52 protein-coding genes and 1 pseudogene (2 of these 53 running past the window's edge) are annotated in these 57,671 nt (G+C 40.7%); 11 read left to right on the forward strand and 42 right to left on the reverse strand.

Features of this window, described 5'->3' with window-relative positions:
• Positions 1-627 carry the 5' portion of a DUF6427 family protein gene (locus tag GTQ34_RS06885; protein ID WP_166523042.1) on the reverse strand. The gene continues 306 nt to the left of window position 1, outside the view, so 627 of the gene's 933 nt are visible here — the first part of the coding sequence; the start codon lies at positions 625-627; the stop codon falls past the left edge of the window.
• Between the two features lie 39 nt (positions 628-666).
• On the opposite strand from GTQ34_RS06885, the gene GTQ34_RS06890 reads away from it, so the two are divergent.
• Entirely contained in the window at positions 667-888 is a 222-nt protein-coding gene (locus GTQ34_RS06890; protein WP_166523043.1) for a DUF6341 family protein, read from the forward strand.
• On the opposite strand, the gene purD is transcribed toward GTQ34_RS06890, so the two are convergent.
• The 30 genes and pseudogenes from purD to GTQ34_RS07040 all read right to left on the reverse strand — a co-directional run bounded on the left by purD (position 883) and on the right by GTQ34_RS07040 (position 32,732).
• Positions 883-2,154 (reverse strand): phosphoribosylamine--glycine ligase, encoded by a 1,272-nt coding sequence (purD, locus tag GTQ34_RS06895; RefSeq protein ID WP_166523044.1) that lies wholly within the window; start codon positions 2,152-2,154, stop codon positions 883-885. The genes GTQ34_RS06890 and purD overlap by 6 nt on opposite strands.
• Before the next feature lie 58 nt (positions 2,155-2,212).
• Positions 2,213-3,199: a UDP-glucuronic acid decarboxylase family protein gene (locus GTQ34_RS06900; RefSeq protein WP_166523045.1), complete on the reverse strand. Its 987-nt coding sequence runs from the start codon at positions 3,197-3,199 to the stop codon at positions 2,213-2,215.
• A complete protein-coding gene (locus GTQ34_RS06905) occupies positions 3,196-4,245 on the reverse strand; it encodes an MraY family glycosyltransferase (RefSeq protein WP_235914986.1) in 1,050 nt (349 codons plus the stop codon). The genes GTQ34_RS06900 and GTQ34_RS06905 overlap by 4 nt, the downstream gene beginning before the upstream one ends.
• 115 nt (positions 4,246-4,360) lie before the next feature.
• Positions 4,361-4,987, reverse strand: coding sequence for a WecB/TagA/CpsF family glycosyltransferase (locus GTQ34_RS06910; RefSeq protein ID WP_235914987.1), 627 nt, complete (start codon positions 4,985-4,987; stop codon positions 4,361-4,363).
• Between the two features lie 90 nt (positions 4,988-5,077).
• Positions 5,078-6,814 (reverse strand): O-antigen ligase family protein, encoded by a 1,737-nt coding sequence (locus GTQ34_RS06915; RefSeq protein ID WP_166523048.1) that lies wholly within the window; start codon positions 6,812-6,814, stop codon positions 5,078-5,080.
• 22 nt (positions 6,815-6,836) lie between these two features.
• Positions 6,837-7,031 (reverse strand): annotated as a pseudogene (locus tag GTQ34_RS16995) (DapH/DapD/GlmU-related protein); the annotation flags it as partial.
• Between the two features lie 313 nt (positions 7,032-7,344).
• The gene (locus GTQ34_RS06925; protein ID WP_166523050.1) at positions 7,345-8,586 is read right to left on the reverse strand and encodes a hypothetical protein; all 1,242 of its coding nucleotides are present in this window, start codon (positions 8,584-8,586) and stop codon (positions 7,345-7,347) included.
• The gene (locus GTQ34_RS06930) at positions 8,583-9,917 is read right to left on the reverse strand and encodes a hypothetical protein (protein ID WP_166523051.1); all 1,335 of its coding nucleotides are present in this window, start codon (positions 9,915-9,917) and stop codon (positions 8,583-8,585) included. Before GTQ34_RS06930 ends, GTQ34_RS06925 begins: the two co-directional genes overlap by 4 nt.
• Before the next feature lie 12 nt (positions 9,918-9,929).
• Positions 9,930-11,384, reverse strand: coding sequence for an oligosaccharide flippase family protein (locus tag GTQ34_RS06935; protein ID WP_166523052.1), 1,455 nt, complete (start codon positions 11,382-11,384; stop codon positions 9,930-9,932).
• Between the two features lie 108 nt (positions 11,385-11,492).
• Positions 11,493-12,326, reverse strand: coding sequence for a cytidylyltransferase domain-containing protein (locus GTQ34_RS06940; protein WP_166523053.1), 834 nt, complete (start codon positions 12,324-12,326; stop codon positions 11,493-11,495).
• Positions 12,323-13,399, reverse strand: a complete 1,077-nt coding sequence (locus GTQ34_RS06945; RefSeq protein WP_166523054.1) for an N-acetylneuraminate synthase family protein — start codon at positions 13,397-13,399, stop codon at positions 12,323-12,325. Before GTQ34_RS06945 ends, GTQ34_RS06940 begins: the two co-directional genes overlap by 4 nt.
• 1 nt (position 13,400) lies before the next feature.
• Positions 13,401-14,447, reverse strand: a complete 1,047-nt coding sequence (locus tag GTQ34_RS06950) for a nucleotidyltransferase family protein (protein ID WP_166523055.1) — start codon at positions 14,445-14,447, stop codon at positions 13,401-13,403.
• Positions 14,444-15,610 carry a UDP-N-acetylglucosamine 2-epimerase gene (gene neuC / locus GTQ34_RS06955; protein WP_166523056.1) on the reverse strand — a complete coding sequence of 389 codons (1,167 nt, stop codon included), beginning with the start codon at positions 15,608-15,610 and terminating at the stop codon, positions 14,444-14,446. The genes GTQ34_RS06950 and neuC overlap by 4 nt, the downstream gene beginning before the upstream one ends.
• Positions 15,607-16,608, reverse strand: a complete 1,002-nt coding sequence (gene neuB, locus GTQ34_RS06960; protein WP_166523057.1) for an N-acetylneuraminate synthase — start codon at positions 16,606-16,608, stop codon at positions 15,607-15,609. Before neuB ends, neuC begins: the two co-directional genes overlap by 4 nt.
• Entirely contained in the window at positions 16,605-17,507 is a 903-nt protein-coding gene (locus GTQ34_RS06965) for a methionyl-tRNA formyltransferase (protein ID WP_166523058.1), read from the reverse strand. The genes neuB and GTQ34_RS06965 overlap by 4 nt, the downstream gene beginning before the upstream one ends.
• Positions 17,508-17,554: 47 nt before the next feature.
• Positions 17,555-18,703 (reverse strand): LegC family aminotransferase, encoded by a 1,149-nt coding sequence (locus tag GTQ34_RS06970; protein WP_166523059.1) that lies wholly within the window; start codon positions 18,701-18,703, stop codon positions 17,555-17,557.
• Positions 18,703-19,890 (reverse strand): UDP-N-acetylglucosamine 4,6-dehydratase, encoded by a 1,188-nt coding sequence (locus GTQ34_RS06975; protein WP_166523060.1) that lies wholly within the window; start codon positions 19,888-19,890, stop codon positions 18,703-18,705. Before GTQ34_RS06975 ends, GTQ34_RS06970 begins: the two co-directional genes overlap by 1 nt.
• A gap of 411 nt (positions 19,891-20,301) precedes the next feature.
• A complete protein-coding gene (locus tag GTQ34_RS06980) occupies positions 20,302-21,555 on the reverse strand; it encodes a sulfate adenylyltransferase subunit 1 (RefSeq protein WP_166523061.1) in 1,254 nt (417 codons plus the stop codon).
• Positions 21,556-21,561: 6 nt separating this feature from the next.
• On the reverse strand, positions 21,562-22,467 hold the full coding sequence (gene cysD / locus GTQ34_RS06985) for a sulfate adenylyltransferase subunit CysD (RefSeq protein WP_166523062.1): 906 nt from the start codon (positions 22,465-22,467) through the stop codon (positions 21,562-21,564).
• Positions 22,464-23,057 carry an adenylyl-sulfate kinase gene (gene cysC, locus GTQ34_RS06990; protein WP_166523063.1) on the reverse strand — a complete coding sequence of 198 codons (594 nt, stop codon included), beginning with the start codon at positions 23,055-23,057 and terminating at the stop codon, positions 22,464-22,466. Before cysC ends, cysD begins: the two co-directional genes overlap by 4 nt.
• On the reverse strand, positions 23,039-23,473 hold the full coding sequence (locus tag GTQ34_RS06995; RefSeq protein ID WP_166523064.1) for a DUF2061 domain-containing protein: 435 nt from the start codon (positions 23,471-23,473) through the stop codon (positions 23,039-23,041). The genes cysC and GTQ34_RS06995 overlap by 19 nt, the downstream gene beginning before the upstream one ends.
• Positions 23,474-24,295 carry a 3'(2'),5'-bisphosphate nucleotidase CysQ gene (cysQ, locus tag GTQ34_RS07000; RefSeq protein WP_235914988.1) on the reverse strand — a complete coding sequence of 274 codons (822 nt, stop codon included), beginning with the start codon at positions 24,293-24,295 and terminating at the stop codon, positions 23,474-23,476.
• 18 nt (positions 24,296-24,313) lie between these two features.
• Positions 24,314-24,838 (reverse strand): dTDP-4-dehydrorhamnose 3,5-epimerase, encoded by a 525-nt coding sequence (gene rfbC / locus GTQ34_RS07005; RefSeq protein WP_166523651.1) that lies wholly within the window; start codon positions 24,836-24,838, stop codon positions 24,314-24,316.
• Positions 24,838-25,707, reverse strand: coding sequence for a glucose-1-phosphate thymidylyltransferase RfbA (rfbA, locus tag GTQ34_RS07010; protein ID WP_166523065.1), 870 nt, complete (start codon positions 25,705-25,707; stop codon positions 24,838-24,840). The genes rfbC and rfbA overlap by 1 nt, the downstream gene beginning before the upstream one ends.
• On the reverse strand, positions 25,704-26,774 hold the full coding sequence (gene rfbB, locus GTQ34_RS07015) for a dTDP-glucose 4,6-dehydratase (protein WP_166523066.1): 1,071 nt from the start codon (positions 26,772-26,774) through the stop codon (positions 25,704-25,706). The genes rfbA and rfbB overlap by 4 nt, the downstream gene beginning before the upstream one ends.
• A gap of 54 nt (positions 26,775-26,828) precedes the next feature.
• The gene (gene rfbD, locus GTQ34_RS07020; RefSeq protein ID WP_166523067.1) at positions 26,829-27,605 is read right to left on the reverse strand and encodes a dTDP-4-dehydrorhamnose reductase; all 777 of its coding nucleotides are present in this window, start codon (positions 27,603-27,605) and stop codon (positions 26,829-26,831) included.
• 16 nt (positions 27,606-27,621) lie between these two features.
• Positions 27,622-28,617 (reverse strand): hypothetical protein, encoded by a 996-nt coding sequence (locus GTQ34_RS07025; protein WP_166523068.1) that lies wholly within the window; start codon positions 28,615-28,617, stop codon positions 27,622-27,624.
• A gap of 1 nt (position 28,618) precedes the next feature.
• Positions 28,619-30,304 carry a DUF6909 family protein gene (locus GTQ34_RS07030; protein ID WP_166523069.1) on the reverse strand — a complete coding sequence of 562 codons (1,686 nt, stop codon included), beginning with the start codon at positions 30,302-30,304 and terminating at the stop codon, positions 28,619-28,621.
• A 58-nt stretch (positions 30,305-30,362) separates the two neighbouring features.
• Positions 30,363-31,859 (reverse strand): GH3 auxin-responsive promoter family protein, encoded by a 1,497-nt coding sequence (locus tag GTQ34_RS07035; RefSeq protein WP_166523070.1) that lies wholly within the window; start codon positions 31,857-31,859, stop codon positions 30,363-30,365.
• Between the two features lie 3 nt (positions 31,860-31,862).
• Complete coding sequence (locus GTQ34_RS07040; protein WP_166523071.1) at positions 31,863-32,732, reverse strand: M23 family metallopeptidase; 870 nt, start codon at positions 32,730-32,732, stop codon at positions 31,863-31,865.
• A 165-nt stretch (positions 32,733-32,897) separates the two neighbouring features.
• Here GTQ34_RS07040 and tatA point away from each other — a divergent pair, with 165 nt between their 5' ends.
• The 3 genes from tatA to GTQ34_RS07055 all read left to right on the forward strand — a co-directional run bounded on the left by tatA (position 32,898) and on the right by GTQ34_RS07055 (position 35,765).
• A complete protein-coding gene (gene tatA / locus GTQ34_RS07045) occupies positions 32,898-33,092 on the forward strand; it encodes a twin-arginine translocase TatA/TatE family subunit (protein WP_166523072.1) in 195 nt (64 codons plus the stop codon).
• A gap of 220 nt (positions 33,093-33,312) precedes the next feature.
• Positions 33,313-35,364, forward strand: a complete 2,052-nt coding sequence (locus tag GTQ34_RS07050; protein WP_166523073.1) for an OmpA family protein — start codon at positions 33,313-33,315, stop codon at positions 35,362-35,364.
• Between the two features lie 230 nt (positions 35,365-35,594).
• Entirely contained in the window at positions 35,595-35,765 is a 171-nt protein-coding gene (locus tag GTQ34_RS07055) for a DUF6747 family protein (protein ID WP_166523074.1), read from the forward strand.
• 83 nt (positions 35,766-35,848) lie between these two features.
• On the opposite strand, the gene GTQ34_RS07060 is transcribed toward GTQ34_RS07055, so the two are convergent.
• The 3 genes from GTQ34_RS07060 to GTQ34_RS07070 all read right to left on the reverse strand — a co-directional run bounded on the left by GTQ34_RS07060 (position 35,849) and on the right by GTQ34_RS07070 (position 39,740).
• Positions 35,849-36,835 carry a DUF4837 family protein gene (locus GTQ34_RS07060; RefSeq protein WP_166523075.1) on the reverse strand — a complete coding sequence of 329 codons (987 nt, stop codon included), beginning with the start codon at positions 36,833-36,835 and terminating at the stop codon, positions 35,849-35,851.
• Positions 36,836-36,847: 12 nt separating this feature from the next.
• Positions 36,848-38,431: a LysM peptidoglycan-binding domain-containing protein gene (locus GTQ34_RS07065; protein WP_166523076.1), complete on the reverse strand. Its 1,584-nt coding sequence runs from the start codon at positions 38,429-38,431 to the stop codon at positions 36,848-36,850.
• Positions 38,432-38,549: 118 nt separating this feature from the next.
• Positions 38,550-39,740 (reverse strand): phosphoglycerate kinase, encoded by a 1,191-nt coding sequence (locus GTQ34_RS07070; protein WP_166523077.1) that lies wholly within the window; start codon positions 39,738-39,740, stop codon positions 38,550-38,552.
• A 131-nt stretch (positions 39,741-39,871) separates the two neighbouring features.
• On the opposite strand from GTQ34_RS07070, the gene GTQ34_RS07075 reads away from it, so the two are divergent.
• Positions 39,872-41,023, forward strand: coding sequence for a DNA polymerase III subunit (locus GTQ34_RS07075; protein ID WP_166523078.1), 1,152 nt, complete (start codon positions 39,872-39,874; stop codon positions 41,021-41,023).
• Between the two features lie 13 nt (positions 41,024-41,036).
• Entirely contained in the window at positions 41,037-41,435 is a 399-nt protein-coding gene (locus tag GTQ34_RS07080) for a DoxX family protein (protein WP_166523079.1), read from the forward strand.
• On the opposite strand, the gene GTQ34_RS07085 is transcribed toward GTQ34_RS07080, so the two are convergent.
• Positions 41,432-42,346, reverse strand: coding sequence for an AraC family transcriptional regulator (locus GTQ34_RS07085; RefSeq protein ID WP_166523080.1), 915 nt, complete (start codon positions 42,344-42,346; stop codon positions 41,432-41,434). The two genes, GTQ34_RS07080 and GTQ34_RS07085, sit on opposite strands and share 4 nt — an antisense overlap.
• Positions 42,347-42,478: 132 nt before the next feature.
• Between GTQ34_RS07085 and GTQ34_RS07090 the strand changes: the two genes are divergently transcribed.
• A complete protein-coding gene (locus tag GTQ34_RS07090) occupies positions 42,479-42,943 on the forward strand; it encodes a YHS domain-containing (seleno)protein (RefSeq protein WP_166523081.1) in 465 nt (154 codons plus the stop codon).
• Positions 42,944-43,010: 67 nt separating this feature from the next.
• Here the strand turns inward: GTQ34_RS07090 and GTQ34_RS07095 are convergent, their stop codons facing one another.
• The 6 genes from GTQ34_RS07095 to GTQ34_RS07120 all read right to left on the reverse strand — a co-directional run bounded on the left by GTQ34_RS07095 (position 43,011) and on the right by GTQ34_RS07120 (position 50,873).
• On the reverse strand, positions 43,011-43,517 hold the full coding sequence (locus tag GTQ34_RS07095; protein WP_166523082.1) for an OmpH/Skp family outer membrane protein: 507 nt from the start codon (positions 43,515-43,517) through the stop codon (positions 43,011-43,013).
• Positions 43,518-43,742: 225 nt separating this feature from the next.
• Positions 43,743-44,585: a class I SAM-dependent methyltransferase gene (locus GTQ34_RS07100; protein ID WP_166523083.1), complete on the reverse strand. Its 843-nt coding sequence runs from the start codon at positions 44,583-44,585 to the stop codon at positions 43,743-43,745.
• Complete coding sequence (locus GTQ34_RS07105; RefSeq protein WP_166523084.1) at positions 44,563-45,108, reverse strand: hypothetical protein; 546 nt, start codon at positions 45,106-45,108, stop codon at positions 44,563-44,565. The genes GTQ34_RS07100 and GTQ34_RS07105 overlap by 23 nt, the downstream gene beginning before the upstream one ends.
• Before the next feature lie 89 nt (positions 45,109-45,197).
• Complete coding sequence (gene mnmG / locus GTQ34_RS07110; RefSeq protein ID WP_166523085.1) at positions 45,198-47,066, reverse strand: tRNA uridine-5-carboxymethylaminomethyl(34) synthesis enzyme MnmG; 1,869 nt, start codon at positions 47,064-47,066, stop codon at positions 45,198-45,200.
• A gap of 2 nt (positions 47,067-47,068) precedes the next feature.
• Positions 47,069-47,488, reverse strand: coding sequence for an rRNA maturation RNase YbeY (gene ybeY, locus GTQ34_RS07115; RefSeq protein WP_166523086.1), 420 nt, complete (start codon positions 47,486-47,488; stop codon positions 47,069-47,071).
• Positions 47,469-50,873, reverse strand: coding sequence for a coiled-coil domain-containing protein (locus GTQ34_RS07120; RefSeq protein ID WP_166523087.1), 3,405 nt, complete (start codon positions 50,871-50,873; stop codon positions 47,469-47,471). The genes ybeY and GTQ34_RS07120 overlap by 20 nt, the downstream gene beginning before the upstream one ends.
• A gap of 75 nt (positions 50,874-50,948) precedes the next feature.
• Here GTQ34_RS07120 and GTQ34_RS07125 point away from each other — a divergent pair, with 75 nt between their 5' ends.
• The 3 genes from GTQ34_RS07125 (at position 50,949) to GTQ34_RS07135 (ending at position 54,584) form a co-directional block, all read left to right on the forward strand.
• A complete protein-coding gene (locus GTQ34_RS07125) occupies positions 50,949-51,986 on the forward strand; it encodes an alkane 1-monooxygenase (protein ID WP_166523088.1) in 1,038 nt (345 codons plus the stop codon).
• Positions 51,987-52,052: 66 nt separating this feature from the next.
• Positions 52,053-53,570 carry a glutamate--tRNA ligase gene (gene gltX, locus GTQ34_RS07130; RefSeq protein WP_166523089.1) on the forward strand — a complete coding sequence of 506 codons (1,518 nt, stop codon included), beginning with the start codon at positions 52,053-52,055 and terminating at the stop codon, positions 53,568-53,570.
• Between the two features lie 87 nt (positions 53,571-53,657).
• The gene (locus GTQ34_RS07135; protein WP_166523090.1) at positions 53,658-54,584 is read left to right on the forward strand and encodes an SPFH domain-containing protein; all 927 of its coding nucleotides are present in this window, start codon (positions 53,658-53,660) and stop codon (positions 54,582-54,584) included.
• Between the two features lie 255 nt (positions 54,585-54,839).
• Here GTQ34_RS07135 and GTQ34_RS07140 read toward each other — a convergent pair whose 3' ends face one another.
• Positions 54,840-56,522: a glutamine--tRNA ligase/YqeY domain fusion protein gene (locus GTQ34_RS07140; RefSeq protein ID WP_166523652.1), complete on the reverse strand. Its 1,683-nt coding sequence runs from the start codon at positions 56,520-56,522 to the stop codon at positions 54,840-54,842.
• A 262-nt stretch (positions 56,523-56,784) separates the two neighbouring features.
• Here GTQ34_RS07140 and GTQ34_RS07145 point away from each other — a divergent pair, with 262 nt between their 5' ends.
• Positions 56,785-57,671, forward strand: the 5' end (the start) of a protein-coding gene (locus GTQ34_RS07145; RefSeq protein ID WP_166523091.1) for a T9SS type B sorting domain-containing protein. Its footprint extends 1,375 nt past the window's final position; the window shows 887 of its 2,262 coding nt (coding positions 1-887); the start codon lies at positions 56,785-56,787; its stop codon lies beyond the right edge, outside the window.

Raw genomic sequence — 57,671 nt, forward strand, 5'->3', positions numbered from 1 at the left:
TCTAAATGAGTGGGCCAAGGGCTCTTTAAACAGCACGTCAAGTGAAAATTGGTAATGTTGCGCAAAAAAAGAAAGTGAACCGTTTAGTTTGAGCACTGCAAAGGTCAAAATAAACAGTGTGGCCAAGGCCAGCCAAGGGACCAACCAGTTCTTAAATGTTTTTCCATCGTATAGGTTGATGACCAAAAAAACCAATATCAGATAAATAAGCGCCCAATCGTAGAAAAGACTGGCCAAGCCAATTAAAAAAGTGGCGTCGAACACTTTGTGCTTTACATTTCGCATGGATTTGATGGCCAACAATCGCCATACGCCCACTAACAGAAACATGTTCGCAAATACGGCATTCTTATCCGAAAGTGTTTCTGAAAAAGCTACAAGAAGCAATACAAAAAAGAGCATGGCAAAGGAGTTGAAGCTCGTTACTTTCTCCGCCCGTACAATTTCATTTATAACAAAAATGGAAAGCAACACAGCGGCAAATCCCAATATTTCAAGCGGAAAGAATGCTTGGGTCCAATCCCCCTGAATGGAAAGAAACAGACGAATGGCATAGACCAATACTAAAAAGCCGGATAGGACAAAATAATTTATGGGTTTGGTTTTTTCGAAAAAGCTTGAAAACATCCTATCTTTTACTACTTTTGTAAAGTAAATATAGCCAACATGAGCAAGTTTTTTTACGGTATAGAAGACTTATTTGTAAACTACCTTTTTAGCCCTTTTGATTTTTTCCGGTTTTTAGAAAGTTGGTGGACTTCCAATACTATAAATTGGATATTCTTTGTTATTGGTTTCGTTGCCATGGTCTACTGGATGAACCAGTTGAAGATTTTCAACGATAGAGGAGAAGAAGACAAGAGCATTAGCTCCCATTCTTACCTATAGATCAAATCCAATATCTTTTCTGTAGTACATTCCTTCAAAATGTAGTTTTTGTATGTTTTGATAGGATGTTTCCAGCGCTTTCTTAAAATCTTTGCCAAAAGAGGTAACTGCCATAACACGCCCTCCGTTAGTTACCACCTTTCCGTCGGATGGTTTGGTTCCGGCATGAAACACCAATGATTCGGTTATGTTTTCCACTCCGGTGATTTCTTTTCCTTTTTCATAGCTTCCAGGATAACCTCCGGATACTGCCATTACAGTTGTAGCCGTTCTTTCGTCAATTTCAAGATTCACTTCGTTCAACCTTCCTTCGGACATGGCTATAAGAATTTTCACTAAATCGCTCTTTACCCTTGGAATCACGACCTCTGTTTCAGGGTCTCCCATTCTAACATTGTACTCAATTACTTTAGGCTCACCGTTCACTTTTATCAATCCGATGAATATAAATCCCACATAGGGCAGCTTGTCTTTTTTAAGGCCCTCAATGGTCGGTTTGACAATCTGTTGCTCAATCTTCTCCATGAAATCAGAATCAGCAAAGGGCACAGGGGAAATGGCCCCCATTCCGCCGGTATTGAGCCCGGTATCTCCCTCACCTATTCTTTTGTAGTCTTTAGCCGTGGGGAGCATTTTGTAGTTATTACCATCAGTCAAAACAAAGCAGCTTAGCTCGATGCCATCCAAAAACTCCTCAATGACCACTGTGGCACTTGCATTTCCAAATTTGGAGTCCACCAGCATGGCTTTCAGTTCCCTTTTGGCCTCTTCCAAATCATCCAAAATCAATACCCCTTTGCCAGCGGCCAACCCATCTGCTTTGAGTACATAAGGAGCGTCCAATGTTTGTAAAAAAGCGTACCCATCTTCCAAAGTTTCAGCAGTGAAGCTTTCATAGGCAGCAGTTGGAATGTCATGCCTTTTCATGAATTCCTTGGCAAATTCTTTGCTTCCCTCCAACGCCGCCGCAGCCTTTTGGGGGCCAATTACTGGAATCTCCTTAAGCGCTGGGTCACTAAGAAAAAAGTCATGTATGCCATTGACCAAAGGGTCCTCCGGGCCTACAACCACCAAATTTATCCGCTCTTTCAGCACCAATTCCCTGATAGCTTTAAAATCATTCACCCCAACCTCAACATTCGTGGCAATACTCGCAGTGCCTGCATTCCCTGGAGCAACAAATAAGTGTGCAGTTTTTGGGCTTTCAGAAATTTTAAGGGCAATGGCATGTTCCCTTCCGCCTGACCCCAAGACCAAGATGTTCATACAAGAAGTTTTGGTAAAAATAAATTCATTTCAGATAGCAGATAGCAGATATCCGTATTTATTTGCCATTTAAATGTGAAAAATCGCGATGTTCCTTTTGGCGCAATTCTTCAGGAGATAACGATTTGAAGTATTCATATACTTTTTTAAGGCCCTCAGAACGATGTACTCTAGGTTCCCAATCCAAGATTTCCTTCGCCCTTGCAATATCGGGCTGACGCTGTGATGGATCATCTTGAGGTAAGGGTTTGAACACAATTTTTTGATTGGTTCCCGTTAGCTTGATGATTTCTTCTGCAAATTCTAGTATCGTAGTCTCGTCTGGGTTTCCAATGTTGATGGGTTCCACATAGTCGCTCATCAACAAGCGGTAAATACCTTCAATTTGATCATCGATATAGGTGAAGGAGCGTGTTTGGGAGCCGTCACCAAAAACCGTCAAGTCTTCTCCCCGAAGCGCTTGTCCCATAAAAGCGGGCACTACACGGCCATCGTTCAATCGCATTCTGGAGCCGTAGGTGTTAAAAATGCGAACAATACGAGTGTCCAGACCGTGATGTCTGTGGTAGGCCATGGTGATGGACTCCATGAAACGTTTGGCCTCATCGTAGACTCCTCTCGGACCGATGGGGCTCACATTGCCGAAATAATCCTCGCTTTGCGGATGCACTAGAGGATCTCCATAGACTTCGGAAGTAGAGGCCACCAAAATTTTTGCTTTATGATCTTTGGCAAGACCCAATAAATTCAATGTCCCAATAGACCCGACTTTAAGGGTCTCGATGGGAATCTTTAAATAATCGATAGGACTCGCTGGGGATGCAAAATGCAGGATATGATCCATCTTGCCAGGCACATGAACGAACTTGGTGACATCATGGTGGTAGAATTCAAAGCGTTCCAAATGGAACAGATGTTCAATATTCTTTAGGTCTCCCGTTATCAGATTGTCCATGGCAATCACATGGTGCCCTTCCGCAATGAACCTATCGCAAAGATGTGAACCAAGAAAGCCGGCCGCGCCCGTGATGAGGGTTTTTTTCAATGCTTCTTTTTTTTCTTTTTTGACGTTGAATCCGATTTTCCTTTTAACGCATCAATCTTACGCCTCAATAGTATTTTTTGTTTCAACGTAGTGAAGTTGTAGTTGTACCTAAAGAATATGTAGCCCAGAAAAATCACTACGCTGACTAACATGATTACCATTCCTAAATTCTTGGCTTTGCTTCCAAGGATAATAAAAAGCACAACAAAGATGAGGTTAAAACAACCTATGATGAAGCTTGCTTGTTTATGGGACAGCCCCCAAAAATCTATGAGTACATGATGTACGTGATTTCGATCTGGAGAAAAGGGTCCTTTTTTATTGGCAATCCTGATTGTAAACACTCGGGCAGTATCAAAAAGCGGCACGATTAAAATGCTAATTGCGATTAGGGGAGCATTCTCTAACAAAAATGGGAGTCCTTCGTAAGATTCTGGTTTTAATGCCAAAAATTTTAAAGTTAAGATGCTAATTATAAATCCGACAATAAGAGAACCTGTATCTCCCATAAAGATTTTCTTATCTGAAGAAATATTGAATCCAAAGAAGGCCATTAGGCAAGCATTCATGATGATGGCTATAAGTGCGAAAAAGTATTCGTCGGATAAATAAAAGATGGTAGTATAAATAATCATAATTACAATACCGACTATGGATGCCAAGCCATCAATACCGTCAATCAGGTTATAAGAGTTAATGATAGTGAGCATAAGAAAACCAGCTATTGCCAAGTAAAGGAAATAAGGAATCTCATAAATGTTCAAAAAACCGTTTAAGGATTCTATAGTAAAACTTTCATTGGCCAAAACAAAACTTATGGCCAATATTTGGGTTACCAGTTTAGCTCCTGGAGATAAGATTACCAAATCATCTTTCATACCCACAAAAAAAAGAATCACAAGGCCTGGTATTATATAGATGGCTTCGTCAAATACATCTCTGCCCTTTATAAAAAAAAATGCCAGCAGAATCGTATAGAAAAATGCAACGCCGCCCATTGTAGGTGTTCTTGAGAGATGAGAACTCCTAGAGTTGGGGTCGTCCATAAGCCTCTTTTTTTCAACTACCCATATAATTTTGGGAATAGTTAAATAGGTCAGCAAAAATGACCCTATGAAAACTAATATGGCGGTCTCTAAAAAGTACAATGGTTAAATGTTCCTATATTTTACCAAATATAATCTTAATCAGGAACTTGAGTAAAGATGTTTGCCTAGAAATCCTTGTGGGTTCCTTTACAAGTCGATAGAACCATTCCAATCCTAGTTTCTGATACAATTTGGGAGCTCTTTTCTTTAGTCCCACATAAACATCAAAACTTCCCCCCAGACCCATGTAAAGTGCTGGGTGTTCCTCCATAAGTTCAGACATCAACAACTCCTGCCTGGGGCTTCCCATTGCAACAAAGACAATATCCGGTCTACTTGCAATCAGATTGCCGATTAACTTTGTCTCATCGCCCTCTTCAAAGAAACCATTTCTATATCCATTGATTTTAATGTTAGGGAATTCCAATTTCAATTTTGTTATTGTCTGTTCAATTACTGGTGTAGTGGAGCCGATAAAGTAGAATGATTTTGATTCAACATATCTGGTTATTATATCCAACCAAAATTCTGCCCCAGGAATTTTTACGGCTTTCAGCCCTTTTCTTCTTAAAGCCAGAACAGCACCAATACCATCCGGATATCCGATGTTGGAATTTATTAAATCGTCAAGTTTTGATTCATTTTTGTTAAGTTTTTCGGCATTCAATGCGATTAGCATGCCCCCATCCAATTTATCCAAGAACTCCAAGAATTGTAGTCTGGAGGTAAAGGCATATATTGTTTTTCCGTTGATGCTTTTCTTTGCAACATCCATGTACTCTCAGTATTTTTATCCTTCCCCAATATTTTTCTGTGGCACAAAAGAAATGACCCCATACCAGAAGGTGAACAAAATTAGTCCTGCCTGTTTGATAAAAAAGGATTCAACCATAAAAAGTGCTGCAAAAATGATCATATAGTGCCGGAAAAAATCATTTTTGCTCTTTAGGGCTGTGTAGAAAACCATGACCAATCCAGCTAAGGCAAATATTCCATGGGAGAGCAGTAATTCCAAAAATTGATTATGTGCGTTATAGCTTCTAAACTTTACTGTGGAAGATTCTGCGATGTTCTTCTGTAAAAAATCGACCACACCATCGGGCCCCATCCCAAACCAAATACTTTCCACAGGTATCTTGATGGCTGAATTCCAAAGATAAAATCGTGCTCCCAAAACATCATTCCAAAATGACGTTACCCCCTCATTTTGAAAGCATATGGTTTTAAAAGCAATAAAAAATGTAAACAACACTATTACTCCCACCAACGGATATACCAAGGTTTTTCGCAAATTCGAGTATACCAATAAATTGACCAAAAATAGGGCTGCCAACACGATTAGTGACATATTGGCCTTAAACATGAAAAGCAAAAAGAAAGCAATAAAAAAAAGTGCGGTATTAAGAGGACCTCCAAAAAATGGTCTTCTTAATCGCCTTAACAACGGGATAATGAAAAAAATTGCCAAATAGCTAGTATGCCAAAAATTAACCATTTTCTTTTCAAGGAATTTAATTGTATCCATCCCATCATTGTCCAAAGTATAGTTACTCAACACAAAAATCATGAACAGCAACATAAATACAATGATGCTCAATTCCAGAATGTTCAAAAGCTTTTCTTTTTGAATTTTGGCCGTTCTGTTAAAAACCACAGGGATCAACAAAAAATAACTGTAGTCAATTACCTTTTCCAAGGCCTGGTAGGCTTCAGCATTGATTAATGTTGTAATTATCAATATTCCATAAAAAAGAAAAAAAGCCGTTCCACTAGGGCCAAAGATTTGTTTATACCGTAATTTGTTTCCCGACCTTGCCAAAATGCCGATTGTTAGGATTGCGGACAAGGCAAGCATAGTATGGGAAACAATTATCCAAAAGGGCATTAGGAAAATCCATAGTACCAGAATCACATTCCTCGAATCCAGTAGAAAATTCCCTGCAAGGTCGGGAACAAACCGGCCAATTAAGGTTCTATTACGTAAATTTAGAAAACCAAAAAAGAGGAGTAAAATAGCATTGGCAAGCAGTGACATTGAATTTCGATTTTTCCTTCTTCTCGATTTATTAATCTTTTCAATGTCTCCCAACATTGCCCACTTTGGCTTATTGTCCATGGATCCAAGTACAAATCCCTGAACATCTTTACTGATATATGACCCAACACTGCCATATTCGATAATCTTTTTACTTCTTTTTGAAACATTCAAAGTGGAATATTGAACTTCCTTGATCAGCATTTTAGAATCGGCTCCAAGACTATAATAAAGCCCCACATACCCAAGTTTTTGTGTTGTTGGAATTGAAAACTTAAAAAACTGATTGTCCCCTGGCTCAAAACTTTTCTTTGGCGCAAAAATCAATTTTTCGGATTCCTCCTCTTTGGCTACTGCCCAAATTGTCAATGGGTTTTCGGTTTGAAACTTGATGGAAAAGTCAACTTCCTCGTAATTGGTTTCAAAAAAAAATAGATAATACAGAAGATTTAAAAGTAGAAGTAAGCCACCAACGGCGACAACTCTGGACAAAATATCTTTTTTTATAATCTTACTACCCAATATTCCGCTTCTTAATAGTTTTGGCTGGAACTCCACCTACAATAGTGTAAGGCTCTACATTCTCAGTGACCACCGCATTTGCGCCTACAATAGCACCTTTACCAATGGTCAGCCCCGGTAGGATAACTGCGTTTATGCCAATCCAAACATCGTCTTCAACGATAACTGGACTGGGCTCTGTATCTCCTTGAAGCAACATGGGCTTTTCTATGGATGAAAATACATGAGTCCTCGTATAAATGGCGGCTTTGGGAGCTATCATCACATAATCGCCAATAGAAATTTCACCTTGTAAAAAAACGTTCTCATTGATTCGGGTGTGCTGGCCAATACGAAGTTTATCCGCATTTGAAATGTAAATTCCATTTTCGAACTTGGCGCTCCCTATTTTTGGCATTATCCCCAAGACCTTGGAGATATACCAAAGCCTAATCTTATTGCTAATAAGTGAGAATCTAGAATGCGGGAGATTCTGTATGATCAAATAATAGATTGCCATCTTAATTTTTCGCATACGTCCTAAATTTTAGTAGGGATATACTTCCCGTTGATAGTCCCAGGAAGATGGCACACAAGTACCCAAAAGAACTCAAAAGTATGGGTTGAAAAACGCTTAGGCCGATAATATATATAACCATGAAATTTTTGATATACTCCTTGTACCTATTCGTAGACTCGGTTTTGGAGTCAAAGAGTTTAAAGAAAAAGAAAAGGAAAATCAATATGCCCAATCCAATCTCCGTGGTAAAAGTAAATAAAAATGCATCGTAAATGGGGCCTCTAGTTTGGCCAAGAGACTTATAACCAAGCATCTCGGGACCAATGTTGTATTTTTCGTAAATCGCCGTGTTCATAAGCGAAACCTTCGAGCCAAAGGTGCCTACGCCTGTGCCCCATGGCATATTGTCGCCCAAAATTTCAACTGCTTTCCTTACTATTCTCCATCTAATGTATTTGTCGTCCAAAGCAACCGTGTTGGCCTTTGAAAAAAATACGATATAATATATCAAAAGCCCACTTACAACCCCAATTAGTGTAATGGTTTTCTTTGCCCATTTATTAATTGTGCTTCTATAAGCAAATGGAAAAAACAACAGGAACAAAAACATAAACAGAACTTCCTTTCTGGAGAAGGACAGCACCAAAATCAAAAACGCCACCATTAACTTTATTCTGTCTTTTTTTCCAATTTTAAACCCAATGCCATAATGAAAATAGAACCAGATAATCACATAAAAGCTAATGAAATTGGCCAAGCTCGCACCCGACCCGAAGAAAGAAACCAAATAGAAACCGTTTATTCCTCTTCCAAATGTCTTTAGACCAAGCCAATCCCTGAACTCCTTATAGAATGGTATCTCAAAAAGCGTAATCAACAAAATCAAGCCCAAAACTATGTCCAGAAGAGACTTGATTCTTACTAAGGTTTCCCGTTTTTCCTCTGCGTCCAACCCATGATAGTAAAGAAAGTACACAAACCATTGTCCATACAGTCCTACCTGCAAAAAACTCAAGGGATATAGGTTTTTTAAAACCACCACAAAACACATATACGCCAACAATGTTAAGGCTACCAGCGCTATACTCCGTATGGTGCCTCTCCTTGAAACCTGAAGTAGGTACATCAAAAACACCACTAGGGTAATCATCTCGTTATAAACGTCAAAAGGAAAGTTCAACAAAATTGTCAACTTGTTTACAAAAGGTTGAAATATTAACAGTGCTGGAATGATCTGTTTCAAAATAGCTCGGTGTTTTTTACATTTTGTCGATATCCCATCTTAAAATAAGACGCTTTGTTCTGTGTTTTGTCCAAGTGTTCCTTATCCAGTGAAGGGGTCTTTAGATTTACTACCGACGCGTTCATTGAACTTGGTTCAAAATACTTTAAAGAAAGGCCGTCCAAGTTGAAGAAAATGGTTTTAACTCCGAAAGCCTCGGCCTCTATTGCCACAGTTGAAAATATGGTAATGTTATAATCAACATGCTTGAGGATTTCGTAAACGCTATATGTAGGAAACAGCATAATGTTCTTTATTCCTGTGAATTTTGAGTAGTCCATATGCGAATAGTCCCTAGGTTTTAAAATAAACCCCCAATCACTGTTTCCCAATGCTTGCCTTTCAATCCAACCGAGCAGCTCCTTCTCCTTTAGGCATTGAAGGGTCACCAAAAATAACTTTTCATATTGCTTTCCAAGATTCGCTAAATTCTCGTTGTAAATCGTATCCAAAACATTCTCAAGATAAAGGCTTCCAACGGGAAGTATTTTGTCAGGTCCAAATATTAGTTTCGGAATCTTGATGCTTTTTTCATAACTGCCGAAAGCTATTAATTTGTCTGGATAGTAAAGGTCGTCAAAAACATGTTCTGAGAGATAAAATTGATGGTTCTTACCTATAAAGCCATGTTGCGCTTCAATTACCGGGATGCCTTCAAGGTGTGCTGCAACCACTAGGGGCATTTTGGTAAAACTGCTGATTAAGAAAACGGCTTTGGGTTTAGTCCATCTAAGTAATCTTCTATACATGTACATTTCACCCATTTTTGCACGAAGCTCGCCTTCAACGTTGAAATGCAAGCCATATTCTGCCTTGATATCCTCGAATACTTGCAATTCTTTACAGTTGGAAGAAACAAAAAATGAATATACTCTGGAGAGCAATTTAAACGGAAGGTCCGACACTGCATGTTTTGAGTAAGTACTCTTCGATGGAAAATGCCTGTTTATGGCCCATTCTATGAAAATTGATTTTTCCTGTCCATACTTGTCGGCCCATGCGTCAAAGAAAACATCATAGTGTTTGTTTCCAACCTGTAAGGTTCTCTTGTCCGCATTGTTGAAGAACAAATACTCAAATTTACTAAGATTAAAAAGGTTTCCAAAGCCCCAAAAAAAATTCTTCGCCAATTGCAGCTTTGAACGATTACGCGGGCTTGGGTTGAACTCATATTTCTTGCGCATTGTTTCAAAGTAGAATTTTTGCCTTAAAAATTTCCAGGCAAACAATCCATGACATGTTGGAACCTTTACCTCAAAGCCTTTTTCAATTTCAAGAAGTTCGTTGGTCATGGACATACAAATCTATCTTAATCTTCTATAAAGGTAGTCCAAAACCATCCGCCTACTACTCCAGAACAACGCTGCACAAAGTATTAAAAAAAGCATTGCTTTTATAGCAAGTGTCAAATAGAAAGATATTCGGGCCATCAAAAAGTCTTGAAGCCATAAGGGTGCCAAGGCAATAGCAAGCCCAAACAAAAACTGAACTGTAATTTGTTTTGTTTTATAAGGTATGTATACCAGTCTTTGACTAAAAATATAGGCAATTACCACAAAGACTATCTTTGAGATTAAACAGGCCATGGCGGCTCCAATAATACCATAGGATGGAATCAATGCAAAGTTGAAAGCAATATTTATAGCGGCTCCGCTAATTGTAATCAATGGTAAATGCTTTGTTTTTTCCAAGAAGAATACATTACTAAAAGAATAATAGAATCCATTGGCCACAAAAGCGAAAGCTACGAAGGGCACTACAGTATATGCGCTGTGGTAGTCCGTCTTGCTTATCAAAACCAAAAACTCCGGTGAAAACCAACTGATTCCAATTCCAAAAACGATGTATGCCAAAACTATTTTTCCAGTTACGTCAACAATCAATTGTTTGTGGTTGGTGTTGGTCTTTACCTGTTCAAAGAACCATGGGCTGTAAGCAGAATTAACGCCCAACGTGACTATGTTTATAAGTTTTCCCAGCTGGGCGCCGATATCAAATATGGCCACGACACTCAAGGTCGCCAAACTATTTAATATAAGCCTGTCGGACAAGTTCATTGCCCAAGAGGAAAGATTATGGGGGACTATGGGCAGCGAATACTTAAGGACTATTTGCAATGGCTCCTTACGAATCCCGAAATCTATCTCCCCGGATATCCTGTACACAGTGTACAGAAAAAAAACAATATTCGAGAATGCCAATGCCAGCAGTGCTCCTTCTGCTTTAAAGTTAAACCCTAGAATTAGTACTATGGTAAGCCCAACGATCAAAACAAAATATAGAAAATCCAGAAAGCCAGCCGCCTTGGCTTGCTGTTTGGCCTTCAAAATGGATTGATAGTAGAAGTAGGCCGGCTGTGTAAATACACTGATCAGTGCAAGAAACATATATGGAAAGAAAGCCACGTTGGGAAATATATGCTGCATCAAAAATGCCTTACTGGCCCATAGAAGGATTATCAGTATGCCACTTGAGACCAAAATGAAGGTGAAGCTTGTACCCCAGAGGGTTCTAAGATAAGCAGGGTCTTTGTCCTTGTATTCGTAGTAGTAGTAGGCCGTAGATCCCCTAATTGACAATCCGGCAAGCAGGACAAAGAAGGGAATTGCCGCCATTATGATTCCCAGCATTCCATATTCCTCTGTGGAAAGTTGTGTAGTGTATAATGGAATCAGGAAAAAAGCAAAGCCTTTTTGGAGTATGGTGAAAATGGCATAGATCAATGAATTTTTCGCCAAATTTTTCTTTGCTCCTAGCATTCCGTATTGTTAGATTGGTTATGGGCTAGCTATACCCTTTTTGTTGATATACCAATGATCCCTGGGCCTCAGATCTAAGGGAATTCTGTGCCTTTGGCTCTGGTCTAATCAGATTATCAGTTTATAATGGTTTTCTCCCGGTAATAGTTCATGGCCTATATCTTTGGCAAATTTGGTTCCATAATCCCTTTGCCCATCAAATGTTGTTTTTATTTGTTGCAAGGTTTCCTCCGGGACTTGTGCCTGTATCATTTTGTTGTTGGTCCTTTGAACAATGTTAGCCCTAAATAGTTGTGCCACCTCAAAAATGCTTGGGTTATGGTCTGGTTTGAACTGTGCGAAAATGTTCCGCAACACTTCATAATCTTCCAAATAATCACAGGTTAGCCTGGTGTCTTCGGCAAACATTTTGGTTTCCACATCCAAATATCCAATCTTAAAAAAATCAGGCCTGTTGACAAATGGACCCCACACTTCCGTATCACTCTTCTGTTTCATCTTTACAGCTATTTCCAGCGCCTTTGTGTTCAAGTAATAGGGTGTGAGTCCAATAGGGAGTCCCGAGGTGAAAACAAAATCCGCAGGCTCTTTCTGCACAAAATCCAGTATGATATTTGAAATGTACATTGAATGCAACGGATTGTCCGCCGTAATACTCAAAAAGGCATCAAACCCGTAATATTTGGCCGCTCCCAAAAGCCTCTGAAGGACATCGTCTTCCGATCCTGCAAAGAACTTGATTCGATGGTCGATGGCATCCTCCATCAACCTTGAGTCCTGACTATTTGAGGAAGTACACAATACTACATTTTCCCGGCCTATTACCTGTTTACATCTTTGGATGACACTGTCGAGCACAGTAGAGCCGTTGAGTGGAAGTAATATTTTTTGTTTAAGTCTGCTGCTTTTCAACCTCGCCGTAACAAAATATCCTATTTTCATCTTGCGCTTTCTTTTTTATCAGCCAAAAATTGTCCTATTTCCGCTTTTTTAAACTCGTATTTAATATTGGAAAAATCTATGAAAGAGTCGGCTTCGATATCACTAGAAGCAGTTAGCCCAATTATTTTTGGCAAAAAATACTGCATCATATAGGTGCTCTCATTTGTGCGTTTGAAGCCAATCTTCTCCAAGGTAATTCGTTCCCCCTTTTTTATTTTTGCATTTGCCACAATTGCCTTTTTCATAGATCCAGTGTCTCCATAGGACAGTTCTGCCTCAGACATTTTTAACCCCCCATCACCAATAGTAGCATGAACAATGCCCATCAATTTTTTGGTCTTTGCAAGCTGGTCTAAACTTATCGCTGCCTGCGAATCGATTCTATCTTCTCCAAAAACATGTGTAAAATGCTTCTCACAAACATTTACCCCCATTGCCATTCCCAGCGTAGAGATTACCTCGTTGAATTCATTCTTAGGGTCTGTATGATCTGCATACCCCATGGGCAATCCAAAAAGGTCCTTGAGTTTTTGCATTTTTTGAAGATTGATGTCTTCATATTTTGTCGGATAATTTTGAAAGCCGTACATCAGTAGGATATCTTGTTGCCCAAGACCATTCAATACTTCTATCGCATAAGAAATTTCATCCAAGGTGGATCCTCCCACTCCTAGAATCACAGTTCCCTTAAACTTGGCAGCTCTTTCAAGCAAAAGATAATCGTTCAAGCCCGTTGCATGTATTTCTATAGCTTCGATTTTCAAGTTTTTGCTGTTCAGCACAAAATCAATTGCTTTGGAATCGTTGCACAGGGCTATCAAATCTAGACCCTTGTCATTCGCATAACCAATAATTCTTTCCCATTCCTTTTCTGAAAACAACCATTTGTTAAGTATATCGAAAGCGTTGTGGTCCCTTACAAAATAATCTTCCAAGTTTAACAACAGATGCACTTTTAGTGCATCAATGCCAACTTTGGCTCCATGATCGATTAATTGCCTAAGAAATTCTTCGTCCCCTTGATGATGGAAGGCCGTTTCTCCAATAAGATATGGTCTATTAGTGGGTAGCATATTAGAATTTTATGTGTTTTATGTCATTTTTTGCTTTCTCAAATTCCTCAGGTTTGCCAATATCAAGCCAATAACTGGACAGTGGATAAGAAATCACTTTTTTGGACTTTGAAATTAGCTGTTCCATCAAATCAGTTGTATTGTAGAAAGAGTTTGGGGGAATTAAGTCAAGGATTTCTCTTTTCATAAGGTAAATACCCCCATTGGAATAGTACGTGTACGTGGGTTTTTCTTTAAGATTTAGAACATGTCCATTACTGGTTTCCAAGACACCATATGGAATTTCAACCCTATATGGAATGGTTACGACCGATAGGTCCGCATCCTGTTCCATAAAATCAAGAAAGAATTCTTCATAATCCATATTGGTAAGAATGTCCGAATTGGTCAAAAGAATAAAATCGTGCTTGAAGTTGTGAATCTTAGAAACAGCGCCAATTGTTCCCATGGGTTCTTTTTCCCTTACATATGAGATGGAGATGTTCTTTTTTTTCCCGTTTCCAAAATAAGATTCTATTTGTTCTCCCAGATATCTTACCGAAACCCAGAAATCATCTATGCCATAAAGAGCCAAACGATCCAGATTAAGTTCCATTATGGGTTTATCCCCAATCTTAAGCAGAGGTTTGGGAACATCCTTTGTCATTGGCATTAACCTAGTTCCCTTTCCACCAGCCATGATCACCGCATCCACTGGCAAGTAGGACCTTAAAAGTCTAAAGTTTATTATGTTTACAATCTCCCTTCGTTCATTGAGCACCGGTATTACCTTGAAGTTCTTTTCACGATACTCTATTATTTGCTTAATATTTTGTTCGCCTTTTGTCACAAATCTTGGGTTGGGTTGGATTACGGAATCTACTGTTTCCTCAATGCTTATTCCCTTGATCAAGCCACGTCTAATATCACCATCTGTCAGCGATCCTATTAAACGTTCTTTGGAGTCAACCACAAAAAGTATGGCATCCTTGGCCAGTTCATCCAACTGAATAAGTGCTTTTTTTATTCTGCTCCCAGAATTTATTAAGTGGTCTTTATAGTTTCTCAATGGTGAATATTTTTGATGTCATAAAATGATTTTTTCACTTTGGAAAAATCGATTTTTTTTAGTTCACTCATAATTCTGCGTGTTGCGTCACCGTCGCCATAAATATTCTCTTGCCTTTGTATTTTTGATAAAAAGACACTATCTACGGCCTTTACTATCGCCTCTGAAATTTCTTTGTAAACCGGTGCGCAACTTATAACACTTTCTGACATTAATCTTCCTTTTTGACGGTCTCCGATGTTGATGGTCGGTGTCTTGAAATAAGGGGCTTCCAGTATTCCGCTGGAAGAGTTTCCAACCACAAAATCCACATGCTTGAGAGCCGACAGGTACCTCAACTGTCCCAACGAGGTGAAAGCTACTGCTCTATCTTTGTTTTTTGAAACATATTCGTCAATCATTTCGTTGATTACTCTTCCTTCTTTATCTGAATTGGATTTGGTAAATATCAACGTTGTGTCTTGGGTTTCGTCCAAAGCTTTCAGGATTTCACCGAATTGACTTCCACCGGTGGCCCGTTCCAATGTGACGGGATGAAATGTGATGAGCGCTGATTTTTTATCCAACTTGATGCCTATGGATTCTTCGAACTCGCTTTTTGATAAAAGTTTCAAACTTTTTATGCTGTCTATTCCTATGGCCCCTACGTTGAAAGCCCTGGTCGGGTCCTCACCCATTTGGATAATCCTATCCCTATAACATGCTGTCGAAGCAAAATGGTAGTGGCTCATTTTGGTGATTGCGTGTCGGATGAACTCATCATATGCACCTTCAGTGGTTTCCCCTCCATGGATATGGGCAATTGGAATGGAAGCCACCATCGCAGCGGTAACCGCCGTTAAAATCTCTGTTCTATCGCCAAGTACAATAAGCAAGTCTGGCTTTTGTTCTGCGAGGACTTCGGCAAAACCCATTAAAGCCCTGCCCATAGATGTGGTAATGGCTTTAGCAGAATCTCCATCAAGACCATCATCTATCATGGCGTCTATTCTCAAGCCGTCCCCCTCAATTTCTTTGTAAGTATTGCCAAACTCAGGCATCAGGTGCATACCTGTAACCAGTAATTTAAGGTCAAAGTCAGTATCTTCCCTTACCGCAAAGATTAACGGTTTCAATAAACCATATTCCGCACGTGTCCCTGTGACAATAGCTATTCTTTTCATATCAAATCATCCTCCTCATAGTCCCTAAGGGCATTGGTTCCAACAATCTCGTCCCATCTCATCGGAGAAATTCCATTACCAGGCCTTTTAACAGTTAAATTTTTCTCCGTTAAAATATCCCCTTTTTTTATAGCCCTTAGAGCTACTATACTCTTTCTCGCAATAGTTTTATTCTTCATTTCGCTTGGGCTCGGCTTTTTCACCCCATCCCCTAGGGAAAGCTCTATATTCCTGATGGATTCAACCATCGCTTTAAGCTCCCCTGGTTCCAGTGAGGCTTTGTGATCAGGCCCATCCATATTCCGATCCAAGGTAAAATGCTTTTCAATCACCGTTGCGCCAAGAGCAACTGCTGCTATGGGAACCTCAATTCCAATAGTGTGGTCTGAGTAGCCTACTTGTACACCAAACTTTGACCCTATGGTAGTCATTGCATTGAGGTTAACGTCCTGCATCGGTGTTGGGTATTCCGTGTTGCAATGCAACACCGTTATGTCGGATTGCTTTGCTCCAGAGGCAATAAGAGCTTCAATTGCATTGGATATCTCTTCAAGATCTGCCATTCCGGTCGACATTACTATCGTTTTTCCCAAGCTTCCAATTTTACGCAAGTATGGCAAGTTGGTGATTTCTCCCGAAGGGATTTTAAAGAAATCCATTCCCAAATCATTTAAAAATTCTATACTCTCCAGATCAAATCCTGTAGATAGGAATTTTACCCCCTTTTCTTTGCAATGGGCAATAAGATCCAGGTGCATTTCCTTGGTCAACTCAAGCTTTTTAAGCATGGCGAGTTGCGATTCGGTGGCGTTATTGGTGTTTTCTTTTTGATAGACCGCCTTTTCGGCGTTCTTGCTTGCCAAATTGACTGCCTTGAATGTCTGGAACTTAACATAATCCACCCCAGAATCGGCGGCAACATCAATCAGTTTTTTTGCAATGTCAATCTGTCCATTATGGTTAACCCCAGCTTCTGCTATTATGATGGTTTTGCTCATGATTCTTTTGATTTCAGCATTTTACCAACCCTTAATTTACCCTCATACTCCAGCAACTCGACAAAGGAATCCTTTGTCTTAACGAGGAAAGACCCTTCCTTTGTCTTGCAAAGTATTTGCCCTGGTTTTCCTTTATAAACTGGAGCTTCAGCTATTGTCCTAACCTGATTTATCTTAATCTCATTTCCATCTAAATATGATATGGCCATTGGGCCTGGGCGGCAAATTGCCCTAACAAAGTTGAAAATTTCCCTTGAGCTTTGGTTCCAATCAATCAACTCATCCCCAATACCACGCATTCCGCAATACATCCCAACGGGATGTATGGTTTTTTGATCCACTCCTTTTACAGGGCCTTGCTGAAACATCAAAACCGCCTCCAATAAAATTTTTGCGCACTCCACGTATGCAACCTCCAATAAGGATTTATAGTTGTCTTCCTCCGTAATCGGGTATGTTCTTTGCAAAATGATATCTCCAGTATCAATTCCCTCATCCACATAATGAACTGTGATGCCAAACTCTTTCTCATCGTTTATCAAAGCCCAGTTGAGAATGTTTCGACCTCTGTAAAAAGGTAATTTGCCTGCATGGCAATTTATGGTTTTGTACTTGGGGATGTCAATAACGTTCTTTCTGAAAATTTGATTGAAGCTCATGGAGACAAACAAATCGCAATTGTAAGAGCTCACTTTTACAAGATAGTCTGAAGAGTTTACATTGGGGGTCAATATGTAGTCAATCCCATGTTTTTGGGCATATTCTTTTAAGCGGGTGTCCTTAGTGTCATATCTAGGTGTTATAAACGCAAATTCAACCAGTCCACTTGCCTGCATGTTTTCAAACGCCTGATGGGACCATGGCCCATCGGCAAAATAACCTATCTTGAGTTTTCCCATAGGAACTGTTTATTTTACTTCAATTAATCCGTCAAATCCTTGTTTGTTTAATCCATTATTACACTACTAGGGATATTGACAATGCGCTCCTCCAGCCAAACAGCATTTTCCAAATTTCCGGTTTGGGCCTTCTTGAAAATCTCCAGTCTGTTCATCAATTTCCAAACCGGCCGGGTCATTATTCCTTGGCTGTTGGTCTCCTCTAAAAATTTATTTCGTTCTTCCAATGAATCAAGAACAACTGCATTTAACCAATGGTTGGGTCTGCCTTCTTCACCAAACTCAAAAAAATCAATTTCTGAATCTTCAAAATAATTCTGGTAGTCGCGTGCCAATTTGTTTTTTTTGCTCAAATACTCAGGTAAAAGTTCCATCTGGGCGCTGCCAAGGGCCGCATTTAGGTTTGGTAATCTATAATTGTATCCTGACATATCGTGGTCATATTCCCATGCATGTGGTATTTTGGCCGTTGTTGTCATATGCTTGGCTTTCTTTGCCAAAGCTTCATCATCCGTCACTATCATCCCACCACCACCTGTTGTAATGATTTTGTTCCCGTTGAAACTAAAGGCGCCCAACAATCCAAAAGTTCCTGTGTGCTTTCTCTTATAATAACTTCCCAAAGATTCGGCTGCATCCTCAACCACGGATAGATTATATTCAGAACAAACCGACATCAACTCATCAATTTTAGCGGGAAATCCAAACGTGTGCATGGGCACAACCGCTTTAATTTTTCTTTTTGTGGTTTTATTGATACACTGACCATTTACCACTTCCGTGTTCTGGCTTAAAAACTGTTTGAGTTTTTGAGGTGATAGGCCCAGGGTTTCTTTGTCAACGTCCACGAAAACTGGATGTGCACCGATATAGCTTATGGCATTGCATGTAGCTATGAAGGTCAATGGCTGGGTAATAACCTCATCATCCCTTTCGACCCCTACCAGCAGCAGTGCTACATGAAGCGCAGCCGTGCCATTGACAGTGGCAACTGCATATTTCGATCCTGTAAACTCCGCAACCTGCCGCTCAAAACCATCAACAAATGCTCCCACACTGGAAACAAATGTTGAATCGATGCATTCCTGGACATACTTTTTTTCATTTCCCAAAAATCTGGGTTCATGGAGCGGAACAAACTCTTGTCCCCCATATAGTGTCCTTATAAATTCGATGATATTCTTAAATTTTGCCACTACATTTTATTATCCAGATATTTTCCTGTTTCCTTGTGTTCAAACTCTGGAATCATTTCAAAGAACAAATCTACAATTTCCTGTTTGTCCCAATGCTTTCTTGACTTCAATTCATAAATCTTTTTGGAGAAAAAGTTTAGTTTATCATCATTATACCGAGCATCGTTTTTTATGATGCCCAGATTTTGAAACCTATCAAGGTCCAGCTCTTCCTTGGAAGTAAAAAACTCTTCAAAATCCTTTTCCCCAGTAGTATCACTGGCAACAAAAAGACATGGCCATTTTCCCTCTTGTGGTAAAATCTCCATCAACTCCCTGGCTTCATCCTCATTTTTACATTCAAACGCGTCAAATCCGAGTTGTTTCAAATACTTTACGGCTATGTCCGAAAAAGTAGTCAAATGAAGTTCCTCACTGAGCTTAGGGAAAAATATATCCCTGTTTTCCCCAAATATGCTCGACATCAGACACAACTCTCCCGATTCCTTCGGGGTTACAAAAAACCTTCTGACATCATTGGGAGCCACTATAGGCTGTTGTTTTTTTATGCGTTGATCAAAACCATGAAGTAGAGATCCATCCGAAAAAGCTACATTGGCGAATCTTGCGGTGGATATTTCAATCTCCAGGCTCCTCCGCATCAGAAACATTTCCATTATCCTTTTGGAAGCCCCCATCATATTAACCGGGTTGGCGGCCTTGTCCGTAGAAACACAAAAGTATTTTTTTGATTTCTTATCTATTGCTTGCTGAAGTGTTTTCTCGGTATTCAGAATGTTAACTGAGATCATTCTCATGAGTGTATATGGGTCTTTTTCGCTCCGAACATGCTTCAATGCAGATAGGTTCAACACATAATCATACTTTCCGTCGTTTTCTATAAAAGCGTCGTACTCCTCTGAAGAAATGTCTAAGGCAAATGTCTTGAAGTCTCCTGTTATATAGCCGTATGAGCTTCTTATATCCCTTACAAGTTCAACCAAATTATTTTCACTTATATCGACTACGTGTAACTTTAAAGGGTTCCTTTTGAAAATTTCCTTGGCTGTTGCCTGACCTATTGACCCCGCACCTCCAATAACCAGAAATGACGATGAAGAAACTATGCGTTTTAGGTCTTTTTCATGATTCTCAATATCGGTTTGGAACAATTCTTTGCTTCTTCCAATCAACCTTAATACATCCATTTATACATGTGTTTGTAACCTCACAACACTAGGCATTGTACCTAAATATCGTGCTTCAAAAAAGCAATTATCAAAAGCTTTTTCCAGTGGTTCATTTTGAAGTATAAACTTAAACACTTTACATCAATTATCATTAGGTGTAATCTAAGTTTCCATGTATTTGACATATTTCATCCTTTGGGCATTTACCAAGGATCCCAAAAATGGTTTTTTCCAAATGTTACGGCCTGGAATCCTTTTGGAACATGCATCCAGCAGGACCTTGTTTGTTAGAAAAGAAAGCAATGCACAATCATTGAACTAAACTTGGACCAAAAACCTCAGCTCCCTTAAAATTTCTGCTGATTACATTGACTCTTTTTTGCGCAAGAAATCTATTGCACAAGATAATTTTAAAAAATCATGACATGATCAAACAATCATTCCCGCCGCAACAGTTTCGTTGGTTGCATCGTCCACCAGAACTATGCTCCCCGTGGTTCGGTTTTCCCTGTAATTATCTACAAGCAAAGGTTTGGTAGTCCTGATTTTCACCTTACAAATATCGTTCATGCCTATTTCAATGTCCTCAGAGCCTCGATTCAAGGTGTTTATATCTATTTTATAGATAATCTCCTTTATCATCGCTTTCTGTTCATTTGAAGTATGCTTGATGGTATACTTGGCTCGAGGCTTGGCCGGACTATTGTTCAACCAGCATAGCATGACTTCAATGTCCTGTAATGATTCTGGTTTATTGTTCGACCGAACAATCATATCTCCTCTACTAATGTCTATATCGTCCTCAAGGGTTATGGAAACTGACATTGGGGCAAAAGCCTCTTCGACTTCTCCGGAAAAAGTGTCTATGGTCTTGATTTTGGAAGTAAATCCCGATGGCATTACGGTTACCTCATCCCCTTTTCGAAAAATTCCCCCAGCCACTCTTCCAGCATACCCTCTATAGTCCCTAAAGGACTCGCTTTGCGGTCTAAGAATGTTTTGTACCGGGAATCTGGCATCCACCTTGTTGATGTCGCTACTAATGTGCATGGTTTCCAAGGTATGCAACAATGGGGCCCCCTGGTACCAGGCCATATTTTCGGATCGGTTGACCACATTATCCCCCAAAAGGGCGCTTATGGGTATAAATCGGACGTCCCTGACCAACATTTTCGAAGAAAATTCCTCAAATTGGGCAATTACATTGTTGTATACCTCCTCAGAGAAATCTACAAGATCCATTTTATTGATGCACACGATCACATGGGGAATTTGCAACAATGATGCAATAAATGCGTGCCTTTTTGTTTGTTCAATAACACCATGCCTGGCATCTACCAAAATGATAGCAGCATTCGCAGTGGAGGCGCCGGTCACCATGTTTCGGGTATATTGAATATGCCCAGGGGTATCCGCTATTATGAACTTGCGCTTGGGCGTGGTGAAGTAGCGGTAGGCCACATCTATGGTGATTCCCTGTTCCCGTTCGTCGCGCAGACCATCTGTAAAAAGTGCCAAATCCACACCATCATGACCTTTTTTCTTACTGGTATTTTCGATGGCTTCCAACTGGTCCTCAAAAATGGACTTGGAGTCATAAAGCAATCGTCCTATCAAGGTGCTTTTTCCATCATCAACACTACCTGCAGTAGTAAAACGTAAAAGTTGATTGTTATCCAACATAAGCTTCTAAAAATATCCTTGTTTTTTCCTGTCTTCCATCGCCGTTTCAGAACGTTTGTCATCAGTTCTGTTGCCCCGTTCGGTCTGTCTCATAGCAGATACTTCCTGCGCTATTTTTTCAACGGTATCGGCATCCGATTCTATTCCTCCCGTAATGGTAATGTCACCAAGGGTTCTAAAGCGTATTTTTTTTATCAGCACTTCCTCTCCGTCTTCCAGTTTGAGAAACTCGGAATTTGGAATCCAAGAATTGTTCCTCCAAACGACTTCCCTTTCGTGCGCGAAATACAGTGATGGTATCTCAATCTGTTCCCTTTTGATGTAATTCCATACATCCATTTCGGTCCAATTACTAATTGGAAATACACGGAAATGCTCTCCCTCAAAATGTTTTCCGTTGAAGATGTTCCATAGTTCTGGTCGCTGGTTCTTTGGGTCCCATTGTCCAAAGTCATCCCTATGCGAGAAAAACCGTTCCTTGGCACGGGCCTTTTCCTCGTCTCTTCTCCCCCCGCCGATTGCACAGTCGACCTTATGATGCTCAATGGCATCCAATAAAGTGGTAATCTGAAGCGCATTCCTAGTGGCGTTTTTGCCTTTTTCCTCGGCCACTCTTCCTTGGTCTATGGATTCTTGAACAGAGCCGACAATAAGTCTAACGCCTAGGCTTTCAATAAGATCATCCCTGAACTTTATGGTCTCGGGAAAATTATGTCCCGTATCCACGTGCATCAATGCGAAAGGAATCTTACTGGGATAAAACGCCTTGCGGGCCAAATGGGTGACCACAATGGAATCCTTGCCTCCACTAAACAGTATCACCGGATTTTGGAACTGGGCCCAAACTTCACGAAGGACAAATATGGCCTCCGATTCAAGCTCATCTAAATAGTTCAAATAATACTTGCTCACTTCAACAGTAATTTAGGTTGAATCAATTCATATATCTTTTTGATGGACTCTTCTATAGAGTCTTTCTCTGTTAGAACAATATCAGGGTGCAAAGGTACTTCATAAGGACTGGATATCCCGGTCATATCCTTTATTTCTCCTTTCCTTGCTTTTTCATATAGGCCTTTCACATCCCTTCTTTCACATTCCTCCAAACTGGTGTTCACAAAAACTTCTACATAGTTTTTCTTGCCCACAATATTTTTTATAACATTCCTGTCTTTCTCATAGGGAGCCACAAAAGCTGCCAAAACCACAATTCCAACGTCCACAAAAAGATTGGCCAATTCTCCAATTCTGCGATTGTTCTCCGATCGGTCCTCAGCAGAAAAGCTCAAGTCTTTATTTAGCCCACTTCGCACATTGTCCCCGTCCAAAATATAGGTCTTGATGTTGTTCCCAAATAATTTTTGCTCCAACGCATTGGCAATTGTTGACTTTCCCGATCCAGAAAGTCCGGTAAAGAAAATTAGAAAGGAATTGTGCCCATTGGCCTTTCTACGTTCTTTTACCCCTATTTTATAATCATATTTTATGATGTTCTTCTCCATCTTTTTGCTCTGTTTCTGATGTCAAGTCCATAGTTGATTCTATACCATGCCCTTTCATGATAATAGTACAGCACCATTTTGGTTATAACTTCCGCCAAACCAATCTTCAATCCGGTCCAAGGGTTTCCAGATATAATCCAGGACAGAACTATCGTATCTAGGGTTCCGAGGATTCTCCATGTGATTGTTTTTAGAATATGTCTTCTTCTGCTGTCCCCAATGCCTATTTTTATCCATGCACGCTCATGAAGATAATAGAGCACCATTTTGGTAATGACCTCGGCCACTCCTATTTTAAGACCCGTGAACGGATTTCCGGTAATCGCCCAAGACAAAATGATGGTGTCCAAAGTACCCACCAATCTCCATGTTACGGTTTTAGCCAAGTGCCTCTTATATGATACTTTTTGCGGCATTTAATGAACTAAAAAGAAAGGGTTAAGTAAATTCTCTTTGTTGTACGTGAGTTCGTTTTTGGTTTCCCAGTTTTCTACCTTATATCCCAAGGCCTTGCAAATGGCATGGCCCGCGGCCGTATCCCATTCCATTGTTGGCGCAAATCTTGGGTATACATCGGCTTTACCCTCAGCAACAAGGCAAAATTTGAACGAACTGCCTTTTGATACTACGGATACTTCTATTTGTTCTTTTTCCAGATCTCTAATGAATTCTTCCGTTTTATCATTCATATGGGAACGACTTCCAACCACGCGCATAACATTATTTGTTACGTTCATAGCCGAGATTTGGTTTTTAGATGAAAAAAGATTTTCGGGCAGTTCCTCAATCTTGTCCACAATGATTTTATAGCTAGCTCTTTCTTTCACATTTGCAAAATATAATTCCTTGGTGACCGGGGCATAAATGACCCCTAAAATCGGCTCCCCTTTGCTAATTAGAGCGATATTTACGGTAAACTCTCCATTTTTTTTGATAAACTCCTTGGTTCCGTCCAGAGGATCGACCATCCAACAGAGTTCCCAATTTTTTCTGACCTGGTAATCAATTGTTTTGTTCTCTTCGCTGATTATGGGCATCTGTGTCTTTTTCAAATATGAAAGTATAACCTCATTGGCATCCTTATCGGCCTTTGTCAAAGGTGAATCATCCTTTTTATGGACCGTTTCAAAATCTGAGGACTCGTATACTTTCATGATTGCCTTTCCTGCATCTACCGAGGCAAGAATTGCTGTCTCAAGGTTTTTGATCAAATCTTTGCTCTCCATTGGGTGGTTCATAGTTATCTAACTCTATTTTTATTTTTCCAAGTTGTCCTTATTGGAAAGTATAATTTGGTCTTTTTCCATTTTCCAGTCAATCCCAAGTGATTCATCACTATACATAATACTCCCCTCAGAGTCTTTGTTATAATAATTGTCACATTTATAGAACAACCGTGCCGTTTCGCTCAAGGTCAAAAACCCATGGGCAAATCCCTTGGGAACAAACAATAGTTTCTTGTTTTCCCCGCTTAACTCCAATGACAAATGTTGGCCAAAGGTCTCCGAATTTTTACGCAGGTCAACCACCACATCCTGTACTTTTCCATGAAGTACCGAAACCAGCTTAGCCTGGGCATGTTCGCCTTTTTGATAATGCAGTCCACGAAGAACTCCTTTCTTTGAAAAGGATATGTTGTCCTGTACAAAGTTCACCTCCTGTGCAATGGCCTCACAAAAGGCCTTATGGTTGTGGATTTCAAAGAAATATCCCCTTTCATCATAATGGATTTCGGGCTCCAAAATGAAGCATCCCTTCAATTTTGTTTCAGTTGCCTTTATCATGCTTCATTGTTCAAAATGCCCAGTAGCCGCTTGCCATAGCCACTTTTCATCAGTGGGCGGGCCAATTGTTTGAAATGTTCTCTGGTAATATAGCCCATTTCGTATGCCGCCACCTCAATGGAGCCTATGATTGTTCCCTGTCTTTCTTCAATAACCTCGACAAATTGAGATGCCTGCATCAGGGCCTGAAAAGTTCCCGTATCCAACCAAGCCGTTCCTCTGTCCAAAATACTGACCTGGAGTCTTCCCTTTTGTAGATAGGCTTTGTTAACATCTGTGATCTCCAATTCTCCCCGATCACTTGGTTCAATACTTTTAGCAATGGAAACAACTTCATTATCATAAAAATAGATTCCCGGGACCACGTAGTTTGACTTTGGTTTTTCGGGTTTTTCCGCTATGCTGATGACCATGCCGTTTTTGTCAAACTCTACCACACCGTATCGTTGCGGATCATTGACCCGGTATGCGTATATGATGCCACCGTCGGGGTCATTGTTGGATTGAAGCGACTTGGATAGGCCTGCACCGTAAAAAATATTATCGCCAAGGACAAGTGCTACTTTATCAGTTCCTATAAAATCGGCCCCAATAATAAATGCCTCCGCCAACCCATTCGGTTTTTCTTGCACTGCATAAGAAAAATAGCATCCATATTTTTCACCATCACCAAGAAGATCTTGGAATAGGGGCAGGTCTTTCTTGGTGGAAATGATCAATATTTCCCTTATTCCAGCATACATCAATGTCGACAAGGGGTAATATATCATAGGTTTATCATATATAGGCATCAGCTGCTTGCTTACCGATAAGGTAAGCGGGTGCAATCTGCTCCCTGTCCCTCCTGCCAATACAATTCCTTTCATTTATTGAGTTGTTGATACTGTTTTTTATAATATTCTTTATACTCCCCTGACGTTACATGATTTAACCAATCTTGATTGGTCAAATACCACTCGATGGTTTGCCCTAGACCCTGCTCGAATGTTACGGTTGGCGACCACCCCAATTCGTTTTTTATTTTCGAGGCATCGATTGCATATCTTAGGTCATGGCCAGGTCGATCTTGTACATAGATGATCAACTTTTCAAAGGAACCCTCCTCCCTGTTGAGTTTTTTCTCCATCAAGCGGCACAATAACCTAGTCAGGTCAATATTCTTCCATTCATTAAATCCACCAACATTATAGGTTTCCCCCTTTTCGCCTTTATGGAAAATTAAATCAATGGCCTTTGCATGGTCCATAACATAAAGCCAATCCCTTGTATAATTACCATCGCCATAAACGGGCAGTGATTTGTTATGGAGAATATTGTTGATGAACAATGGAATTAATTTCTCAGGAAACTGATTGGGTCCATAATTATTGGAGCAGTTTGATATCACATAGGGAAGTCCATAGGTTTCTCCATAGGCCCTTACAAAATGGTCGGAGCTTGCCTTGGACGCCGAATAGGGTGATCTAGGAGAATATGGGGTGGTCTCCGAAAAAAAACCTGTTTCTCCCAAGGTGCCGTAAACCTCATCTGTGCTAATATGATAAAATCTAAAGCTTGGGTTTCCATTAGCTAATTTCAAGGAGGCGTTCAACAAATTCACCGTTCCAATCACATTGGTCTTCACAAAGGCCATGGGGTCCGTTATTGATCTATCCACGTGCGATTCTGCAGCCAAATGGATTATGCCATCAAACTTTGTTTTGGAAAAAAGATCAGTTATAAATTCGGAGTCCGTAATATCTCCCTTGATAAAAGTATAGTTCGGAGCATTCTCGATATCCTTGAGATTCTCCAGATTACCTGCATAGGTTAGTTTGTCCAAGTTATAAACCTGATATTCTTGGTATGTTTCTACAAATTGTCTTACAACATGTGAGCCTATAAAGCCAGCTCCCCCAGTAATTAATATTTTCTTCGGGATACGTTTTCCCATGGAAGGCTATTTGAGATTAATGGTGTGTTGTTTTTCCTCTTGGACTATACTTATTCAAGAAAGAACACTGTTCTTGGGCCTACGGGCAAAGGTATGATAATTCCTATCCAAAATCAGCTTTGCTGTGTCGGCCAACTTGTTTTCCTGCAAAATTTTTTTGGCAAAATCATACCATGACATTGCATTGCCATCACTAAAGTGATATGTTCCAAATGGCTTATTACCCATCAGAATTTCATTCAATAAAAACCGAGATAAATTATCAGTCTCTGTGGGCGTGCCAATTTGCATATCAGTAATTCGTAGTTCTTCTCCGGCTCTGGCCTTATTGACCACGGTTCTATAAAAATTGTGTCCGTATTTCTTGCTATATAGCCAGGATGTCCGCACTATGTAATGGTTGGGCAAAAGGGTCCTAATGTATTCTTCCCCTTTCAGTTTGGATTTACCATATTCGTTAATGGGGTTTGGTATGTCTTGAATGGTGTACGCCCCTTCCTTCTCTCCATCAAAGACGTAATCCGTAGAAATATGTACCAATATGGTTTTACTTTGTTTGCAGGCCAGGGCCAGGTTTTTGACTCCCTCTGAATTTATTTCAAAGGCCCTATCCGGCTTTTGTTCAGCCTTTTCAACATCAGTATAGGCCGCACAGTTGATGCAGTAGTCATATAGATTTGAACCCAATTCCAGATTCACTTTGTTTTTATCAACAATGTCTACTTCGTCCAATCCCTTAAAGGAGAATACGATATCCTTTGTTTCAAAAGCATATTCTTGCAAGGTCTGTCCCAGTTGACCTTTTGATCCGGTAACCAATACCTTTTTCATCTGAGCGTGCGGGTGTCTAACCCTTTTCTAGTTCCAACGCTTTTCTGTTAAGGTAGCGCAGAAAAGACAACACAAAGAAAAGGGAAACCAAAATAGTTGGAATCAACACGATTTTCTTTCCAAATAAAGGCTTTATCGATTTGTGGGGCTTTCCAAAATTAACGATACTCAACGTGGCGGATTGTGCCTTGAGCTCCATTCTTTTGGTCTGAATCTCTTGAATCATTCTGTTTTTTAGATTCAGCAATGCGCCTACGTTTAGCTCGTCCTCATTTTCAAGGACAATTTTACCGACTTCTGAACTTTGCGAGTTTGTTTTCATACTTCGAGTATACTCAGCTATAAGCGTGTCTATTTGCGCAATGGAACTTTCATTTCTTTCAATGGTTTCCAGTGCGTTCTTTGTTTGAATCGAAATCAATTCATTAAAATATGCATTGGAATTGATATATTCCATCAATTTTTGCGCTACGACATTCCCTTTTTCACTTTTGTAAAAGAACGTAATTCTGTGGTGCAGTTCTGTGTTTTTCAATAATTCTTCCCGCAATACATCAGCAATCAAATCAGTGTCCTCGAACTTTTGAAGCACCTCCAAATATTCCAGCTCCATATCGGCTGTCTTTGCGTCTTCCTTAACGGGCTCAATTGAAATTTCGAATCCTTTTGTATCATCAATCGCTATTCCCATTTCATTGAAGAAGGATTCGTTCTTATCCTTTAGATTGACCGCTATTTCATCCACGATATCATACAGGTAATCCTTGCTTTCCAAATTGGGTTTGACTATGACATCCAACTGCTGTTTTTCCTCGCTAATGAACTTTAAGCCAAAGCCTATCAAAGCGCCGATAATGGCCAAACTGATAAGAATTATTGCATTCTTTTTTAAATACAGAAAAACTCGCAGAAAGAAATTCCCAAGCTTATTGACCCCTCTTCCAATCATTTGAAACAGTTGTCCCAAATCTATTTCGTCTGACGTGTTCTGATTTACTGGTTGGTCTGCCATTTTATGATTCAAATATTTGTTTTAGAATTCTGTCGGTTATCAGATAGGTTGGTTTCACACCTGTGGTACCCAAACCTCCTGAGGCAAGTGTGCTGCCTGTCTCTAGGGGATTGTCCGATGCATAATACGCATATCTGACCTTCACGTCCTTTTTGATGCTCTTTCTTATTTTGGAGGCTGATTGAATCGCCTTCTGATAGTGCACTCCTTCCATTTCCAGGCCTATGACATTCCAGGTAGACTGATGAAAAAATCGGAGAATGTCCTTGTTCTGCAAGGAAGTTCCCAAGACTGTGACCATGGTTCCTTCCATAACCTTTAGTCCGTTGCTCTCAAAATCCTTGGCACTCAGTTCATTATGAAAAGGGTAGTTGTCGGCCGTTCCTTCAAAAATATGGGCAGACGGTATCATTAAATCTCCTTTTCCTCCTTCCAAAATTCCAGCTTTGCCCATAATGGAAATGGAATGTACGTTTAAAAACTTTTTTTGTCCGTTCTCCTCCATGGGCTTCAACAACTCATCTATCGTTTCATAGGCTTGTTCCCCAAAAGCATAGTCCATAACAAAGATAACGGGTTTTTCCTCATCGGAAATACCTTCTGGATGCTCATAGCAACATGTGTCCTCTCCAAATTTAGCAGAATCAAAAATTTGAACATCAATGTTTGCTCCACTCATGTCGTCGATAAAAAGCATCCCATTTTTTTTCCCAATGGATTCTATTTTATTTCGAAGGACTTCATTTTTGGGGGAACTCAGGGCTTCAAAAATTTCCAATGATTTTGAATTGGGAAATTCCTTGGCCAATGCTTTTTTGGCGAACAGCGAATTCATTACACTGTGCATATTGGCGCTGATAATATGTATCGGTCTGTTTAATAGCTTCTTTTCAGCAAGTGTCTTCTTTATTTTATAAGCCCAGCGCTCGCCGTGAATATGATGCCCCAGTCTTTCGCGCAACAAGGGGCTAAAAGTGATAGTGCGCTTATTACCAGTGGTTTCTTCCTCAATAGCCAACTTGCCAAGCCAGTGCACAACACTTAAAAATCTGTCGGGATTGTCCGATTTTTCCAGCTTCTGTTGCATTTCAACAACCTCATCAAAGGTCCTGCCCAAAATATTGGCGGTATGAATCATGGCAACTTCCCGTTCGGCCCCGTTTTTCTTTTTCTGATTCAGAAACTGTGTCAATTTTTCCCAATCTCTTATTGTGGCATTTCCGTCTTCCACCAAAACCCTATTGCTGATTTTACCTGACTCTATGAACAAAAATGTGAGGTGGGTAAGGATATCATAAATATCACTTCTCCCCCGGGTTATCTCGATGTTCATTTGCTCATCGTCAATTCGATAGCAATTTCTTCTTCGCTTGGGAGGGATTATGGGCTTTAGGTGTGATTTGGAAAAGCCCTCATCTGAGGTCAGATTGATAAAGCGGCACTGTTCGATGCCTTCTGGCAAACGTTCCAAAACATAGATGAGTCCATTCAGTTCGGCCCGTTGTTCAGCTACCGAACCATAAATTTCAGGCCTCAATACCAAAAGGGCGTCCCTGAGGGCATTCCCCGAAACTCCGGATGGCTTGTAGAATCCCCGGTTGAGCAAATGCCTCATGGTGATGTACAAACGTTCTATCGCATTGGTGGACTCCTGTGCCCTTGTGGGCTGTTTTACTTCTGAAACCATAAATAACTTCGGTCAAAAATACATGAATTCCTGTGAAACAGGAACAATTTCGCCCTGCCTAAATTTTGAAAGGTTGGAGTCCATCAGCCACTTTACGGTCGTTGGAGAGTCTTTGTACCTTGTTTTGTCCACCCAATTTGCCAATAGTCTTCATGTATTCTTGAAAGCCTCCGGGTTTTATCGGTGTAATTTTTAGTGGTTGAAGAATACTTCCAGAGATCAAGTCGAAATAATAACTGTTTTGTTTTTGCATACTCTCTTCCATCAACTTGGAAAATTGTTCGGAATTGGATGGTTCTCTTTCAAATTCAATGAACCATTCGTGATAGGGCAATTGCTCTCCCTCCGGATTGGTTCGAGGGGCAACCGTAAATTCGTTCACTAAGGCATCGGTGTGCTCAACAGCTGTTTGTAGTGCCTCTTCAACTTCCTTGGCAATAACGTGCTCCCCAAAGGCGGATATAAAATGTTTTATTCTGCCAGATACGACAATTCTGTAAGGGTTTGTAGAAACAAACCGAACGGTATCGCCTAGATTGTAAGCCCATAGCCCGGCATCGGTAGAAATAACCATGGCGTAGTCTATATCTGGTTTAACATCACCAATGGTCAACCTTCTTGGGTTCTCATCAAAAAATTCATCTGCTTTGATAAATTCATAAAAAATGCCAGAATTCAACAAGAGGAGCATTCCTTTCTCTTTTTGTGAATCTTGATAAGCAAAAAAACCTTCGCTGGCAGGGAAAAGTTCTATACTGTCCACTTTTCTGCCTATCAAGTTCTCGAATTTGGCACGGTATGGTTCGTAATTAACACCTCCATAAATAAAAAGTTGAAAGTTTTTAAACAGACTTCCTACTTTCATGCCTGTCTTGGCGTTCAATTTTTCGAAATACATTTGAACCCAAGACGGGATGCCGGCAATGACCGTCATATTTTCATCCTTTGTTTCTTCAATGATCTTGTCCACCTTGGTTTCCCAATCTTCAATGCAATTGGTTTCCCAGCTGGGGAGTCGGTTCTTTTGCAGATAGTTGGGAACATAATGCGCGGATATCCCGGAGAGTCTTCCCAGTTTTATCCCTCCTTTTTCTTCCAACACCGGACTTCCCTGCAAAAAAATCATCTTGCCGTCCACAAAATTGGCATTTTTGGTTTCATGGATGTAGCTCAAGATGGCATTGCGCGATGCTTCAACTTGATGCTTTATGGACACTTTTGTAATTGGAATGTATTTTGCACCCGATGTAGTACCGGAAGTCTTGGCAAAATAAATGGGTTTTCCGGGCCAGAGCACATCCTCCGTTCCATCAATAATTTGTTGAATGTAGCCTTTCAATTGCTCATAATCCCTCACTGGTACTTTGCTTACAAAGTCAGTATGGGTACTGATGTTGTCAAAGTCATGTGCTTCACCAAATTTGGTGTTTCGTGCATTTTTAATTAGGCTTAGAAACACTTTTTGTTGGGTTACCAAGGGGTTATTGACCCATTTTGCCGTTTTACGGGCAATTCTTTTGGCAAAAAGCTTTGCTGCTAGTGCTTTAAGTGACATGCTCTAATTAAAGTCAATGTAGTTCAATGGATCAACGGGCTTTCCCTCTCTCCATAGCTCAAAATGCAAATGCGCTCCTGTGGTAAGTTCTCCCGTATTGCCAACAGATGCAATTACTTCGCCGGCACGAACCCTTTCGCCTTGTGATTTGGTTAAGGAGCCGTTGTGTTTATATACCGATGTCAGCCCATCACGATGTTCTACAATTATAACATACCCGGTTTGGGAAGTCCATTCGGAAAAGAGTACCGTTCCATCTGCAATTGACTTAACCGGTGTATCCTTAGGAGCCACCACGTCCACAGCATAGTGCTTGGTCTTAGGGTCAAATCCCTGGGACAATGTTCCTCTCACGGGCGAGAAAAGTAAATTTTCTACATTGTCGATGTTGCGTTCAAAAAGGTTGTACTTGTCCTCCAATTCCACTTCCTGACGTAAAAGAAGGTCCTGGCGAATTGGCGTCAAGTCTACTGTTGAGGGGTCCAATTTGTACTTTTCAAAGAGGGAGTCCCGATTCATTTCATTATTTTCAATGTCCCCTCGAAGTACCATGCGAACATTATCAAGATACCTGTTGGTATAATTCAATACAGTGACCAAAGAATCCGTTTTATAGGTCAATTCTGTGGCCTGCCGCTTCAGTTTAGTGGACGAATACCCTGGAATATACTCTCTAAGTGGGGTAAAAGCGATAATCAGTGTGGTAATACCTATTAGCGCAATGATGAAGAGTGTCCCGGTCACAAAAACATTCAATCGGCTCAACTTAAAAGAAATCTTTTCCTCAAAAGTGCTTTCATTGAGAATGACCAACCGATACTTGTGCAGTAGTTTTCGTTTTATTTCCTTTCGCTTCCTGCCTTTTTTTGCCATAATGAGCAAAGATAACCCTAGATTTTAATTTTGGTGTTAAGCATTTTAAAAATCACCCATCAATTATAGCAAGTGCTAAACTAATTGCAATGCTAATTTTAGTTAATTGCGTGCTACCTACGGTTCTTTTTAGTAATTTTACCTTTCATTTAAGGAATATAGTGTATGATTGCTCAAACTATTTTATTAGGAATGCTCGGACCCTGGCAGATTGTGCTTATCGTAGTTGTAGTTCTCTTGCTCTTCGGGGGCAAAAAGATTCCTGAGCTGATGAGAGGCCTGGGCAGCGGTATCAAAGAATTTAAAGACGCTTCCAAAGAGGATGAAAAAATAGAGGAAGGCAAAGAATCGAAGTCCTAAGTTTTTCAAGTTTAAGCACGCAATAACCCCCTATTAATAAAGGGCTTATCGATGAAAAACCACATTTTTTAAGTGTACACGCCATAATTTCATCCTTTCACAACAAAAAATTATTCCCCACCCTGCCATATTCTATTTTTGCTTTGTAACTGAATGTTAAGCTCTTTTTGCTTAGCCTCCAAATAATCTTTCGGGATTGTTTGCGCAGACAGAGTATTTAATGAAACAACTCGTTTTATTCTTTTTTTTGCTATGTGCCTTGGGTATCAGGTCACAAGAGATTGCTCTTGTTGACACGAATGATATGGCAATAGATATCCTTAAAAAAAGCAAAGATTCTACAAAAGACACTGTATATTCCGACAAGCTCGAACATCTTGGGAGAAGAAAACTGCAACAATACTTGCGAAAAAAGGGTGTAACCACCAAACTTATTGAAAGGGGGAATGAGTACTTTGATAAAATGTGGTATGCAGAGGCGGCCCGCATTTATGACATTGTTCTCGAGCAAAGCGATGTGCCACATACCTATCAACTCCTTTCCAAAGCGGGTGATTCACACTATTACAGCGGTAATATGGAGAAATCGTATAAATGGTATCACCAGTTATATGAGCTCTACAAGACGGAAATTTCAGCAGACAAGTTTTTTAGATACGCCCACGTCCTTAAAGGTACAGGGCGCTATAGAAGAGCCGCCAAGCTTACCGAACTTTTTAATGGGGCCAACCAAGGCGCATTCGGAGAAAGGGAGGAGATAAATACTTGGAAAGGGCCTGCATTGGTGGAAATCAAGAATATGGCCATCAATTCCCAATATTCGGATTTCTCTCCTATGTTTCATAAGGATTCCAGCGTTGTATATGCCTCTGCCAAGGATTCTTCTTTTATAACCACACGGAAATATCGATGGACCAATCAACCCTTCCTAGATCTTTATGTGGCGAGGGCTAATGAAGAAAGCGAACAGTTGACACATCCGAAGAAATTCTCTAAGAACATTAACACCAAGTACCATGAGGCCTCGGTTGCCTTTTCACCCGACCAGAAAACCATCTATTTTACTCGAAACAATTACAAAAAAAAGCTGAAAAGGGGGAAAAATGGTATTAATCACTTAAAAATATACCGTTCAAGATATATTGATGGAGCCTGGGAGGAAGCCGTGGAGGTTCCTTTCAATAGTGAAGATTATTCAACGGGGCATCCTTCCATAAGCCCAGATGGTAAAAAGCTGTATTTTGTCTCCGATAGGCCTGGTGGCTATGGCCAAACGGATATCTACATGGTTGATGTGCTGGAAGACGGCCAGTTTTCCGAACCTGAAAATTTAGGAAGGACCGTCAATACGGACAAAAAAGAAATGTTTCCCTATATCACCGATAATGCATTGTACTTTTCTTCTGACAGAAACATGGGCATGGGAGGGCTGGATATTTACAAAGCGGACCATGTGGATGGAATCTTTGGCGTGGGAATCAATTTAGGGGAACCGATCAACAGTAATCGGGATGATTTTTCATATATAGTTGATGCCAGAGGAGAAAAGGGATATTTTGCATCCAACAGAAAAGGAGGAAAAGGTGACGATGACATCTATTCCTTTAAGTATCTAGAGAATCTTAACGCCATCTCAGGTCATGTTAGCGATGAAAAAACCGGAGACACTATTCCTGATGCCTTAGTGCAACTGTTCAATAAAGACCAGGTTCAAATAGCCGAGGTGCGCACATCAAAAGACGGAAGTTTCAAGTTTGAAAAACTGAAACCAAGAACAGGTTACGTTGTTAAAACGTTCAAGAAGGGATATTTTGATGCGGTCCAAAATGTGGATACACAAAACAACATTAATGTTGAAATATCTCCATCATTAATGCCCTTAAAAGAAATCATCAAAGAAGACAAAGGGGTTTTAAAACTAGAAACTGAAACCATTTATTTTGATTTTGATAGGTTCTACATAAAACCCGAAGCAGCAAAGGAGTTAAACAAATTGGTGGCCGTAATGCGGGAATATGAGGATATAGTAATTAAAATTGAATCCCATACCGATGCCATTGGTCGCAAGACCTATAACAAATATCTTTCGGACAAACGTGCCAAGTCCACCAGAGACTACATTATTGCTCAGGGCATAGACCCTTCTAGAATACAAAGTGCCATTGGCTATGGCGAAGAGCGCTTGTTGAATGACTGCTCAGATGGTATACGCTGTGGACGAAGTCAACACCAAGAAAACAGACGATCGGAATTCATCATCGTATCTCAATAAGCCCTGCTTTCTGAATCTCCTTCTGCAATTCAATAATGCAGCACATCGATAAAACCTTCGATATATTGCATTTCAATCCCTGCATTATAACCCAGAAATGTGTTGCTTAATGGAGTTTTTTTCTGGGGGAAAGTTTTCGTCGTCCTTTTTTTGTCTTTCATCCCATTCTTTTTCAATGACAATTTCATTACCCAATCTTTGTAATGTCTTTAAATCTTAAAATCAGAAATATGAGAAAATTATTACTTGTAAGAGAAATTTATTTAGATGCTTTCCGAAATTTGGGGCATATCGTTATAGAAAAATATTTTAAGGCGTTTGCCTGGTTTAGCTTTGTTATGTTTTTCATAGTGCTTTACGCCTTTGTGTACAGACTAGCTACCGGCTTTGCCTTTGACTAAAACGCTTTAAGCATTTAAAGAACGGAAAAGCCCAGAGATTGTCCTCTGGGCTTTTTTGATTTTATAGATTACCAAATTCCTATTTATGGGCTAACGTTGAAATCCACGGTTTTAAGGATGGCCTCCAACTCAAACATATAATCCCTTTTTTCCTGTGAAGGGGCAAAGGTAAACCCTTCCAATACCAGCTTGCGGTCGTTCTCCTCATCATTTATGATATAAGTCAAAAAGGGGCCTGCCATGGGGTATCCGTGTATTTCCCATATTCCCCTGACTTCTGCTGCTTTTTTCCCTTTGATTCTGGCAGGAAAAACATACGGGGCAAATGCTTTTTCGGTTACCATATAGGTGTTCTCGTAGGGCCCTGGCACGTACTTCTTTCCAATGGAGTCCCTCATTTGAACGATATCTTGTACAAACGTAGAATCGTTGGTGAAACTGTTTCCTGGCATTGCATAGGCGACAATATTCATGGTTCCCCTGGGAATCTGAATATCCATCCAAACAAAATTCTTGTCCCGCTTTCCTACCTTATACAAGGATGGGACTTTGAGTTTAATCCCCAGTTCCTCTAGCAAGGCGTTGTCCTTGCTCAAGGAACGTGTAAATCTTCGTTGCGCCTCCTCAATCTCTGTTTTTTTAAATGAGGCAATCGCCATTGCAGCCAACGAATCAACACCTTGGGCCAAATCGTTTTGTGTTTTCCCTTTTACCACAGCTACTTTCTGTGGCTTAGCATAAACATCTGATTTAATGTGGGCCAGCGTGGTAGTGTCGCGCTCCACAAAAAGAACAGATCTAGAATAGGTCGTTGCACCTTTGAACACTTGTGGAGGAATCTGTGTGATCGTAAACTTGGGTTCTCCCTGAGGAAGCCCCCGGACAGGAGCGGCAAAATGCTCGCGTATTCTATCACCAACCTCACCTTTCCAAAGCTCAGTATCCATAACCACCATCAAGGAATTGATGCCCCCGGTTGAGGGTGGAAGAAATCTTTGTTTGGGTCCTGTGTCCTTACAAGACCAAAGCACCACCAATAGAAGGGTGCATAGTGTTCCAATTTTTTTCATGTTAAGCTAAATTTACGAAGAACAATCGCACAATTTAAGTTTTGTGCCCGGTTTTAGGTTATTGCTACTAAGACCGTTCCATTTTCGCAAATTTTCTATGGTAATCCCGGGATATTTTCTTGAAATGGTCCATAATGAATCGCCTGGTTGTACCGTGTGTACTTTTGAACTGCCGGCCACTGCTCCGGTGGATGATTTGGAAGTTGATGTTTGGGCAACACTTCGTTTTGGGACATAAGGTTTTCTTGGGAATATAGTGAGTCGTTGTCCAATGCGCAAGTTATTGCTTCGTAATCCATTCCATCTTTTTATTTGACTTACTCCAACACCGTACCGTTCTGCAATTTTCCCCAAATAGTCGCCACTTCTGACTTTATAACGGATTCGGTCCTTGGACTCCACATATTCTGGCAGTGGTTTTTCCAGCGAATCCATTTCTTTTTTTACGTAAGCATAGATTTGCTCTTCATTGGTAACAAACTTTCCTATTTTAGATTTGGGCAGTCTAAGCACGTAGGGTTCACCCTTTACTTTTGGAATAATGTTCAGCTTGTAGGCCGGGTTCAACATCTCCAATTCATCGGTACTAATGTCTACCAACTTGGCTATTTGGTCGAACGTAATTAGCTGTTTTACATGAACCGTATCGGTTTCAAAATAAGGCCTGTCCACCTTCTTATATTGAAGACCATGCTCCTCAGCATATTCAAAAATGTACATGGTAGCCAAAAATGCAGGTAGATATCCTGCCGTTTCACGTGGAAGAAAAGGGCGAATGTTCCAATAGTTCTTATAACCACCAGATCGTCTTATGGCCTTGTTCACATTGCCAGGACCAGAATTATATGCTGCCAGGGCTAAATCCCAATCATTAAAAATGCTGTAGAGCTTGGAAAGGTATTTACTCGCTGCTTTGGTGGCCAAAATAGGATCTTGCCGCTCATCCACATAGCTGCTAACGTCCAAGCCGTACATTTTTCCCGTGCTGTACATGAACTGCCAGAGGCCTTTTGCGCCTACTCGAGATCTTGCTCTTGGATTGAGCGCCGACTCCACGATGGCCAGATATTTGATTTCCAGAGGAATATCATGATTGTCGAGTTCCTGCTCAAACAGCGGAAAATAAAATTGGCTTGCGGTAATCATCCGTTGCATCAAGTCGCGCCTGCGGACCAAAAAAGATTTTATAACACTTTCCAATGAAGGGTTGTACGAAATATTGAACGGTGTTTTCTCATCCAAAAGGGCCAATCGGGCCTTGAGCGTGTCTGTGGGCAAATCTACCCATACAGAATCCAATTCTTCAGTTGGATTGGACACTTCCAACAGCATATCGCTAAAAAGCTCGGCACTGCTGTGGAGCTCCTTTAACCACAAACTGTCGTACCTCCATGCATCTTCTACATCCTTCAATTCAAACTTGCCGTCTTGTCGCGGCTCCAATGCTATAGGCTCTCCGTCAATAACGGAGTTGGAAATGTTTATCGATTGCGCAGTTTGTTCATTGGACGGGATAGAATCAATCTGTTGAGCGGCCACAAAAGGCGAGATGGAAAGTAGTGCTGCCAACACAGCAATTTTTACTTTTTGGTTCATTTGGACAGGGTTTGACTTTTGGGACGAACTAAAATGGCTCTTTTTTCTGAAATATTAAAGTTTTTAGGGCGAAAACAATCCTATTTAGGATAAGCCCCTTAATTCATTAACGCTCAGCCTAATCCAATATTGCGGCAATTCCTGGTAAGGTCTTGCCTTCCAAGCTCTCCAGCATCGCTCCTCCTCCTGTGGATACATAACTTACTTTGTCCTCAAAACCAAATTGCTTTACAGCAGCAACAGAATCCCCACCACCTACAAGGGAAAATGCCCCCTTTTGTGTGGCTTCGTCAATATAGTTTCCAATGGCAATAGTGCCCTCGGCAAAGGTTTCCATTTCAAAAACACCTACTGGCCCGTTCCAGAGAATGGTTTTGGAGTTTAAAATTACTTGTCCAAAATTTTCAAGGGTCTTGGGCCCGGCATCAAGTCCTTGCCATCCTTCAGGAATTGCATCCACATCTACGAATTGGGTCTTGGCATCATTGTCGAAGTCATCCGCAGCCAACACATCAACCGGTAAGTGTACTTTCACGCCCTTGGCTTCCGCCTGCTTCAAAATATCCAAGGCCAAGTCCATTTTATCATCTTCACAAATGGAATCACCAACACTTCCGCCCTTGGCCTTTACAAAGGTGTATGTCATCCCTCCACCAATTATCAGGTTGTCCACTTTGTCCAAGATGTTTTCTATAATGGTGATTTTGGATGAAACCTTGGCCCCTCCCAAAATGGCAGTTACCGGTTTTTCTCCAGTCTGCATCACTTTTTGAATGGCCTTTATTTCTTTGGCCAATAAATACCCAAAGCATTTATTGCCAGGAAAAAACTGTGCTACGATGGTAGTTGAAGCATGTGCACGGTGGGCTGTTCCGAAAGCGTCATTTACATATATGTCGCCATGCCTGGACAATGCTTCGGCAAACCCTTCATCGCCGCTTTCTTCCTCAGCATGAAACCGCAGGTTTTCCAACAAAAGTACTTCCCCGCTTTGTAAGGCCTCAACTGCTTCATCCGCAGTCTTGCCCACACAGTCTTCTGCAAATTTTACCTGTACCCCGATTATTTCGGATACTGTTTCACAGATGTGGGAGAGAGACATGTCTGGGTTCGCCTTGCCTTTGGGCCTGCCCAAATGGCTCATCAACACCGCCGAACCACCATCTTCCAAAACTTTTAGAATGCTTGGCTTGGCGGCTTCAATCCTACTGGTATCGGTTACATTAAATTTTTTGTCCAGCGGGACGTTGAAATCAACACGAATCAATGCTTTTTTATCTTCAAAGTTATAATCGTCTATGGTTTTCATATAGCGTTTGTTTATGAGAAACTCAAATGTAAAGATTTCCTGCTTTTTGCTTGGGAAGCCAAGGTTATATTTTTAGGGTTTCAACAAAAAACTCTGAAAAAGGTGGAACGTAAAAAATGTATCTTTGAAACATGCTGTTCAAAACCATTTTGGGCCTGGAGCATATTAAAAACCACCTGGTCACCACTGCGGACTCCAGGCGGGTGGCGCATGCCCAATTGTTTGTTGGTCCAGAGGGGTCAGGAATTTTGCCCATGGCAGTAGCGTATGCCCAATATCTTTTATGTTGTAATGTCAATGGAGAAAATGAAGGGGGGCACGTGGCCTGTAATGCCAAGTGCAATTCACTGACACATCCCGATCTGCATTTTGCTTTTCCGGTTTCCAATTCTGATAAAGTGAAGTCGCATGCGGTAAGCGACAATTATTTGGAGGAATGGCGCCAATTTGTGGAAGAGCAGCCCTATGGAAATCTTTTTGATTGGTACCGCTATATTGGCATTGAAAAGAAACAAGGGCAAATTGGTGTTGATGAGGCCCAAGCTATTGTGCGAAAGCTGTCGCTAAAATCCTATGAAGGTGGCCATAAAGTTTTAATTGTTTGGATGGCGGAAAAAATGAATGTTTCAGCAGCCAACAAGCTGTTAAAATTGATTGAAGAGCCTCCAGAGAAAACAGTTTTATTGCTCTTGGCCCAAGAGGAGGAGCAAATAATCAACACCATTCGTTCCCGGTGTCAGATTTTACATTTTCCTCCGCTTGCTGAACAAGATATCGCTGATGCCTTGGTTGAAAGAGGATTAACCATGGAGGATTCCAATGCCATTGCACAGGAGGCAAATGGTAATTTTAATAAAGCACTGGATTTGCTCAACAAAGACTCTGAGGATCTAGTTTTTGAGCGGTGGTTTGTGCAATGGGTTCGAAGTGCCTTTAAAGCTAAAGGCAACAAAGGTGCCATACAAGAGTTGATTTTATGGAGTGATGAAGTGGCGAAAACGGGCCGTGAAGTTCAAAAGCAGTTTTTGCACTACTGCCTTCGTATGATGCGACAATCTCTTTTGCTCAATTACAAAGCGAAAGAACTCGTACATGCCAAAATTCATTTGGATGGTTTTGATTTAAAAAAGTTTGCGCCTTTTGTGCATGAAAACAATATTTTGGATATTGTGGAAGAGTTGGAAGAGGCTATTTTTCATGTGGAAAGAAACGGAAACTCTAAACTCATTTTTACGGACTTGTCCATTAAACTCACCCGGCTTTTGCATGCAAAGGCTGCATAAATAAAAACTGCCTATGGAAAATTTCACCGCCAATGCTACGCAAATTTTATTGCTGACTTTTTTGGCCATCACTTTTTTACAGAGTGGTGTTGACAAGATTATGGACTGGAAAGGCAACCTCGCCTGGTTGAACGAGCATTTTTCTAAAACATTCTTCAAAGGAAGTGTCCCCCTATTGTTGGGTGTTGTGCTGCTATTGGAAATGGTTTCGGGCATTCTTTGTGCCGTAGGTATTTTCCAGTTTGTCTTTGATGGAACAAGCACAATCGGATTCTTTGGGGCCACACTTTCGGCAGTCACCTTGTTGCTACTGCTATTGGGACAGCGTGTAGCCAAAGACTATGCTGGAGCGCAAACTATCGTGATATATTTGATCCCTACCGTTTTTCTCGTTTATTTGTTTCAGCTCTAGGCTACTTCGGCCATGGATGTGTCCCTGAACTTTTTAGGAGAAACGCCAACGGTCTGCTTAAATACCCTGTTAAATGCAGATGCAGATGCATAACCGACCTGTTCGCTGATTTCATCCAGGGTAAGTGCCGAGTATTTCAATAATTGTTTGGCCTTTGTCATTCTCCACGTTTTTATGTAGGCCAAAGGAGTGTTCCCAATAGATTCTTTAAATCGGTTGATAAAAAGGGTTCGTGATATGCCTGAAAATTGCGACAATTTGTCTATGGTAAGGCTCGCTGCTAGATTATTGTGGATGTAGTTGACCGAATTATAAATGGCCCTGTCTTTGAATAGGTTTGTCTTTGATTGGGTCTGTTTTAAATAAAACTGCCGCAAAATGGACACAAATAATATCTCTGCAAACCGCAATGTAACGATTTCGTAGCCCATTTCTTTAGTAGACAGTTCTTCAACGATGATATCCAAAATCGTTTTCACCAAATCAAATCTCCCATAATGCTCATTCCTGATTAAGATATACTTCGGTAAATTCTGTAAGATGAAATGGCTCACGTCCCAATCCAATTCATAATGTCCACAAACCAAATGTGTGCTCACTTCTCCTTTTGGAAAAGGACTATTCCCCTTTATAATATCTTGGACAACGTCTTGGCCGTCCAAGCATCTTGAATTTATCTCTGCCTTGATTTCGTGCTGATGCCCTTTTGGAAATATAATGAGGTCACCTCGAAACAATTTATGCTCCTCTGAGTCTATCCGCACCAAACAATTTCCTCCCGTAACAAAATGGAATTGAGCAAAAGTGCCGGATTTCACATTCATTCCCCAGGGACCACAAAATGCATGATTAAAATAAACGGCAGATTTAAGTCGGACGGTTTCCAATACGTCTCTAACAAAATCATCCATCTAACAAAAATAGCCAATACCAAATCAATAAGCCATTATATTGTACGAATAGTCAATAAATATGCATTTTTTGCAAAATAAAATGCTCTATGGTTTACCAAATTTGTATTGTTAATCTATAAACAAACTATTATGAAAGTATTGCACATCTTTTTAACGCTTACCGTTTTGGTTTGCGCTACAGTTACTTCTTCCGCTCAAAACAAAATTGCAACCAATACGGAAAAAATTGCTTTGGGGGGTTATGATGTTGTCGCCTATTTCAAATCTCACGACGCTGTAAGGGGAAACAGCGAAAATAGCGTTGATCACCATGGGGTCACTTACTATTTTATATCTCCCGAAAACGCAACAACATTCAAGTCCAACCCAAGTGCCTATCAACCCAGATATGGTGGATATTGTGCTTTTGCCATGGCAACGCAAGGGAAAATGGTGCCTGCAGATCCGCAGACCTTTAAAATTAGGGATGGAAAACTGTATTTGTTCTACAACGATTACTATCAGGGGAAGCCCTTTAATACGATTGTTCCATGGAACAATAACGAAAAAGAATTAATTGTCAAGGCTGATGACAATTGGGAAGGCCAAAACTAACATGGTTTATATCAAAAAAGGCCCAATTTAAAATTGGGCCTTTTTTATTCTGTAGAAGAACAAAGTTCTATTTTTTGTATTTATCGTTCAAGATTTTAAGAATGGCATCGGTCAAATCTTGGGTCTCTTCTCCATAAAGAACAGAACCTCCGTCGCCCCCTCCAAGGATATACGTATATCCATTAGCTTTGCCATACGCTTGGATTTCATCTTTAACTTTTTTCACCAAAGTATCCATTTCAGCTTGACTGTTCTGCTGCAGCTGTTGTTCTTCTTGCTGTAACTGCTGACCAACGAACTGACCTCGCTGTTGTAGCTGGCCATATTCTTCTTGGGCGTTCTTTTGTGACATGCGTTGGGCTCTGGTTTGGAATTCTTGAAGTTCCAATTGAAATGCCTGAGAAATACTGTCCCTCTTTTTGGCCATGACATCGGCTTTGGTCTTGAATCGGGATTCAATATCGATTTTCTCTTGGTATTTGTCCATCAGCTCCACGCTGTTAACATATCCTATTTTGTTTTGCTGACATGCCATGGCAATCATCGCCAGAGCCAGTACCAAAAATTTCTTCATCTTTCAGTTTTTAATGATGGGCAAAAATAGAAAAGCTTTTGGAATGAAAGATTATCTTTTTGCAAAATCAAAAGAGCTTACAACTAATTAATAGCCAAAATCAATTGCTTTTGCGGTTTTTATTGGTTTAATCTATTCTTTGTGCTTTCAGAAATAGGCCTCAAAACGTCTTTTGGTTTACCATATACCAGTTAACAAGGTGTGGTCAGAAAACGTTAAACAGCACTATCCTATCGGATTATTTTCCCTTTTCAGCACATAAATAAGCGAAGAATGTTCTTTGGTGAAACATGCTTTGATATTTGACCACAAGCCAACCAAAAATGCGTGAAAAAGATAGCGCCTGTTTCCTTTGTATTTTTCAGAAAGCATGGAAACATAAAATGCATCGAACCACATAGGGTGAACAGCCACGATTTTGAAATTATGCTGTTGAAAGATTTTCTCAATGGCTGTTCTGGAAAAATGCCAAAGATGTCTGGGTACATCATACCCGGCCCAATAGGTTCCATAATGTTTGGCATCAAATGATTTGAAATTTGGAACTGCTACAATAAGTGTTCCGTCTTGGTTCAATCGTGAAACTATTTCTATAATCTGCTGCTGTAGATTGGGAAGGTGTTCCAGCACATGCCAAAGGGTAATCACCTGAAATTTGTCCTCTCCTGTATGCTTCAAATTGGAGTACAGGGAAACGCCTTTTCTTTCTGCCAGCCCACGGGCTCTCTCACTTGGCTCTATTCCCTTGGCTTCGTAACCGGACGCTTGTGCGTGCAACACAAAATCACCGGTTCCAGCACCAAAATCGAGTAATGATTTTAATTTATGTACCTGACTATCAATTATTTGTGTTTTATTCCTAAGATTTATTCGCTTCACCCATTGATACAGTTTATCCGTGAACGATGACTTGGCGTCCGTATGGGAAATATAATCTTCACTCTCGTAGTACCTCGATATATCCTTGGGTTGGGGAAACGTGCTCAACATATCCATTTGAGGATCCCAATGCAACTCGAAGAATTCACCTGAAACTGAAAAATCTTTAGTTTTTAAATACAACTTCATTGTAATTGTGCGTGGCCAAATATTCATCTTTCAGGCTCCGAAGATAGGGCAAAACCAAATCCCTTGAAACTGAATCTTTCCGGAGGCAATCTTTTTCCGCATCGCTAAAAACTTCTATGGCAATATACCAATTCCCATTTCGTGAGGTATGCACCTGTTCAAACACCGGGTCCATATCAGTGGCCTCGCTCAGAATAACATCAAAAGCCAAAGGAAGTAAATTGATGGTCTTTGTGGGAATCTCAACTTCATAAAACGAAAAGAAAAACTCATGGCCATCAATCTCAAAAGGAACTTCAACATCAACAAAATGACCAGCAAGTTGAAACTTAGTGTCTATATAATTGTAAAATTCATTCGCATCTTTCGGGTCCTCAAACACAAACATGGTCTTCTTGGGCAAGCCTCTTTTAAATCGTTTTCCTGTAGTAAGTCTATGCCCCTCAATGTTAGGTGCTATTCGGATTGGAATACATGAAATCATGAAGGATAAGCAGCATGCTGTTAACAACATTTTCTTCATAGCCATCTGATTTGATCCTAGTTAAAATCAAAAATCAAGCCAATGAAGACAAAACAAATTATGTTTTTGTTCCACGTGGAACAAGTTGTTTATCTGCCCAAAAAAACCAGTAAAACACTAATGTCTGAAGGAGAAACACCACTAATTCTAGAGGCCTGAGAAATTGTAACGGGGCGTATAGCTTGTAGTTTTTCTCTAGCTTCATATGATAATGATTTCAGCTTGGTATAGTCAAAGTTTTCTGGAATCTTTACATTTTCCAGTCGATGTAACTTATCCGCATTGTTCCTTTCCTTCTCTATGTAACCTGAATATTTCACTTGAATCTCGGCCTGTTCCAAAACTTCTGAGCTCAGTTCATGCTCATTTACAAAATTTGAAACGGCGTCCAATTGAAGCATGTGTGCCATGGTGACTCTGGGTCTGGAAAACACCTTGAACAATTTGTCCGATTGTTTTACCGCAGCAGAATCAACAGAAGATAATATGGGATTGATTTCTTCCGGAGCAAAACTGGTTTTCCTAAAAAAGTCAATAAACGCTTTTGATTGCTTTTGTTTCTCTTCCATTCTATATAGGCGTTCTTCCTTGGCCAAGCCAATTGCATAACCTTTGGGTGTGAGCCTCAAATCTGCGTTATCCTGACGCAGTAAAGTTCTATATTCTGCCCTAGAAGTGAACATCCTATAGGGTTCTTCTGTGCCCTTGGTAATCAAATCATCTATAAGTACCCCTATGTAGGCTTCATCCCTCTTTAAAATAAAAGGGTTCTTCTCATTGATCTTTAAATGGGCATTTATGCCTGCCATTAATCCTTGTGAAGCTGCCTCTTCGTAGCCTGTGGTCCCATTTATTTGGCCTGCAAAATATAGGTTCTCCACCAACTTGGTCTCCAAAGTATGCTTTAATTGTGTGGGAGGGAAATAATCATATTCAATCGCATACCCGGGCCTGAAGAACTTCACATGCTCAAAGCCCCTTACAGATTTAAGTGCCTTGTACTGGACGTCTTCTGGCAATGACGTTGAAAAACCATTCACATATACCTCAACCGTATGCCAGCCTTCCGGCTCAACAAAAATTTGATGTGAATCTTTATCTACGAACCGATGTATTTTATCCTCAATTGAAGGGCAATATCTAGGGCCAATGCTTTTTATCCTGCCATTGAACATTGGAGATCTGTCAAAGCCTTCTCGAAGCAGCTCATGCACCTCACGACTGGTGTGCGTCATAAAGCAATCCCGTTGTTCCTTGAGAACCGGAGTTTCCAGATAAGAAAATTTCTCAGGAACTGCATCTCCAGGCTGTGGAATCATCTTTTTATAGTCGAGCGATCTTCCATCCACCCTTGGCGGGGTGCCCGTTTTCATCCTTCCACTATCAAAGCCATAATCCAACAGTTGCTCCGTTATGCCAGTCGCAGCTTTTTCGCCTGCTCTTCCGCCTCCAAATTGTTTCTCTCCAATATGAATAAGTCCGTTTAAAAATGTGCCATTCGTAAGCACAACCGCTTTTGACTTTATATCAATTCCTAAAGAAGTCCTGACACCTACAACCCTTTCGCCCTCAACCAAAAGTCCTCTTACCATTTCCTGATAAAAATCAGCATTTGGTGTGCGTTCAAGCGCCAAGCGCCATTCTTCTGCAAATCGCATTCGGTCGTTTTGGGCGCGTGGGCTCCACATGGCGGGCCCCTTGGATTTGTTCAACATTTTAAACTGAATGGCCGACTTGTCCGTAATGATCCCACTATACCCGCCCAATGCATCAATTTCCCGCACAATTTGTCCCTTTGCAATTCCACCCATTGCAGGATTGCAAGACATTTGTCCAATGGTCTGTAGATTCATTGTAACGAGCAGCGTTTTTGAGCCCATATTGGCTGCGGCAGCGGCGGCCTCCGCTCCCGCATGACCACCGCCCACAACTATAACATCATATTCCTTTTCAAACATCGCTATTGTTCCACGTGGAACATTTTTATTTTTTCTTCTTCCTTTTTTCGCATCAACCTTTGCTCACCCTGAGTCTTATCTCCATGGCCCATAAGGTGTAGCAGCCCATGTGCCATGACTCGTAAAAGTTCGTTTTCAAATGACACATTAAATTCCTTGGCGTTGTCCTCAATTCTTTCTGTAGAAATAAAAATGTCCCCTGAGATAGACTTTCCTGTGCTATAGTCAAATGTTATGATATCCGTATATGTATCATGATTGAGATACTGCTTGTTAAGTTGAATTAGGTATTCATCAGTGCAAAAAATAAAATCTATTTGCTGTGCATGAAATCCTTCGGAGACCAAAATTCTACTTATCCAATCGGAATATTGGGTTTTATCCTCTATTCGGAAGTCGGACTTATAATGGAATTCTATCATTATCGAAATAGACCTTTACCTTCTTTTTATAATTTTGCCGCAAAGGTAATGCTTGTCTATTTAATATTTCAATACTGTTTTGCTTCTCCCTAAGAAGGCTCGGTTTCGTAATAATGGGGTTCGTAAACTTTTGCTCGTTCGTCCTGCTTTCACGCTTACTCTTCTTGCCCTGCTTTAAGGTGGCATTCTCTAGCTTCAGCATTTGATGTTGAATTGTGTTGGCTTTGCTTCTCGTCTGAGCCGTGATGCCGTTCTCTAGCAAATCGTTCTCAAAGTCCTCCATCTGTCTTAGTAGCTTTCTCGCCAAATCCCTATCCCCCTTATTAATCATATCTTCCAGTTGTTTTTCCAATTGTTGGCGCAAAAACTGCTGCTGCTTATAAATATCATAAATTTCTTCTAAGCCCATCTCATTACCTCCGGCCGACCCATTACCTTCGCTCTGGTTGTTAGGTTGATTCCCTCCTTCTTTCCCTCTTTGGCCCTCCGATTCGCCTTGCGTTCCCTCTCCTTGTCCGTCATTCTGTCCTTGATTCTCCCCTTTTCCTTTTTCAGGTTGACCTCCTTGATCTCTTCCTTTTTGCCCTGCTCCATTCATTTTTTCTTGTATACCTTGCTGTCCTTGAATGATGTCGGGCAATTGAAAATCTGACCCCTGTCCGTTACCTTGCCCAGGCTTAAGGCTTTGCTGCATATTGTCCAAAATGTTTGCCAGAAAATCTGCCAATGCATTGGTTGCATTCATAGCGTATTGCTGATATGATGCGCCGCGATATACCTGGTTCTCAGCAATAGTTTCCAATGACTTATCAATGTTATAATACACCTCAGTAATCTGTTCGTTAACGAATTCTGACAGTTCAGCCCTTCGAAGTGATAAAGCAAATAAGCTGTCGTCAACATGTTCGAACATATTACGTAATTCTTTCTGCTCCCTTACGGTATTGGAAAAATGACAAACCTCAAAATCGGACGCCTCCAATCGGTCAAACAATGCTTCTTGTTTAAAGGAAAACGTTACCAAGTTGTCCAAAATCTGTCTTAACATCTCCGCATCCTCGGTTACTGATGACCCTCCTGCATCTGAAGCGCCATCGCTCATCTTTTCGCTCATCTCCCGCATTTTTTCAGCAGCTGATTTCTGTCTTTTAGAAGCATTCTTTTGAGCTTCTTCCTTGTTCTCCTGGTCGCCATCCACAGCTTCGGAAAGTTCCTTCGTTGCCTCTTGTTGATCCTTCTTTACGCTTTCCTCTTCATTTTTAGTAACGTCAAGGTTCATTGGTTTTTTAAGGTTCTGGTTATCATTTCTTAACTCATCCAACTCCTTAACTATATTATTGAATTCCTCATTAAGCTCTTGTTGATTCTTTAGGGATTCATCCAAAACAGTCTCAGCCAACTTTTGTTGCTCCTTGGACAACTCATCTAACTCCTTGGACAATTGCGCCATTTTTTCAGTGACATAGTATCGCTTTGTCAGTTCTAAAATCTGTTCCAAATTGCGGGCTGTAGAGCTTTGTTTTTTTCCTAATTCCTCTAATCTCTTTTGAAGCTCTTCTTTTTCAATTTTATCAGCAAGTTCTTTAAGCTCTTCGAGCAGCCTCTCATTCTTCCTTGCCTCCATCTCCTGACGTTGAAGCCTCTCTTTTAAAAGCTGCTTCATTTCGTTATTTTCCTCACTGTTTTCCAAATTATCCTTAAGTTGGGAACTAAATTTTTCCATGAGCCTTTCTTGCTCTTCTTGTTTCTCCAAAAACTGTTTTATGCGTCCTTTGTCCTCAAAGGAAAGGCTATTTTCTTCCTTCTGCTCTTTATTAATTCTCGTTAGCGCCTCTTCTTGTTCCTTGTAATTTTCCAATTCCCTGTCGAGGTCCTTTAAAAGATTATTTTGAACATCTAACTTCCTGTTAGCCAATTGTTTATGATTATATAAAGATGTTCTAAAAATTTTACTTCTTGTTGTTTTGCCTCCTCGTATTCCGTCATTGTCAACTACCTCAAAATAGAGCTCATAATCTTTACCCTTCTCCACTTCCAAACCTGAGGGAAAAGTGTAATAGAATTGATGTACATTGGTGCCGGGAGACTCTAATAGCAATTGCTTCTTATCATCTTTGTCTTCCACGGAATAATAAACCATACGTATCTGTTTAACTCCATGGTCATCTGCTGCTTGACCAGAGTAAAAAGATTGATTTGGATTCAAGGAATCAAGGAACTGTTGCACCTTCACCGTGGGTTTATTGTCCTTCACAACTTCTAAGAAGTAACTCAACTTTTCAAAATCCTTCACATAGCTGTTAGAAGTGCTCAATTGATATTCGAGGTCACCAAAAATTCTACGCTTTCCAATGAAATCCTTCTCATCTTGAACCATCAATGAGCTACTATCTTCTTCTATCAACCTTATTTCTTCCACATTTCTTCCTTGAATTTGCCAAGTCACCAATGTCCCCTCCGGGACGACTGCGTTGCCAGTTCCCGCAACCGACTCTTGATTTCGCCCTAAATACTTTGGATAATCCAATGTCATCTTAAAATCCAGCAAGGCAGGTGTCGCAAGACTTCGAAAACCATATTTTACGGAATTCCATCCATTAGCTGTTAAGTAGAAACTTCCCTTTGCCACGGGAGGTGCTATTGTGTAGCTAAAAATCCCGTTTCTGTTTGTCATCAACAAAGGTTCCTCATCAATTACAATGTAAACATCCTCGGGAACCACCTCACCCTGCACATCAACTTCAATGGTAAGCGGTTCATTGTCCAAAACCTGCAAGTCATCATTCAATACCGCAAATTGAAAAGGTGCGGGCCGTTCGTACGCCATGTCATAATTTACTATCCGCTCATGTGAATTGAAAAAAGAGGCAATGTTTCCAGATAACCAAATAAACGCTAACAGGAATACGGGAATTACAACATACTTCGCATATTTGAAACTCTCCTTGATGTTGACCGCTTCCGCAAAGGGAACTGGGCCAAGGGCTTTGGCCCTTTGTTCTATACTGGCCATCAACAGTTCTGATTCCTGCTGGTCATTAGCCAAGTCCAAAAGATTCAAAAGTTTGTCCTCTACATTGGGAAAATGCCGCCCTATCAATTTGGAGGCATCCTCGTAGGTAAGACCCCTTCGCAATCGAAACAAAAAAATCAATGGAATGGCGATAAACCGAATTACCAAGACCATCTCCACAATAACAAAAACAAGAAACAAAAACAATCTCCACGATTCATTTAGCCACAGTAAAAACTCGAAAGCCATTATAGCTATCCAAAAAAGGAGCCCAAAAGCAATAAAAAGCAAACTTCCCTTGATGAGTTGCTTGGCGTAGTACTTCTTAGTGAAGCCCTTCAGCTTGTATAATATCTGGTCGTAACTGCCCAATTTATGCTATATTTATTCCCAAGATACCCGATACCAAGGAATTCCGTTGAAAATTTTATGTTAAAACATGATTATATGAAAGACCTTAAGTATCTATCGGCCCTATCAATACCTCTTGCCGCCGCAATCAGTATTTACTTCAAAGGCCACTGGAGCTACTTTACTCCTGTTTATGCCTTTATAGTAATTCCCTTTTTGGAGTTGCTTATGCCATTGGATACGGATAACCTGACGGCAGAACAACTCGATAAAAAATCGAACAGTCCTGTTTTTGACTGGATGCTATACTTAAACATTCCAATTGTTTTTGGATTCTTGATCTACACATTGTGGGATATTTCAACACATACCTATGCTGTTTACGAAATAGTTGGTTTGGTGCTTTCTGTGGGTATTGTCTTGGGTGTCAATGGCATCAATGTGGGGCATGAGTTGGGACATCGTCAACAATCCATTGAACGCTACTTTGGCAAACTGCTTTTATTGCCCTCGTTCTATATGCACTTTTATATCGAGCACAATTTTGGACATCATGCCAACGCCGCCACCCATGAAGACCCTGCAACCGCTAAGTACAACCAAAGTGTTTATTCGTTTTGGTTCACCTCCGTTTTTGGTCAATATTTTAGTGCTTGGAAGCTACAATCCCAGATTCTTAATCGGTCAAAGCTTTCTTTTCTCAACCCAAAAAACGATATGTTTTGGTACTTAATTCTCCAATCTCTCTATCTTTTAACGGTATACTACTTTTTTGGACTATCGGGTATGTATTTTGCTTTGGCTGTAGGTGTTGTGGGTTTTTTATTGCTTGAAACCGTCAATTATATTGAGCACTATGGCCTAATACGAAAAAAGCTGCCCTCTGGGAGATATGAGCGTGTTCAGGAAAGTCATTCTTGGAACAGTAACCACGTTATCGGCCGAATCATTCTCTACGAACTTACTCGTCATAGCGACCATCATTATAAGTCGGCCAAGAAATACCAATTGTTGGATTGTCATGACACCTCTCCCCAAATGCCGTATGGCTATCCTACCTCAATGGTATTATCGTTCTTTCCACCTATATGGTTTAGAATAATGAACCCGAGAATACCAGAAGAGATGAAATAAAACATAAATCACCGCTTTTTTTCATCCCTAAACACACCGTATCTTTATAGCTCAATTTCATAAGTGATGAAACACAAAGTTCGGGTGCGCTTTGCGCCCAGTCCTACCGGACCCCTTCATATTGGGGGCGTTCGTACAGCGTTGTTCAATTATCTGTTTGCCAAACACCATAAGGGTGATTTTATCCTGAGAATAGAGGATACCGACCAAAGCCGGTATGTAGAAGGTGCGGAAAAATACATCGTTGATGCGCTTAATTGGTGCGGGATTCCGTTTGATGAAGGCCCTGGCAAAGAGGGCAATTATGGGCCCTACCGCCAAAGCCAGCGTAAAAAGCTATATCGAGACTACGCTCTAAAACTTGTGGAAGCAGGTAGCGCATATTATGCTTTTGATACTCCAGAACGATTGGATTTTCACAGAAAGGACCACGAGGCCAAGGGCAAGACATTTATTTACAATTGGCACAATCGTTTAAAACTTTCTAATTCCCTTTCCTTGTCCAAAGAAGAGGTGCAGAACAAAATTGATGCTGGTGAAGATTATGTCATCCGTTTTAAATCTCCACAGGACGAAAAGTTGGTACTGAACGACCTCATTCGTGGTGAGATAACCATCGATACCAATGTTTTGGACGACAAGGTTTTATTTAAAAGCGATGGAATGCCAACGTACCATTTGGCCAATATTGTAGACGATCACTTAATGCAAATATCCCACGTAATACGGGGCGAAGAGTGGTTACCCTCATTAGCGCTGCATCATCTCCTTTATAATGCTTTTGATTGGCAGGCACCCCAATTTGCCCATTTGCCATTGATCATGAAGCCTGCAGGGAAAGGTAAGCTGAGCAAACGTGATGGAGAAAAGGGCGGTTTTCCCGTATTTCCACTTTCATGGAATGAGTCCGTTGGTTACAAAGAAGCAGGGTACTTCCCAGAAGCGTTGGTCAACTTTTTGGCCCTCTTAGGTTGGAACCCCGGAACGGAGCAAGAGCTGTTTTCTTTGGATGAGTTGGTACAGACTTTCAGTTTGGACCGAGTGAACAAATCAGGAGCGCGTTTTGATCCTGAAAAAGCGAAGTGGTACAACCATCAATATTTGCAAAAGAAAAATGATTCAGAACTAGCTCAAACATTACTCAGGCACATGGAGGAAAATGTGGACAGTTTTTCAGTACGGACGCTAGATCTGGGCTATCTAACCAAGGTAGTTGGGCTAATCAAAGAAAGAGCTGATTTTGTTTCCGATTTCTGGGAGTTGGGCAGCTACTTTTTCCAAGCTCCCACTTCTTATAACGAAAAAGCCGTTAAGAAGCAATGGAAAGAAGACACACCCAAAATAATGGGACAAATCATTTCTGTTTTGGAAGGCATCGACGCTTTTGAATCTGTCGAAATTGAAACTGTGATCAAGGATTGGATAACGAAACAGGAACTTTCCTTTGGGAAAGTAATGCCTCCATTAAGGTTGGTTATTGTTGGAGATATGAAAGGCCCACATTTATTCGATATTCTAGATTTATTGGGCAAAGAAGAAAGTATTGGTCGAATTAAAACCGCAATTTCCACCTTACCCAATTGATAGATGTGTAACAAAACTTCACGGATGACCACTTATAATGTAACTGAGTTTTGTAATTTCCATTTCTAACATTAAATCATAAACATCATGGGCGATTTTCTATTTATACCAATTGTTTTAATTGGGCTTGTTATCCTTTTCAAGTTTTTCTTCATTGTAAAACAACAGACCGCTGTCGTTATTGAGCGATTTGGTCGTTTCCAAAGCATACGAAACTCGGGGCTTCAAATGAAGATTCCACTTATTGACCGCATTTCAGGCAGACTTAGTCTCAAAATTCAGCAGTTGGATGTAATCGTGGAAACCAAGACGTTGGATGACGTCTTTGTAAAATTGAAGGTTTCCGTGCAATATGTTGTAATCAGGGACAAGGTATACGAGGCTTTCTATAAACTCGAATATCCCCACGATCAAATTACTTCCTATGTTTTTGATGTGGTCCGTGCTGAGGTTCCAAAAATGAAATTGGACGATGTCTTTGTTAAAAAAGACGACATTGCCATAGCAGTAAAGACTGAGCTACAAGATGCCATGTTGGACTACGGTTATGACATCATCAAAACGCTTGTCACCGATATTGATCCGGACGCCCAGGTGAAAGCTGCCATGAACCGTATCAATGCTTCAGAGCGGGAAAAGATAGCTGCACAGTTTGAAGGAGATGCGGCCCGAATTCTTATTGTAGAGAAAGCAAAGGCCGAAGCCGAGAGCAAACGCTTGCAAGGCCAGGGTATAGCAGACCAGCGCAGGGAAATTGCCCGTGGGCTGGAAGAATCCGTAGAGGTCTTAAATAAAGTTGGTATCAATTCTCAAGAAGCTTCCGCGTTGATTGTGGTGACCCAACATTATGATACGTTGCAGGCTATTGGGGAGGAAACCAATACAAATTTGATTTTGCTACCAAATTCTCCCCAGGCGGGAAGTGATATGCTGAACAACATGGTAGCTTCCTTCACCGCAAGTAATCAAATTGGTGAGGCCATGAAACAGCATAACAAGAAAAAAGAAGAATAAAGAAAAATGAAACGCCAAAAGGGAGTGAGTTGCTCCCTTTTTTTGTTCTTGTTTAGTAAGGCACTGCTACGAGGTCTAAGAAGTACGAGAAAATTAAAAGTTAGTGTTTTTGAAGCCGCTCCTGAACTTTCGGACTTCTCTATTCTGTATTGGTATGCGAAATCCAGAAACCTTAATAAATCGCTTCTAAACAGCTTGTTTTTTATAGAGATAATACATGCTGAAGCCAAGTCTGAATAGAAAAAATCTATTGGTCTACTTTTGCTCCAATTTCGCCCAAGTGTCCCTCAATGTAACGGTGCGATTGAACACCAGTTTCTCGTCTGAAGAATCTTTGTCGACATTAAAGTAGCCAAGTCTTTGGAATTGGAATCGGTCACCAACCTTCGCATTCTGTAAACTAGGCTCAAGATATCCTGTAATTTTGGTTAATGATTCAGGATTTACAAATTCCATAAAATCCTTTTCCTTATGACCATCTGGAGTTGCATCTGTAAAAAGTCGATCGTAAAGCCGTACTTCTGCAGTAATCGCATGAGGTACAGAAACCCAGTGTAGGGTTCCTTTCACTTTGCGCAGGCTTTCCTCAGTTCCTGAACCACTTTTGCTTTTTGGGTCGTAACTACATTGTACCTCCGTAATGTTTCCGCTTGAATCTTTGCTACAGCTTTCCGCCTTTATGATGTAACCATTCTTCAAACGTACCTCTCCTCCCAACTTAAGTCGGAAAAACTTTCGATTGGCTTCCTCCCTAAAATCTTCCTGTTCAATGTACAATTCCCTTGAAAAGGGAATTTTGCGTGTTCCGGCGCTTTCGTCTTCCGGATTGTTCTCCGCATCCAACCATTCTTCTTTCCCTTCGTGATAATTGGTAATAACCACTTTTAGTGGGTTCAGAACAGCCATCACACGGGGTGCTATTTTATTCAAGTGTTCCCGCAGATGAAATTCCAATAACGATACATCAACTACGTTCTCCCTTTTTGCTATCCCTATCGTGTCAGCGAAGTTTCGAATCGACTCTGGTGTATATCCTCTTCGCCGCAATCCCGATATTGTCGGCATTCTCGGATCATCCCAACCTTCCACAGCACCAGATTCCACCAATTGTAGCAACTTTCTTTTGCTAACCACTGTGTGGCTTAGATTTCTACGGGCAAACTCTCGTTGTTTAGGCCTTAGCTTATCAGAATCTACCAATTGGTCCAAAAACCAATTATAAAGCTCTCTGTGTGGTAAAAACTCCAACGTGCAAAGGGAATGGGATACTTGTTCAATATAATCGCTCTCTCCATGGGTCCAATCATACATGGGATAAATACACCAATCGGTATTTGTGCGATGGTGTGCTTTATGGAGAATTCGATACATCACGGGATCTCGCATCAACATATTGGGAGATGCCATATCAATCTTGGCTCTCAAAACATGTGCTCCCTCCTCAAACTCACCATTTTTCATCCCTTCAAAAAGCTTTAAATTCTCTTCCACGGAACGATTGCGATATGGACTTTCCTTTCCGGCTTCTGTCGGAGTACCTTTTTGATTTGCTATTTCTTCAGAGCTTTGACTATCCACGTAGGCCTTTTCTTTTTTAATCAGCTCCTCGGCCCAGTCATACAACTGCTGAAAGTAGTCTGATGCATAGCATTCCTGATCCCATGTATATCCCAACCAAGCAACATCTTCCTTGATCGCGTCAACATATTCCTTCTCCTCCTTGGTGGGGTTGGTGTCATCAAAACGCAGGTTTACCGGGGCATTGTAACGCAATCCCAACCCAAAATTGAGACAAATAGAGCTCGCATGACCGATGTGAAGGTAGCCGTTTGGTTCAGGAGGAAATCGAAAACGCAGGTCATCTTTAGCATATCCGCTCCGCAAATCTTCCTCTATGATATGCTCTATAAAATTCAACGATTTGACATCTTCAGCCATATCCAAAATTTGAAGGGCAAATGTAGCAAAATACCCTGTTTCTAGCCATCTATCCTGTTCAGAGTATACAAAGAAAGCCATTTCACAACACTTTTGACGCCCCCTACAACAATATCTTTCCTTTCGACGAAAATAAAATCATATTTGTTATTAGGAATGTTATATGAAAATGCTTCGCCGAAAGGCGTCTCAACGAACTAAACAAGATTAAGGGGCACAAAATATGGGCAGTATTGTCCTCAACCTCTTAAAACTAACGCTGATGAAAAAAAGAAGTTCACTCTGTAACATTCTTGTGCTGATGCTGGCCATTGTGTTCGCCGGCAGCTCCACAGTAAGCTCCCAGGTACTGAACAAGCCTGTGGCTGCAGACAATCCGAATCTTGGCGGTAATTCGCCATGGACCGCCGCCTGTGCCTCTTCAAGTTTCAATGAGTATTTTGTAAACTTTACCTGGAGCCCACCTCTGGTGAATTCCGATAACGAATTTGTTCTGGAACTTTCCGATGCCAATGGAAACTTTGGTTCTCCAAGAGAATTGGCCAGAGCAAGCGATAAGAACAACATTTTTGATTTTGACTTTGAGTTTGCCGTGCCCACTGATATTAGAGGGGAAAACTACAAAATGCGGGTGCGTAGCACTAGCCCGGCTAAAACCAGTCCTGCCTCAGATGCCTATTCCATGTACTTTGTGGATTACAATTCACCCTTATTGATAAGTCAAGATGGTAATGGGACCATTCCTCCGGGAGGAACGATACAGCTTTGTGGTGGAGCATCGGTAACTCTTGCCGCCCATAACATTCCTAATGCAAGCTCCTATCAATATAACTGGTATAGAAGCGGAACTCCTTTGGCTGAAAAATCAGAAAGTATCACAGTGTCCTCTGCTGGCATGTACTATGTTGAACTCGATTATGGCTCAATTTGCTCTGGATCTGCCAACACGCTCTCCAACACCATAGAAATTATAACAGGAAGCAGTTTGGGGGTGGCAATAAACGGTTCGGACAACGTGGGCCTATGCTCAGGTGATTCCTATACCTTGCAAGCAAGTATAACCGGAATGGGGCTGACCTATACCTGGTATAAAGATAATTCCATTGTTGCTGGTCCTGTTTTGGAGGGAGATTCATTTGCCGTTAACAC

This window comes from Flagellimonas ochracea (assembly GCF_009903685.1).
Lineage (GTDB): Bacteria > Bacteroidota > Bacteroidia > Flavobacteriales > Flavobacteriaceae > Flagellimonas > Flagellimonas ochracea.

Coding starts and splice junctions, on each gene's coding strand:
- GTQ34_RS07055 (WP_166523074.1), top strand. CDS start 35,595: ATGAGAAAATTATTACTTGTAAGAGAAATTTATTTAGATGCTTTCCGA.
- GTQ34_RS07095 (WP_166523082.1), bottom strand. CDS start 43,517: ATGAAGAAATTTTTGGTACTGGCTCTGGCGATGATTGCCATGGCATGT.
- GTQ34_RS06975 (WP_166523060.1), bottom strand. CDS start 19,890: ATGGATGTATTAAGGTTGATTGGAAGAAGCAAAGAATTGTTCCAAACC.
- cysC (WP_166523063.1), bottom strand. CDS start 23,057: ATGGAGAAGAACATCATAAAATATGATTATAAAATAGGGGTAAAAGAA.
- GTQ34_RS07105 (WP_166523084.1), bottom strand. CDS start 45,108: ATGAAGAAAATGTTGTTAACAGCATGCTGCTTATCCTTCATGATTTCA.
- ybeY (WP_166523086.1), bottom strand. CDS start 47,488: ATGATAGAATTCCATTATAAGTCCGACTTCCGAATAGAGGATAAAACC.
- rfbB (WP_166523066.1), bottom strand. CDS start 26,774: ATGGGAAAACGTATCCCGAAGAAAATATTAATTACTGGGGGAGCTGGC.
- GTQ34_RS06965 (WP_166523058.1), bottom strand. CDS start 17,507: ATGGGAAAACTCAAGATAGGTTATTTTGCCGATGGGCCATGGTCCCAT.
- GTQ34_RS06935 (WP_166523052.1), bottom strand. CDS start 11,384: ATGCTAGGAGCAAAGAAAAATTTGGCGAAAAATTCATTGATCTATGCC.
- GTQ34_RS06980 (WP_166523061.1), bottom strand. CDS start 21,555: ATGTTGGATAACAATCAACTTTTACGTTTTACTACTGCAGGTAGTGTT.
- GTQ34_RS07135 (WP_166523090.1), top strand. CDS start 53,658: ATGGGCGATTTTCTATTTATACCAATTGTTTTAATTGGGCTTGTTATC.
- GTQ34_RS07035 (WP_166523070.1), bottom strand. CDS start 31,859: ATGTCACTTAAAGCACTAGCAGCAAAGCTTTTTGCCAAAAGAATTGCC.
- GTQ34_RS06890 (WP_166523043.1), top strand. CDS start 667: ATGAGCAAGTTTTTTTACGGTATAGAAGACTTATTTGTAAACTACCTT.
- GTQ34_RS06930 (WP_166523051.1), bottom strand. CDS start 9,917: ATGACCAACGAACTTCTTGAAATTGAAAAAGGCTTTGAGGTAAAGGTT.
- GTQ34_RS07090 (WP_166523081.1), top strand. CDS start 42,479: ATGAAAGTATTGCACATCTTTTTAACGCTTACCGTTTTGGTTTGCGCT.
- GTQ34_RS06945 (WP_166523054.1), bottom strand. CDS start 13,399: ATGCTACCCACTAATAGACCATATCTTATTGGAGAAACGGCCTTCCAT.
- GTQ34_RS07075 (WP_166523078.1), top strand. CDS start 39,872: ATGCTGTTCAAAACCATTTTGGGCCTGGAGCATATTAAAAACCACCTG.
- GTQ34_RS07030 (WP_166523069.1), bottom strand. CDS start 30,304: ATGGTTTCAGAAGTAAAACAGCCCACAAGGGCACAGGAGTCCACCAAT.
- GTQ34_RS06995 (WP_166523064.1), bottom strand. CDS start 23,473: ATGCCGCAAAAAGTATCATATAAGAGGCACTTGGCTAAAACCGTAACA.
- GTQ34_RS07140 (WP_166523652.1), bottom strand. CDS start 56,522: ATGGCTGAAGATGTCAAATCGTTGAATTTTATAGAGCATATCATAGAG.
- GTQ34_RS07060 (WP_166523075.1), bottom strand. CDS start 36,835: ATGAAAAAAATTGGAACACTATGCACCCTTCTATTGGTGGTGCTTTGG.
- GTQ34_RS07050 (WP_166523073.1), top strand. CDS start 33,313: ATGAAACAACTCGTTTTATTCTTTTTTTTGCTATGTGCCTTGGGTATC.
- GTQ34_RS07080 (WP_166523079.1), top strand. CDS start 41,037: ATGGAAAATTTCACCGCCAATGCTACGCAAATTTTATTGCTGACTTTT.
- tatA (WP_166523072.1), top strand. CDS start 32,898: ATGATTGCTCAAACTATTTTATTAGGAATGCTCGGACCCTGGCAGATT.
- purD (WP_166523044.1), bottom strand. CDS start 2,154: ATGAACATCTTGGTCTTGGGGTCAGGCGGAAGGGAACATGCCATTGCC.
- GTQ34_RS07040 (WP_166523071.1), bottom strand. CDS start 32,732: ATGGCAAAAAAAGGCAGGAAGCGAAAGGAAATAAAACGAAAACTACTG.
- GTQ34_RS06905 (WP_235914986.1), bottom strand. CDS start 4,245: ATGGACGACCCCAACTCTAGGAGTTCTCATCTCTCAAGAACACCTACA.
- GTQ34_RS07125 (WP_166523088.1), top strand. CDS start 50,949: ATGAAAGACCTTAAGTATCTATCGGCCCTATCAATACCTCTTGCCGCC.
- cysQ (WP_235914988.1), bottom strand. CDS start 24,295: ATGAACCACCCAATGGAGAGCAAAGATTTGATCAAAAACCTTGAGACA.
- GTQ34_RS07085 (WP_166523080.1), bottom strand. CDS start 42,346: ATGGATGATTTTGTTAGAGACGTATTGGAAACCGTCCGACTTAAATCT.
- rfbD (WP_166523067.1), bottom strand. CDS start 27,605: ATGAAAAAGGTATTGGTTACCGGATCAAAAGGTCAACTGGGACAGACC.
- GTQ34_RS07065 (WP_166523076.1), bottom strand. CDS start 38,431: ATGAACCAAAAAGTAAAAATTGCTGTGTTGGCAGCACTACTTTCCATC.
- GTQ34_RS07025 (WP_166523068.1), bottom strand. CDS start 28,617: ATGGCAGACCAACCAGTAAATCAGAACACGTCAGACGAAATAGATTTG.
- mnmG (WP_166523085.1), bottom strand. CDS start 47,066: ATGTTTGAAAAGGAATATGATGTTATAGTTGTGGGCGGTGGTCATGCG.
- neuC (WP_166523056.1), bottom strand. CDS start 15,610: ATGAAAAGAATAGCTATTGTCACAGGGACACGTGCGGAATATGGTTTA.
- gltX (WP_166523089.1), top strand. CDS start 52,053: ATGAAACACAAAGTTCGGGTGCGCTTTGCGCCCAGTCCTACCGGACCC.
- GTQ34_RS07070 (WP_166523077.1), bottom strand. CDS start 39,740: ATGAAAACCATAGACGATTATAACTTTGAAGATAAAAAAGCATTGATT.
- neuB (WP_166523057.1), bottom strand. CDS start 16,608: ATGAGCAAAACCATCATAATAGCAGAAGCTGGGGTTAACCATAATGGA.
- rfbA (WP_166523065.1), bottom strand. CDS start 25,707: ATGAAAGGAATTGTATTGGCAGGAGGGACAGGGAGCAGATTGCACCCG.
- GTQ34_RS06940 (WP_166523053.1), bottom strand. CDS start 12,326: ATGAAAATAGGATATTTTGTTACGGCGAGGTTGAAAAGCAGCAGACTT.
- GTQ34_RS07100 (WP_166523083.1), bottom strand. CDS start 44,585: ATGAAGTTGTATTTAAAAACTAAAGATTTTTCAGTTTCAGGTGAATTC.